Consider the following 57,671-nt stretch of genomic DNA (forward strand, 5'->3'; position numbering starts at 1 on the left):
TCAAAAAGGGCTCATTCCACTTTATGCAGAATGAGTCCTTCTTATGCTTTTATTTCCGGGCAATAACCCTGAGAGCCGCCGCAACAATGTCGGCTGCTGTTAAATGATATTTCTGCAACAAGTCGCCGGCCGTACCGGATTCGCCAAAAGTATCTTGAACACCAACGCGTTGCATCGGTACAGGTGCAGCTTCCACTAGGACTTCCGCCACAGCGCTGCCCAGTCCGCCATAAATACTGTGTTCTTCACAAGTTACAATTGCGCCCGTAGCCTGAGCTGCCGCAATGACCGCCGTCTGATCGAGCGGCTTAATCGTATGGATATTGAGAACTCTAGCCGTATAGCCTTGTTCGTTAAGCAGCTTAGCCGCTTCCTGCGCGGTGGCTACGAGCATCCCTGTGGCGATCAGTGTCACATCTTTGCCGTCAGCAAGCTGCACCGCCTTGCCTGGTTCAAAGACATAGTCTTCGCCAAAGATATCAGGCGTTCCCATCCGGCCGAGACGCAAATAAACAGGACCTTCATAGGCTGCGGCATAAGCTACAGCAGCTCGGGTTTCTGCTGCATCGCAAGGAACAATTACTGTCATATTGGGAATCGTCCGCATCAACGAAATATCTTCAATCGACTGATGGGATGCGCCGTCTTCGCCAACAGTGAGTCCAGCATGAGTGGCCGCAATTTTTACATTGAGCTTCGGGTAACAGATCGAATTGCGAATCTGTTCGTAAGCCCGTCCCGCCGCAAACATAGCGAAAGTAGACACAAAGGGAACTTTTCCCGCCGCCGCCAAACCAGCCGCTGTTCCCATCATATTTTGTTCGGCAATGCCTACATTAAAAAACCGTTCTGGATAGACTTTTTTGAAATCTGCTGTTTTCGTTGATTTTGACAAATCAGCGTCAAGCACAATAATATCTTTATTTTGACCGCCCAGCTCTTTTAAAGCCTGACCGTAAGCCTCTCGTGTGGCAACAAGTTTTCCCATGAGCTTTTCCCTCACTCCTCTTCAAATTGCGCCAAGAATTTTGCACACTCTTCGCTTGTCGGCGCTTTTCCATGCCAGTCTGCTTTATTTTCCATTTCACAGACGCCTTTTCCCTTAACCGTATGAGCTACAATCAGCGTTGGTTTGCCTTTATAGGCTTTAGTCGCTTCCAGTGCATCATGAATGGCATTAAGATCATGGCCATCAATTTCAAGCACATTCCAGTTAAAGGCCCGCCATTTTTCGGCAATCGGCAAAGGCGACATGACTTCTTCAATAGGTCCGTCGATTTGCAAACCGTTAAAGTCAACAAAGGCTGTAAGATTATCAAGCTGATAGTGACCGGCAAACATAGCTGCTTCCCAAATCTGTCCTTCTTCGAGTTCGCCGTCGCCCATGAGCGCATAGACGCGATACTCTTTCTGGTCAATACGGCCAGCCAAAGCCATGCCATTAGCTGCGCTAAGCCCTTGTCCCAAAGAACCTGTCGACATGTCCACGCCAGGAATGTATTTCATTTCTGGATGGCCCTGCAGGCGACTGTTAACTTTTCTTAAACTCATAAGCTCCTCTACCGGAAAATAGCCTTTTTCCGCTAAAGCAGCATAGAGAACTGGCGCCGCGTGACCTTTACTTAAGACAAAGCGGTCACGATTGGGATCTTTTGGCTGCTTGGGATCTACCTGCAAATGTTTAAAATAAAGCATTGTTACAATATCAGCGGCCGACAAAGAACCGCCGGGATGACCCGATTTCGCCTCTGTTACCATGGCGATAATATGCTTGCGGATGGCTACAGCCTTAGCTTGTAATGCTGCCTGTTCCGCCTGAGTCAATGTTTCTGCCATATATAAGCCTCCTAAACCATCATGTATTATCTTTAATTGAGCCAAACCCCTCGCCCATCACATCATGGGCGTCTGTCACAATCACAAACGCGGCTGGATCAATTTTATGCAAAATTTCCTTAACCGGGGAAACTTCGTTAATACTTACTACACACAGCACTACATCGCGCTCCTGACCGGTAAAAGCCCCGCGACCACTTAAATAAGTGACGCCGCGACCAAGCTCAGCCATAATAGCAGCGCCAATCTCACTGGAATGATCCGTCATAATCAAAAAAGCTCGGGCGGAGCTGCGCCCCTCCTGAATCAGGTCGATAAGCTGCGTAGCTACGACGAGCGTAATGAGTGCATAAAGCGCTAATTCAGCTTTAGCAAAAGCAAAACCTGCGAAAGCGATTACAAAAAAATCAATAGAAAGCAAAGCCTGCCCTACACTAATGCCAATGATTCGGCTGAGAATGGCCGCGCCTAAATCAGTGCCTGCTGTTGTCCCATTAAATTTAAAAACAAGGGCCAGACCAATTCCGTCAATGACGCCGCCATACAAGCAAGCCAATAGAGAATCATGGGTGAGTACAGGAATGAAAGGTTCCAAGCCGTCAATAGCTAGTGATAACACAATCGCCCCATAGAGCGTATTGAGTCCATAGCGTTTCCCGAATAGCTTAACACCAAGCAGAAACAGCGGCACATTCATGGCCAGACTGGTAAGTCCGACCGGCCAGTTGAAAAGATAGTGGAAAATCGTCGCCAGGCCCGTAATACCGCCAGCGGCAATTTTATTGGGAATCAAAAACATATTTAGTGCAATAGCGCTCAAAATCGCGCCGATAGCAATCCCAACAGCATCACGCAGCCATCGTTTCACTGTGCCGCCCCCTCATGTCATTTGCGTTGAATCAGGGAAAATGCTTTCTCTACATTGGAAAAAGCCAAGTCGCGCAGTTCGCTGATTTTCTTGGACTGCACAAAGGCGTCTTGTTCAATCTGCGGCCACAAATCATCAATTTTTTTCTGCACTGCTGCGGCCGTAACTGTCATCAGCGATCCGCCGTGATGGGCTGATAAGCTCGCCAAAAACCGATCAATTTTCGGGTCATAGGAAATACCAATTAAGGGCACCTGCATAACCGCCGCAAAAATAAGCGCATGAAGACGGATACCAATGAGTAAATCCATATTTCCTACGAGCGACAGCATCTCTGTCGTAGTAAACTCTTCTTTTAGCAAAACAGCAGGCTCTTTCATCTGTTTCATGACTTTTTCCGCCGTTTGGAAATCGTCAGGCCACTGCATAGGCAGAAAAACTACGCGAGCCTCATAGGCAGACGCTACATAATCAGCGATTTGGGCTAATACGGTTTTATAATGAGGCCATTCCTTCCATTCGCGAATGCTAATTCCCACTACTGGCCGTACGCCAGTCACACCATAGCGACGCAAAATCGTCCGTCCAATCTGCTTGTCGACAGGATGCATGGCAAGAACCGGATCAGCCGTAACATAAACTGGCGGCTTATTAATTCCAAGCTCCACCAGTTCTTCCCGCGAGCCCTCATCACGTACCGTAATCAAGTCAACCTGATTGCCAATGCGACGCATAACGGCCCGAGCTAAAGGTTTCTGCACCGGACCGATCCCTTGAGCATAGAGCATAACAGGCTTACCAAGTTGTTTTGCCAAAAAGACAATACTTAAATAATAGTAAAGACTCCGATCACTCGTCACATCCTGCAAGAGACTGCCGCCGCCGCTAATTACCAGATCGCTACCAGCAATCGCTGCCATGATCTTAGGATAATTCAGGCGATACACGGCAGCTACGCCATGACGACGGCGCGTATCTTCAGGATTCCCGGAAATGACCGTAATCATAACATCGGGTTCTAAATCAGTAAATGCTTCGATCATCGCAGCTAGCATGGCTTCATCGCCAGCATTGGCGAAGCCATAATAACCGGAAATCACTATACTACTCATTCGATGTGGATCTCCTTCCGGCCCACTCACTTAACCACCGCAGCAGTTCCACGCCAAAGACAGCTATGATTCCAAACAAAGCTCCTAACACCACGCCGTCAATCCCGCGAATAAAGGACATCAAAACAGGCGTACGTACATGGGCAAAGGTTTCGACAAGCGATCCCAACGCAATGGTCGCGACAACTACTAGAGCGAAATGAAGCGCCCGCGGCCAACGGCGATAAAAAGCCAGCGCCGCCAGTAAAAAGGCAGGATGACCAATCATAAATTCTTTTTCCCGCGGCCGAGCGTACATTGCATTTTCCAAAAAGGCTCTAAGTTTCAGCTCAATCGCCGGTACAGGCACACCAGCCGTATGACCGGAACGACCAACATAAACCCAGACAGCTATAGCAAAGACGCCTAAAGCCAACATCATTTTCATATCAATTGTCATACTGAGTAAGCGCTTCAATTGAGGGCCAATCTGTTTTACTTTCTCCTGATCAAACAGATTAAACCTGGTTAAATAAATTACAAAAATTAAGAGAAGCGGCATCACAAAAGTTGCTTTTACACCGCGATAAATTTCCATTTCCAAGAAAAAGCGCACATCACCAAGTAAAGCTGCTACATATAAGCCGCCTACCATAGCAATCGAGAAAGCAATGGTCAAATTGAAGAGGCCTCGTCCTAAAATTGCTGGCAGCGTAAGATCTTTCGGTCCTTCAGCCCGCCATTTATCAAGCTGATAGGTCATAGCCAGCACCGGTAACGTAATGGCGCTGAGCGTTGCCGCCGTCTGGCGCACAAGCGTACCGCCGCCTTTTAAGAGTGGCAAAAGCATTAAGACTGTCGGCAACAGCAATAGACCATATAAGTATTTTACCGGAACAGGTCGAATGGCTGAAACAAGCAGGCAAACAGCCGCCCAGACACCGAGAATCATAAGCGCTAACAGCGGTACAGGCGGATAGTAGACAGGAAACAGTCCCGCCTGGCCAATCTGATATCCCTTATCCATTAAAGCCTGCGCCGTCTCGGTAACATAGCTTATATTTGTCTCTAAGAGCGTCATTCCCTGAGCGGGTTTATCATATTTTCGCATTAAGTTAACACGGATATTCCGTTCTTCATCGGTCAGTACCCACCGATGTACCGCTTCATCGAGTTTCAGCTTCGGTTGTTCATCTTTGGGAATCACATAGACGCGAGCCGACTTATAGTCATTCATCGCGGCCAGCGGCAGCAAGCCGTCTTGTTTTAAAAACTGCAGCTGCAAAGGATGCTCAATCATCTGTAACGTAAGATGGCGCGCCTTCATCTTGTCAGCAACCTGCGGCAACAGCCCCGGATAGCCTGTTACTTCATCACCGACAAACATAATGCCTGACAAGTTTTTCGCACTGTCAAGACGGGCAAACACAGCATCGATGTCACTTTCATCCACTTTTGTATAATTCGTCGGTCGCGCTACTACGGCAAAACCAGCGTCATTGACAGCCTTCATTTCGTCTGTGGGTAAACCGAGATTCCACTTATACACTTTTTCATAGTCAGCTAAAACAGCTAGAACCGGATGGTCGCCGCCGCGAATCTCCGTAACTCGTTCCGGACTTAAGCGACGAATTAAATCTTCTTTTACCTCTGTAAAGGTCTGATCCTGATTGCCAACTACATAGGCAGCTTCCGGTTGAAGCCGTCCTGAGGCGACTAAATCCCGCCAAAAGGGATCCGTCAAAGAACCTTCCCGATACTGATGGAGAATAGACGTACCGGAAAAAGATGTAACTTTACCGCTCTTATTGAGTTTTTCCAGCGTCGTTTCATAAACAGCCATGGAAGTAATTCCCGCCTGTTTATATGCAGCCAGCAACTCTGGCAAGGAGATTCCCTCCATATGGGCCAGCTCTACAGCATCTTCATAATCTAGGACAAGTTCGACTGTCCGGTTATTTTGCTCTAATTGAAAACGCTGCCCTAAAACTGCCAAAGCTGCCATTAGGCCCACAAGCACCAGGGCAATAAACACTTTATTATATCGATTGGCCACAATCTCTCCACCTTTAATCTGCAGCTACGCAAAGCAGCTTTGCTTGCAAAATTCTAATCTTATTGTTTGCCGCTGGCAGGACTCTGATTCCCGGCATAGATGACAATTTGTCCGTCTTCATTTACGATGTTTTGAATCGTTGTACCAAACGGAAGCTTTTTCGTATCAGCCAAAGGAATTTCTGTCAAAATAGAACCGCCCAAATTCCCTACTGGCGAATGATTCAGTAAAAAACGCTCCGTCACAAACTTAATTTTCTGACCGTCGGCGGCAATCTTTCCTTCCAACGTAATGGACAAGGCCATCAAACCACCTAACGACAGTTGGGAGCTTACGGTAATCTTATCAGGCTTCACCGTAACAGTAGCATTTTTACTTCCCTTGACATTGGCGTCAAGAAACTGCGCCAGTTCTTTTTCGGTCACAACGGCTTTTAAATTTACAGTATCTACTGATTGAACGGTAAACCGCCGCTGCAGCAGTAAAGAATTCATATCAAGCTGTAATCCTTTCAGTTCCGCCTGCATGGAAGAAACCGTCAGTTTATCAAGCTTGGCATTCTTCGCATCAATCTTCACCGTGTCAAATTGGCCTGAGAGCATCAAAATCGCGGGATGCTTTTCAGTCTGCAACGTGACCTGCTCACTGCCTGTCAGCTCTTTCAAGCTTTCCGCCCCATAAGCAGCCGTCCAGGACGGGAGCAGCAATTCAGCCGCACCGCCGAAGATGACAAGCAAGAAAAACAGCAATAACAACAGCTTCTTGACCATAGGCTCACCTTCTTTTATTCTTTTGCAACTTGTTTTTTTAGGTAGGCCTCAATGAAAGCGTTAATTTCACCGTCCATAACGGACTGCACATTGCCTGTTTCGGCGCCAGTCCGATGGTCTTTGACTAAATTATAAGGATGGAACACATAGGAACGAATTTGGCTACCCCATTCAATAGCCTGATATTCGCCGCCTATTTCATTTTTCAATTCCTGCTGCTTTTGTTGCTCTAATTCAAAGAGACGCGCCCTGAGTAGCCGCATGCACTGTTCTCTATTTTGAATCTGCGACCGTTCGCTCTGGCACTGCACGACAACGCCCGTAGGAATATGAGTCATACGGACAGCCGAATCGGTCTTATTGATATGCTGACCACCTGCGCCACTGGCTCGGTACGTATCAACCCGCAAATCAACGGGATTAATGTCAATTTCCACAGAATCATCAATTTCCGGCATTACATCAAGGGCCGCAAAAGACGTATGGCGCCGTGCCGAAGCATCGAAAGGAGAAATTCGCACAAGACGATGAACGCCTTTCTCCGCTTTTAAGTAGCCATAGGCATTCACGCCTTGAATCATTAGCGTAGCACTCTTTACACCAGCCTCATCGCCAGCCAGAAAGTCCATGGTTTCAATGCGGAAACCATTTTTTTCCGCCCAACGGCCGTACATTCTAAGGAGCATGGAAGCCCAATCTTGTGCTTCCGTGCCGCCAGCGCCAGCATGAAGTGTAACAATGGCATTATTTTTATCGTATTCGCCGCTCAACATAAGAGTGAGTTCAAGATGCTCCATTTGGGCGTTGATTTCTTGCAGGGACCGCTCCACATCGGCGTAGACGCTTTCGTCTTGTTCCTCTGTGCCAAGCTGCCACAAAATTTCCGTGTCAGCAAGCTGCTCCTGTAGTTTTGTATATTCGCCAACGGTATCTTTCAGAATCGTTACTTGCTGTGATACCTTCTGGGCACTGTCAGGATCATCCCAAAAACCAGGGGCCATCATTTCCTGCTCCAGTCGCTGAATCTCTAGCTCTTTCGCAGAGACGTCAAAGAGAAACCCTGATTTCTTCTAATTTTTTCCCTGCCCGTTCAATTTCAATCCTTAAATCTTCTAATAACAACAAACTCATCTCCCGCAACAATTTTTATATTTCTTACCTGAGCCGCAGGGACACACTTCATTGCGTCCTGTCTTATCATGATTCACAATCGGCGTCTTAGGCTGCGCTTGCGCTTCCGTATCTTCACCGTGAGAAGCATGCGCCTGTTGCAATCGATCTGACGCCTGCGGCTGCTCTGTTACGATGTTGACGCGATACATATATTTCACAATATCATCTTGAATATGCTCAATCATCTGCTGGAACATATCATAAGCTTCCAGTTTATATTCTACCAAAGGATTTTTCTGACCGTAAGCCCGCAGTCCAATGCCTTGACGCAGCATCTCCATGGCGTCAAGATGTTCCATCCACTTATCGTCAACAACTTTCAGCATAATGACGCGTTCCAGTTGGCGCATATTGTCTTCGCCAAACAGTTGTTCTCTGGCATCATAGGCTTCCGTAGCTGCTTTGAGCAGTTCTTCCTGCACTTCAATCCGACTCATGTCAGCGAGCGCTTCTACGGTCAAACGGCCTTCCGCCGCAAAGGCTTCTTCGCTGAAATGAATTAGCCCGGCCAAATCCCATTCTTCTTCATACACTTTTTCATTGGCGTAAAGATCCATGCCTTGCTCAATGAGTTTCTCAATCATCAAGAAAATATTTTCCCGCAGATTATCGCCCATGAGAATCTTGCGGCGCTGGCTATAAATCACTTCACGCTGCTGATTCATGACATCATCATATTCTAGGACTTGCTTACGAATATCAAAGTTGCGGCCTTCGACTTTCTTCTGGGCCTGTTCAATGGAACGCGTAATGAGCGGATGCTCAATGGGCTCATCTTCCTCCATGCCGAGCTTCTCCATAATCCCGGCAATATTGTCAGAACCAAAGAGACGCATCAAATCATCTTCTAAGGACAGATAAAAGCGCGAAGAACCAGGGTCGCCTTGACGACCGGCACGACCGCGAAGCTGATTATCAATCCGGCGGCTTTCGTGACGTTCTGTACCGACAATATGAAGACCGCCTACTTCCGGCACACCTTCGCCAAGCACAATATCAGTACCACGACCCGCCATATTCGTCGCAATCGTCACAGCGCCCATCTGCCCGGCCTGAGCTACAATCTGAGCTTCCTGTTCATGGAACTTAGCATTGAGTACATTATGAGGGATTCCCTCTTTTTTCAGCATATCGCTTAATAACTCTGACTGCACAATGGAAGTCGTACCAACAAGCGTCGGCTGACCTTTCCGGTGCACTTCCACAATGTCAGCCACAACGGCTTTATATTTTGCTTTTTTGTTCTTATAAATTACATCAGGCATATCCTGACGCAGAATCGGCTTATTCGTCGGCATAACGATAACGTCCAAATTGTAGATTTTACGGAATTCCGCTTCCTCTGTTTTAGCCGTACCAGTCATACCGCCCAGTTTTTCATACATTCTAAAATAATTTTGGAAGGTAATTGCCGCCAGGGTTTGGCTTTCCCGTTCAATCTTCACGCCTTCTTTGGCTTCAATGGCTTGATGCAATCCATCGGAGTAGCGGCGACCAAACATGAGACGGCCCGTAAATTCGTCGACAATGACGACTTCGCCGTCTTTTACTACATAATCTTTATCGCGTTTCATCAGGCCATGAGCCCGCAGCGCCTGATTAAAATGATGGGACAGTTCAATATTTTCCGCTTCATAAAGATTGGTTACGCCAAGGAGTTTTTCTGCTTTGGCAATACCGCTTTCCGTAGGCGCTACTGTATGAAGCTTTTCATCAATCGTATAATCTTCGGTAGCAACCAGCTTTGGCACAACTTTAGCCAAACGGGAATAAAGCTCTGTCGACTTTTCGCCAGGGCCGGAAATAATCAGCGGTGTTCTCGCTTCATCAATTAAAATACTATCGACTTCGTCGACGATGGCGTAATGCAAAGGCCGCTGCACCATTTGTTCTGGCTGCACAACCATATTATCACGGAGATAGTCAAAGCCAAATTCATTATTCGTACCATAAGTAATGTCAGCGCTATAAGCTAATTTGCGCTCATCAAAATCAAGGCCGTGGACAATAAGCCCCACGGACAGACCTAAAAAACGATAGAGTTTTCCCATCCACTCGCTGTCGCGGCGGGCCAGGTAATCATTAACAGTTACGACGTGAACGCCGCGGCCTGTCAACGCATTAAGATATACAGGTAAAGTGGCAACCAAGGTTTTACCTTCACCTGTACGCATTTCGGCAATATTACCTTCATGCAGGGTAATGCCGCCTAAGATCTGTACGTCAAAATGACGCATGGCCAAAACACGGCGCGATGCTTCTCTAACTACAGCGAATGCCTCAGGCAAGAGGTCATCGACTGATTCACCCTCTTTAATCCGACGCTGAAATTCCACAGTCTTACCTGTCAACGTTGTATCGCTCATAGCCTGCATTTTAGGCTCTAGGGCATTGACAGCGTCAACATACTTTTGCATGCGCTTAATTTCGCGTTCATTGTCATCGCCGAGCAGCTTTTTTAAAAATTTTAACAAGAGTATCAACTCCCCACAATCGTGTCCTAATAAGATCTCTCTATATAAGTAAATAGAGGTATTTTCCTACTTCAGGCTATATCTTTGCCTATTATATGATTTTAACAGAGCCAATTTAAAAAGTCAAAAAGGCGTCACTCTTTATTATATAGCGAACGACTCAGAAAGTGTACTGAAAAAAAAGAAAAACAGAAGCTGACAAGCAGCTTCTGTTTTTATCGTTTCGTCGCTTTAGAATTCTGGTTCGATTAAACCGTAATTGCCGTCTTTGCGGCGATAAATCACGTTGACTTCCTCGGAATCGGCATCGCGGAATACGTAAAAGTCGTGATGAATCAAATTCATCTGCAAAATGGCCTCTTCGGTCGTCATTGGTTTTACGGCAAACCGTTTCGTTCTGACAAGCTTAAATTCCTCGCTCTTTTCTTCCGGTACCGGCGCTGGAACTAGCTCGCTCTTAAAGGAGCCTCCCCGCATTTTACGAGAAATTTTCGTTTTATATTTTTCAATTTGTTTTTCGATTTTATCAACGACAAGATCAATTGAAGTATACATATCATTCGTTGATTCTTCACCGCGGAGCAACATGCCGTTTACCGGAACAGTGACTTCCACAATGTGCTGGCCTTTTTCCACTTTGAGGATGGCGGAAATGTCGCCAATACCGTCGAAATATTTAGTGATCTTTCCGACGCGTTTTTCGACATATTCTCGCAGTGCAGGTGTAATTTCGATGTTTTTACCTCGAACATTCATTTTCATATGATACATCCCCTTTCCTGTCTCCTAATTAATATAATTCACCGTTTCTTTCAAAAATCCTCTTGCTATTGTAACAGAAAATTAACAAAAAAATAAACTTGTCTAACAGAAGACTCTGCTCAGACAAGTTTTACAATAAGACTCTAATAATATGTTAACCAATTTTTTACAGAATTTTCGACAGGAAGGCGCGCGTCCTTTCTTCCTTAGCACCAGTGAAGAAAGCCTCAGGCGTTCCTTCTTCAATAATCCGGCCTTCATCCATAAAGACGACACGGTCTCCCACCTCGCGAGCAAACCCCATCTCATGGGTTACTACAACCATGGTCATTCCTTCACGAGCCAAGGCTTTCATAACATCAAGTACCTCATTGATCATTTCCGGATCAAGCGCCGAAGTAGGCTCGTCAAACAGCATAATCTTCGGCCGCATAGCTAGAGCCCGCGCAATAGCCACACGCTGCTGCTGACCGCCAGAAAGCTGATCTGGATAGGCCTTTTCTTTATCAGCTAAACCAACCTTTGCCAAGAGTTCCCGCCCGATCTTTTCAGCCTCGCTTTTTGCTATCTTGCGTACCTGAATAGGCGCCAGTACAATATTTTCCAGCACGGTCATATGGGGAAATAAATTAAAGCGTTGGAAAACCATCCCGACTTCTTCTCTTACCTTATTAATATTCGCTTCACCGGAAAGAGCAATGTCGTCAACAACGATCGTCCCTTCTGTTGGCTCTTCCAAATAATTTAGACAGCGTAGTAGCGTACTTTTTCCCGATCCGCTCGGTCCAATGATCACGAGAACTTCTTTTTCTGCTACCGTAAGATCTATTCCTTTTAAAACATGCAAGTGTCCGAACTTTTTATGGATATTTTTAACGTCGATCATCGATTTTATACCTCCGCTCCAAATAAGCGATAAACCGGGAAATTGTCAGTGTCATCATTAAATAAATGAAAGCGACAGCTAGCCAGATTTCAAAAGATCCGTAGGTTCTAGCAATAATGAGCTGCCCCCGCCGAGTTAGTTCCTCAAAACCAATCACCGATACGAGCGATGAATCTTTGAGCATGGCAATGAACTCATTACCTAACGGCGGAATAATTCGCTTAAAAGCCTGAGGCATAATAATAAATCGCATGGTCTGCGCCCAGGTCATGCCCAGAGACCGACCGGCTTCCATCTGCCCTTTGTCAATCGATTGAATCCCACCGCGAAAAATTTCCGCCACATAAGCGCCGCTATTAATACTGCAAGCCGTAATCGCCGCAATAAACGGATCGATTCTTTGTCCGACAATAATCGGCAGCGCAAAATAAATGAGAAAAATCTGGACTAACAGCGGCGTGCCGCGAATAAAGTCAACATAAACAGCCGCCGGATAAGAAAAAAGTTTTTGTTTTGATAATCTGGCAATGCCGACAAACATACCGATTAAAAGACCAAAAGCTACGCTGAGTGTCGTAATTTCAATAGTAACCCCAGCGCCCAGTAATAATAACGGGAACGAGTTGACGATAAGTTGAAAATCAAAGTTCATAAAAACTACTCCCCTTGCCTAAAAATAAGCCCATCCAAACGATACAATGAATAATCATACACCTTTTGATTATAGGCACACAAAAAGAGACTGTCAATGAAAAAGTGCTCTTTTAACAGACAAAAGGCAGCAAAGATCGCTCTCTGCCGCCTTTCGTGTTTCGTTACTTTCACAAAAACTTATGGTTTTTTACCGAACCATTTTACATAAATCTTTTCATATTCGCCGTTTTTCTTTAATTCTTCCAAGGCTTTGTTGATATCAGTAATAAGCTGAGCATTCTTTTTAGAAGCAGCAAAGCCATAGTCTTCAGAACTTAAGGCATCGCCAACTTGTTTCGAACCCTTGCCAGTCTCTTGATTCATGTAATAATTGTTGACAGGCATATCATTAATAACCGCATCAACACCGCCGGCCTTAAGTTCTAAAAAGGCTTCTGGCGCCGTATTAAATTCACGGATTGTTGCATCTTTTACTTTTTTCGCTTCATCCGCGCCAGTCGTACCAATCTGTACGGCAATTTTCTTGCCAGTTAAGTCCGAAAACCCTTTAATTGCATTGTTGTCACTCTTTACCACAATGGACAAGCCCGATTTATAGTAAGGCGCTGAGAAAGCCACCTTTTTAGCCCGTTCTTCCGTGATCGACATGGCCGAAACAGCCAAATCAATATTGCCTGCTTCCAGAGCCGGAATGAGTCCGTCAAAGTTCATGCTTTGAACCTGCACATCAGCATTCATTTGCTTACCAATGGCCTTGATTAAATCCATATCAAACCCGACATATTCTTTACTTTTATCATCTTGGAATTCAAAGGGAGCGTAAGCTGTATCAGAGCCTACCTTAATGACTTTTTTCTCGGCCGCTTTCGGTTGAGAACCACAGCCAACTAACCCTAACGACAATACAAACACAAGTAACATACATAGAGAAAGCATCTTCTTTGTCACGATAAGTCCCTCCAGGCAAGCGAGATCATCTCGCTGTTTATTTTTAGTAATTATACACCTCCTATGAATAATTCAGCAAGACTTTTTTTTATTAAAACGTTACCTTTTTACTTTATTTATTAAATAAATTAGTCGTAAACTACTGCAATGTAGTACCTTCACGGGCCAACAATCTGAAAATCATCGCTAACAGCTGGTTTTGGCACTTGTATAATCATAACTTTGCGATCATGGTTTTGCATTGTCGCCGTTCCGTGCGCTGCTAAAATCGGCGGCGGCGATGCTAAAAAAGCGGCAAAAGCCACGATAAACACAATAAGAACAATCCCCTGTTTCACCTTATCGTCCTCCATTTCGTTCCAACCAAGCAATAACTTTTCGGCCAAAGAAGTATCCTTAAATAAAGCAGTTAGACGAAAGTGTTTACTCTCGTCTAACTGCTTATCACAAGCCCCGTAAGAATTTATCCAAAAGTATTTAGGACTGTTCTTTTCCTACGACCTTGCCGATAACACCGCCGCTAGCTGTTACAGAACCCCCATCCTGGCATCCCTTCACTGTTGAATTATAATCCCAGGCAACGACACCACCAGTCCGGCTTCCAGCGCCCTGTCCGCCTCGTATTATACCGTTATTAGACGAGTAGGTCAGTAAGCTCCCAGCACCGTTCGCGCCAGAAATGCCACCAGCATTGCTAAAAAATCCGAGATCCACAATCGCACCGTTATTTTGGCTATCAGTAATAACAGCGTTAGACCAGTTAGTACCAGCAATCCCACCAGCGTAACTACAGTCAGCCCGATTGGTAATAGCACCACTATTGACGCTGTTAAAAATGGAAGCCTGACAATTGGCGCCAACAATACCGCCAGCGTAACTATAAAGGGAATCGGTTGTTACTGCGCCCGCATTACTACTCTCGTGAATCGCAGCGTAATTCGTGTTAAAACCGGCAATGCCACCTAGATGCCAGCCGCTGCCACTAATTTTGCCGGTATTCACAGCATTTGTCACCAATGTAGTGGGGCCATTACTTGCCGTGCTATTGCTTGCCGTACTATTACTTACCGTACCATAGAGCCAACCCACAATGCCGCCCACATTGCTACTACTGTTTATGCCATAATTTTGGCTTCTATCATAGGTAGTGATGCCGGAAACTGCCACCTCGCCAGAATTTGCTACATCTCTTACCGTTGAATTGAGATAGGCAAATCCAGCGATCCCGCCGATATTGCTATTCATGGTCCCAGTCACGGCAGCCGTGTTTCCAAGGAAGCTTAAAGAATCTCCAGCGCTTAGACCAACAACGCCGCCTACATTGCTGTAGGAAAGCGAGCTCGTAACAGCGCCGTAATTAGCGTCATTCTTAATAATGCTGCCCTCGCTATAGCCGACAAGTCCGCCCAAATTTCGCGTTCCACCCATATGCGTATCCATTCGTACATTCGTATCATAAAGAGGCGGCTCAGCCGGCGTACTTACGTCAGCATCATCAGCCACTTTACCAAGATTTGCACTATTTACAATGGTACTATTGACATTATGCCCGACAAGTCCGCCAATATCGGAATTGCTACCGCCTGATACATTGCCTTTATTAAAGCTGGAGTCAATTAGACCTTCGCCATAATTTACGCCCACAAGTCCGCCAATATAACGGCTTTGGCCGGTTACAAGACCTTTATTGGCACTTTGAAACAAAACACCCGCTTTATTGCCGCCAATCAGACCGCCGATATTACTATTCGTACCGCCGCTAACATTACCATAATTTACACTATCTTCTACAATAGAACCTTCCCAGTTAGACCCTACTAAGCCGCCAACATAATCTTGATCATAAACGCCGCCTGTTACGGAACCAAAGTTTGCCCCATTTCTAATCATACTATTGTTATAGTTATAGGCTACAAGACCACCTGCATAGCTTTGGTCCCCTTGCGACGCAATCTGCCCATAGTTTACATCACCGGAAAGCGCACTGCCGCCATAGTTCATTCCGACAATACCAGCCGCATGCCGCTGTATGCCAGCACCCGTCACAGACGCATAGTTGCTGCTATTTTGAACAACTGTATTGCCATCGGCTCGACCTGCAATGCCAGCCGCATAACCAAAACCTGTCGCATTACCCCTTACGGCGACATTCCCACAAACAGTCACATTATCAATCAAGCTGCTTGAAGCGACACCGACCAGACTGCCGAGGTAGTTTGTATCGGCACCGCCTGCAAGCGAAACAGAGTCAAGGGTTATATTACGAAGCGTAGCATTTTGGGCGCTACTGAATAATCCCACATTAGCCGCATCAGATGAAATTTTCAAATTACTGATTTTATAATTCTGACCATCGAATCGACCCGTAAAATTGCCAAGCGGTACAAACGCGCCGCTACCAAGATCGACATTTTGACTTAAAGCATAAATACCAGCCAGATTACTATTAACATTTTGCAAATTATCGGCATTATTCACCAGCATATAGGCTGAGAGAGTTCCTCCCGAACCTACTTTTACCTTACTGGTATAGAGATTGCCGCTTGTATCTGATTTCGTTGTTATATCGGAGTAGGATACAGGATTATAAAAAATCAGTACATTTTGGCCGGAAGCCTTGGCTCCAGAATCGATAGCCACTGTGCCGACACCACTACCATCGACACCAGCTTTTAAAATCAAATCGCCACTAGCCGCGAGAGACGAACCAGCTTTTAAATTTACGGAGTTACCAACTAAACGAATCACGCCGTCGGCAGCCGTCACGCCAGAAGCCTGGATTTTCCCTTCATTATTGACGACAGCCGCCCACAGTTCTACCGGACCATTGGCCGCTTGAATTGTCCCTTGATTCGTTATGGCCGCACTGCCACCATTAAGCGAGTAAGCGTCCTTCATAAAGTCAGCAACTTGAATGTCTTTGGTCGAAGCCGTTAAAGCTCCTACATTGACTTGCGCATCCTTACCAAATAAAACACCGCGCGTATTGATTAAAATCACTTTACCGTCAGCAGTAATCTGCCCCAAAATTGCTGATGGATTTGAACCAACCACACGATTCAAAGCAACAGCTTGACTGGATGGCTGATTAAACTGCACTCGCTCGCCAGTCCCAACCGAAAAGGCGTTCCAATTGACCGCTAGTTTATTGGAACTTTGATTGATCTTAACAAAAGATGTGCCTTGCCCTTTGATCGAACCGCTTCCTGCTACGACAGTTCCACCAGAAGGATTGGCGTAGCCCGTAGCCATGGCCGTTACAATTACACTTGCCACAAGCCACTGTACTACTTTCTTTTCACCCGTCTTAACATTTTTGTCCCACATACGCCGCCATGCTCTTTGCATCTACCTACCGCTCCCTTTTCTTTAGCCTCTTTAGTCAGTAAAGCTTGATCATTTTCCATCTTATACTATTATCAAAAGAGAAAAAAATATGCGTGTTCTGTAAAAAAAATCCTCGTATCTTACAAAGAATCTGACAATATAAGAATAAACCCTTTTACATTATTTGTAAATTATCAATTTACATTATTTGTAATTTAATTAATTCTCGCAAGTAACTTCCCGGACTTTTGCCAGTAAACCGAACACTTTCCGCCGAAATAGGCAAAAAACCAAGACCAGCTGCCCCAACAAGACACAGCCACTTGCCTCATAGGTTCCCTGTAAAAAAACATAGGCGGACAGACCGAATAAGGCGAGGGCCGCCAAAGAACTTCTTTGCCAATCGCCATAGTGGATTGTCCGTTTTAGCCGCCAAAACCGCAGAAAGGAGCTAGTCAGGTAACCACTGGCAAGGGCTAAGGGAGCTGCTATAACGCCAAGCGAATCCAGTAAAGTCTGCAGTAAAACCACATTGACGATACAGGCGCATAAAGTTGATAGAAACAAAAACCTCGTCGCTTTAAACGCCGTAAAAATAGTACCTAAAAACCCATTATAGATACTTGCCAGAATCGCTGTCATATACAAGGGAATCAAAGACCTAGCTGCCGCATAAGCGCTATCGACAAGAAACGGAAAGACTAACGATACAAAAGACAACCACAGCGAGCCGCAACAAAACAGACTCAGTAAAAAGAAGCCACCTGCCTTACTATAAAAGGTTTCGCTAGCGTCACTCTTGGCAAAAGCCGTCTCCTGCCAAGCCAATTGAAAGCATAATGAGATAAGTAAAAGGGCCAACGGGAATTTTCCCGCCAGTGAAAACAGACCATTCGCCTCAGGCGACAGCTTATGAAAAATGACAGTGCGATTATAGTCTGTTAAAAACCAGTAACCAAGAGAGTTGAAACAAAGGGGCAAGGCAAAAACAAGCATCGACCGAATCTCCTGGGGACAACTGCAACGCCAACTCACATGATGACGCAGAGCCAGCTTTCCTTCCAGCAACAGGAGTTGTCCAATCAACCCTAGTAGCATGGCCAGATACAAACTGCCATAGCCAAGCTTTAAAACAGCTAGAAAAAACACACTGGCAGCTGCCATGATAAAACTGTTTACCATGCCGGAAACAGCAAATAACGTATTTTCCCCAAAGCCTCTGGCCACAAACGTATAAAAACTTTGCCAGCAATAGGCAAAGCCATAGAGCAGCAATAAACCCAGGTAAGGTATGTCACAATAACAAAACAGCAATACACCGCAAATCCCATAGAGGCAGAAAGATCCCCATAAAATAACAAGACCGCTACTGACTGCTGAATATTTCCCCTTCTTATCGCTGTGATCAAACATAAATCGTAGCACAGTCGCCCAAATATCAAGAAACAAAACAGACGTAAATAAATTAAGGTAGGCTAGTGTCACATCATAGTACCCATAATCAGCTGACGAAATATAGCGAGTATACAACGGTATGAGAAAAAAAACGGTTAACTTGCTAAAAACAGTGCCAATCAGATAGGCCAAAGAAGAGCGGGCAAAGCGGCCCACCAATAAAGTCATGAGCATCACCTTCCCAGCAAAACTTGTTCATAGACCTGCAACGTTTTTTCTGCCATAAGCGGCAAAGTAAACTCCTGTTCATAGCGCCGCCGCCCAGCCTGACCAAACTGAATTCGCAGTCTGGGATTGAGACACAGCTCCCAAAGACGTGATGCTAAGGCAGTCAAATCACCCCGCGGCGTAAGAAACCCTGTTTCGCGATCAGTCACAGCTTCCTTTACACCGCCCACATCAGAAGCAATTACAGGCAAGCCTTGACGCATGGCCTCCAAAATACTAATGGGAAACCCCTCCCATTTACTTGCCAGCACAAAAACATCCTGTTCAGCCAAAATAGCTACTACATCATCACGCGCACCGAGAAAATGAACTTGATCCGTAATGCCAAGCTTTGCCGCCAAAGTCGTCGCCTCAGGCAGCGTCGGCCCATCGCCCACAAAAGAAACCTCCGCCAAAACTTCCCGTTTCAAGAGCTTTGCCAAGGCTTGAAGCAGCAAAGCCTGATCCTTCTGCTGATTAAAGCGGGCCACCATAACCAATCGAACCGGATCACTGCTTGACCGCAGCGCCCGACCAGACTGGTTTTGACTCAAACACGACAACTGACGCTGCGCCTCAACACCATTATGAATTGTCAACATTTTATGACGACAGCCTGGCATCGCCCGAACCCCTAATTGTCTATCATAATCAGACACACAAATAAAACGACTGGTCCCCGCGGCAGCGATCTGCTCCGCCAGGCGGTAAATTAGGCGCTTCGGCCAAGAGATCCCTTCTGTAAAAGCCCAGCCGTGAACTGTAAATACGACAGGTGTTGCCGAAAATCGTCCAGCCAGCCGACCTAAAAACCCAGCTTTACTAGAATGACAGTGAATCAGATCAGGCTGAAGCGTCTGAATCAACTTTTTCAATTCCCACAAGGTTTGAATATCCTGTTTCATCGCCAGAGGCTGCACAAGTTCAGGCAAAAGATGTAAAATAGCCCCCGCCGCGGCGAGACGATCTCCCAGCCAGCCGCTCTGTCCGAGCGCCACATGAACTTCATAAGAAGCGGGCAGACAGGAAATTAAATCAGCCAAATGACGCTGCGCCCCGCCAAGACTGCCTGTTGTAATCACATATAGGAGCTTTCTAGCGCCCATTTTTTCACCTTCTCATTCATATTAGATGAATCAATCTAGCTTCAACCGCTTGGCCTGATCTACCCCAATGAATCAGCCTGTAGTCCTTACCTTAGCTACGATAGGCCGCTTCCTGTATCGGTTTAGCCGCCACCCCTTCAGTGCTTTGCTTCGAAACAAGGACCCGAAAAGTTTGAAGCATAATTTTTACGTCAGTAACCAGATTCATATTCTGAATATATAACAAATCATATGTGAGCTTATCGCCAGCTGTCGTATTATACTTGCCATAAATCTGCGCCAAGCCGGTAATTCCCGGTTTTACACGGTGGCGATAGGTATAGGAAGATAATTCCTGCTTAAATTTTTCTACAAAAAAGGGGCGCTCTGGCCGCGGCCCTACAATACTCATCTGACCTAAAAGAACATTGACAAATTGAGGAATTTCATCAAGACGCGTTGCCCGCAGGAAACTTCCCACTAAGGTAATCCGCGGATCCTTTTCACTAGCCATGACAGGGCCACTAACCGCTTCGGCATCACGGCGCATCGTGCGAAACTTATAAACCATAAAAGGTCTTTCATCGCGGCCGCAGCGAATTTGACCGTAAAATACCGGCCCCTTGCTATCCCATTTAATCGCTGCAGCAACAATAAGCAATAGAGGCGAAAGGAACAACAGGGCCACAGCGGAAAAAGCCATATCAAAAATCCGTTTAAGACAGCGCTGCTCTAACGTAGGCTGAAGATAACGAGGACGAAAAAAGGGGATATCATCCATTTTGTCGAGAAAGCCTTGATGACAAATTAGGTCATAAAAGACAGGGACAAGAAAAACTTGTTTATTCTCGCGCTGACAAAAATCAATTACCTGCGCCTTTACAGTAAGCGGTAGACTGGCACAGGCAACAATAACATCGACTTGGTCAGCGAGCTTCTCCCATTTTCTAGCAGCCCAATTATGACAGACATACTTGACCTGATCATGTAAATGGCCTTGCAAAGCCAGCCGCGAGACAATCCGTTCGCTTTCGGCGGCGGAACCTAAAAGTAGCAAGGTGCGAGACCGCATGACAGCCTGATCAAAGCGCCAGCAAAGATAGCGCCAAAAAGTCAAAACAACGAACTGTGTCAATAGAGCCGTCACAAACAAAAATCGTAGCGAGTTAAAATCTGGCAAGAACAAGCTTAATAGCAGAACTCCTGCCGCTACATTACCTAACGACATAACCAGTCCCAAGGCCACTTCGCTATAGGTTTTACGCAAGGTTGCAAAAAGGCCGTTAGCCCGAAACAACAGCAGTGTCACACCGAGCAGCAAGGGAATCATATCACGGTATACAGCAGTTGCAGCAGACTTGGTCCCGCTGCCAAATAGTACGGGAGCGCCGTAATAAGCTGTCGCCATTAGCGCTATGTCAATAAACACTACCAAAGTTTTTAGCAAACAAGGAAATTTCTGTCGCATGAACTGTCCTCCTCATGATGGATCTTGAATAAAGGGGAGTACGTTTTCATAATAAGGCATCCCCTGTAATACCCCTCCCAGAACCGGATGATCGATCACAAGCTCTCTAATCTGATAACCCGCTTGGCAATCCCAAATATAAAAAGGAGCTGTTGTTAAACGCAAAGAACCTTGCTCCTCAATCAAAGGATTGCTGAGAGTAATCCGGCCAATACAAGCAGTTCTTCCCGGAACATTCCCTGTTTTATGGACAATAGCGATAGCCGCGCCGTCAACATTTGCCCCCTTCAGACCACTCCGATTCGCATTAATAACATGAGTGTTGGCAAGGTCAATATAATAGGAACGGCTGTCATGATTCTCGATTTTAAGACCGTTCAGCCTGTTATTTTCCCATAAAGCGCCTGCAACTTGCACTCTGCCTACGATAATTTCATCTCTGCCAACAATACTCAAGCCGCGTTTACTGCCAAAATCATGGTGATTTTTAATTTCCACTGATACTGGTACAGTCGATCCGGCTAAATTACCAAGCAAAAGTTGAATACCGGCTCCGGCATTTTGGGCCGTAATCGGATCAGTTATGACAACATGTTCTAAGCTGTCGCTCGGCCGATTCGGCTCCAAATCCAGCCCCCCCTCAGGGTCCTGTCCTTGCGTACTTGTTAAAACAGGCCGTAGGAGCGTCACATTCCTCCCGGCAATAAGGGAAATTCCCTGACGGCGATTGCCGCTAGCCGTAACATCCATTAACGTTATGTCTTCTGGCACAGCATTGAGCTGTTTCCAGGTACCGGGCCCTGTAAAGACCTCTGTTCCGATATAAACCCCATCGCCCCAGCATGCCTTGGCTGTAATCCCCTGCACCAGGACCTTTCGACTGCCCGAAATAAACAAACCAGTTCCCCATTGACCATCTGTTCCCTGATGCCGCTGTCTATCGCCACAGATAGTCCCGCCAAACACCATTACATCCTGCACATTTTCAATGGACATCACCGCATAAAAAGCCGCCCTATTTGGCTTAGCCTGGAGCGTAGTCCGCTCTGTCAGATAAAGTCGACTATGATCGCGCAGCTTAAGTGACGTTAGAGCGTCAACAAGGTAATTTCCCGGCGGAATCCAAAGACTTTTACCGTTATTTGCCGCCTCATCGACAGCGTGCTGCAGCGCCGCCGTATCATCATGAATCCCATCACCCAACGCACCGAAATTCTTCGCATTCAGTGCATCTGACGGTACCGTTGGCAGCGGCGCTCTGATTACATCCTGATCAAGCCCTGCTTGCAGCTGTTCTTCTTCTGGCGATAACTTAGCCGCCAAGGTGGTACAACCGGCGGTAAAGACCGCAGCAAGAGCTAACGTGATTAGCCATTTTGCCACTGACTTGGCTGAGATTGACATAAAAAATCCTCCTTGGCCGCAGCCTGCGAAAAACACCGCCAAAAATTTTGCCGTAAAGGATCAAGTACAGATGGCCGATACGCTGCCGCCAAGGTAAAATTACGCTTAGCCTGATTTGAGCACCAGGCTGAATTATCCAAAGCTGCGCCAATTCCCGCCGCTAAAGCCATACTGTCGCCAGGTTTGTGTAAACAGCTAGGCGGCAGAAGCTCGGGGATGCCCCCGGCGGTGGAACCAAGAGCTGGACAGCCCCGCCCCATAGCTTCCAACAAAGCACGTGGCAGTCCCTCTTGAAAACTAGGTTGAATGTAGAGATCAATCTGGTCCAACCACTCATTGACGGCTGTACCGTGAGGCAGCGTACCGCAGAAAACGGTACGATCGCCGATCCCATATTGTTCGGCTAGCTTTTGCCAAGGCGCCGGATCGCCGCCGCCTAGTACTTGAAATGAAAAATCATCGCGGTCTTTCGCTAAATAACTTAGCGCTTGTAAGGCAACATGAACGCCTTTCATGTGATTTGCGAGTGTCCCGATCAAGCCAATTTTTTTAACAGGCGCCGCTGCAAGGCTCAGCCGTAACAGACGCCGTTCCAGCACATAAGGCGCTTCATCGGCCAACTGGACGTCGGAACAGCTTACAGTCTCACCGTAAGAGGGATAGCGTTTCTGTAAAAACTCCTTCGTAACATACAAGGCATAAGGCGCTTTTTCTACCATTCGACGTGTAGCCCAATAGGCGTAGGGAGCATAAAGTTTCCCCTGCCAAGAGCCATGATTCCAGAGAGCGTCAAAGGGACAATACACAACCTCGGCCAGCCAGGGTTTCTTCTGCTTCCTTGCTAACGGCGCCGCCAAGCGACTAATCTCACCAATCCTAGCAATCAGTCCGTCGCACTGCACTAATGCATCACTCAGTCGTTTCACAGCCTCCTGCCGCGCCCCCAGCCAGGCCAGCGGACTGCTCACCGAAGGAATCTCGACAAAGCGAACCTTAGGGCCGCTTGACAAATCAAGATACTGCCGTTCTTCCGTTTTTCCTAAAGAGCGTACGCGAGCCGCCACAACAATCTCATCGAAAACCTCGAGATAGCGCCGCCATAACCTGTAGGGATACTGTCCATCAGAATAGTAAAGGCCTTTCTCATCCTTATAAAACTTATGATCATGGGTAAACAGTACTTTCATCAACCTCGCCTACTCTCTGTTTCTTCTCTAGCTATCGTAAGCCCCACAGCCAATAAAAAAGCCGCATGAAGCCCATTGCCCAAAATGCCGCCGACGCTTTCCGTCAGCCCAATGAGCAAATAAGCAATCATGACGAACAAGGGCACGGCGCAATAACCATCAAACTGGACTTTTTCTATAGTTTGCCAAAAGGCTAAAAAACATACCAATCCGTGGAAGAAAACCAGCAATGCAAACGCGAAAATCCCCTTCGTTCCCAAAACAGCCAGATAAACATTATGAGCTAAAATACCGACCTGGGCCGTAAAATACTGATTTCCATGCCCCAAGACCTCAGCTTCGGCAAAAACTTGGCGCCACACAAATTCGCGGCCGGAAAGCAGTGTCTGATCTGGATTCGAAGCAAACTTATCGGTCATCGTAGCAAAAATTCCTTCATGTATCCCGCCCAAAACCAACAACAGAACGATACCGCTACAAAGTACGGCAAACCCGCTAACCCCCCATAGCCAGCGCCATTGTTTCGCACGATCCAAAAGCAAAGTCCCATAAAATAAGCCAGCCATTGCCAAAAAAGCTAAAAAACTAGTACGCGATCCCGTAAAAATGATTAGCAGGACCGAAGCGCCAAGCGCCAAAACCAAAGCAGCTGTTACGCAACCTTGCCTTAGAGTTTGCTCAGTCGCAATCCGCCCGCGCAGCAGGCCAAACAGCCCCGCAGACAACGCAACCAGAATGAGTCCCATGGTGTTGGCATTCACAAATACGCCTTTGTAATAGGATGTTGTTACAGGATATAACGCCAATGACGCCACTAGATAAGCGGCAAAAGCTAGCACAAGTCCCCAAGCTAAAATGAGGCGCCCGCGCGGCCCCGTCAAATATGGAAAGCCCAAAAAGAAAATGACCGGTACACCAAACAGCTGCCAAACCTCGCCAAATAAATCATCCTGATTAGAAAGAGCAGAAAGTAGCGACAGCAACGAAAAAAACAACCACAAAAATAGTACGACCATCGCTTTTCGCGTTATACTCCCTAGAGAAAATCCGGTCAAAAACAAAACAATATAACCATAAAGACCCGCCACAGCGAAGCGTAGTAAACTAAAATGGCCCTGCTCTTCAGTAAGAGCATTGAGAGTTAAAACGCCTAGCAGAACAGCCAGAAGTACGCTAAGAAAGATCATAGTACGACCTTTCATGGCAAAGGGTTTCGAATGAGCCTCAAGCATCGACACCAATCAGAGCACCTCCCGCCGTTGTGTCTCCCAAGCGCGCATGAGCGCCAGCAATCGCGGACTTACAAGTCCGGCAAAAGCGATAAGCCAACCGTTTTTCTGCCAGGGATACTCCTGTAGATAAGCTAGGGCTAGCTTGAACCCTGCCAAACGATTGCGCGCTAAAAAGGAATAAAACAGCGCTCCCTGACGAAAAATCCGATACCACTTCGGCGCATAACGCTTCAAAGCAGGTCCATGTCGACTTAAAATATAGGCCGTATCGTGGGCTTGATCTGGCGCATCACGCAAAAAGCCTTCGGATCGCTGCCAAATCGATACGTTGCTAGCACGATTTGCACTCGTTAAATGAACGAGAGCAACCACTTCGGGAATCATCCGTGTCTGATAGTTTTGCGCAAAATCTAGTAAGTACGTTTCTTCATAGGCCCGACCGCGGGAAAAGCGCACCTTTTCTAAGGAACGCCGACGAACGCAATGAAAAAAATCGCTCAGTCCGACGCTGTCGCGCCAGCGCAAAAAAGATTCATAATTGAGCACTGTAGCGCCGAAAACGGGTTCTGGCGATACTCTGCCATCATCGCGACGATAGAGAAAGCCCAGTCGTTCAATTATTTCAGGACAGCGCAGCGTTTCCTGACGGATTTTCAGCAAAGCGTCTGGTAGCAATTCATCATCACTATCAAGAAACAACAGCCATTCCCCCTGACTATAGTCAATCCCCGTATTGCGCGCCGGACAAACTCCCTGATTCTGTCGATGGCGAATCAAACGAATGCGATAATCTGAAATCGCCCCCGCCACATCAGCCGACTGGTCTGTGGAGGCGTCATCGACAACAAGCACTTCAAAATCATCAAAGGACTGCTTCAGACAGCTTTCAATGGCTCTTACCACTTCTTTTTCCCGATTAAAGACAGGAATGATAATTGTAAAATAAGCCAAAACGTTCCCTCCGCTTCTACATTGCTCCCTGAAAAAAAGCATCTGCTAATTTTACGCGTGTCATTAACAAGCCTAGTAGCTTCGCACGAGTTCCCTGCAGCATTTCCGCCGCTTTCTTCGCTTTTGTCGCTTTGACGGAGCAAGCCTCAACAAGCAAAATAACGCCGTCAGTTTTTGCCGCTAAAAGGCAGGCGTCAGATACGATATCGCTTGCCGTAACAAGCAGCGGCGCACTGTGAATCAGCACATAATCAAAGCTTTGTTTTAGCTCGCTTAAAATTTCGGTGAGGCGCGGCCTCGCCAAAAGACTCATGGGCGGCTCGGCGGAACAACCGCTTGGCAACAGCGTAAGTCGCTTCAAATGCGACGGTTGGAGCATTGCCTGAGCGCTTTTACCGCTTTGAAGCAGTTCGATCAAGCCCGTATTAGGCACATGAAATAAGCGGTACAAAGAGGGACTGCGCAGGTTAGCGTCTACCAGCAAAACGCGTTTTCCCGCATAGGCGAGAGCCACCGCTACATTCGCTGCGGTCATGGCATATTCATCGCTTTGATGGGTCCCTGTAAAGAGAATCGTTTTTAGCGCTTCCCGCTGCGCTGTATCCTCTAAAATAAGCCGGAACGACCGAAAGGCTTCAGCCTGCGGCGACTGCTCGCGGTCCATAAGAAGACGATATGCAAAATGCCTCATAATAAGACCTCCCAAAAAATTCAATGCAAAGCTAAGACTGTTTTCCCTGGCGCGACACAGGTTCAGGAATCGCTCCAAGCACCGGCAGACCTAAGTATGCAGCGCCCTCGGCTGTCGTATCAATGGTTTTGCCAAAAGCTTCGGTAAGAAAAGCAGCGGCAACACCGATAAACAGACCGCCCAAAAGTCCCATGACCAGATTGAGCCATTTCTTCGGCTTACTTGCTTTGATCGGCAAATCAGGCGGATCCACAATCTGCACATTGGTCGGTTCTTTCACCTCATCAATCCGGGCCTGATCATAGTTCTTGGCTAAATTCAAATAAGACTGCTCGGCAACAGCGCTGTCACGCAAGAGCTTTGCCAGCCCTTCTTCTTTGACAGGCTGGCTCATCAGTTCGGCCGTAAGTCGCTGCGCTTCACTATGCAAAGCCGACTGCCTTGCTCTGGCGCCAGCTGCTTCCACCTCGGCCTGCAGCTTACCCTGCACAAGTCCCACGTGAATAGGATTACTAGAAGGCGCCTTGTCACTGGCAACCTTATCAATTTCCCCTGCCAGTTTATCTTGCAGTCCCTTAATACCGGCCTGCAGACTCTGCACTTTAGGATGATTTTCCTTATAAGTTTTTCGTAGCGAAATCAGCTCGACATCCATTTCTTCCAACTTACTTTTATACTGCTGAATCAAAGGGCTATCGCCAACAAAATCCGGATCTTCTTGCGCAAGCTGCCGATTTACCCCATCGAGCTTCGCTTCTCCATTGTTTACGGCCATCTGATTCTCTACGATCATCTTTCTTAAAGCCGTTTGCCGATCTAACAAATTTTTGGTTTGATCATTGACCGAATAGGCCTGATGACTTTCTTTATAAGTCACGATGGCCATTTCAAGAGCATCCAAATTGGCTTTCGCCTCATCGAGACGCTGACCGATAAAATTTTTCGTCTCGCGACCTTCAGCCCGTACAATGTCAGTAAGACGAAGGAGCAACGTATCCACCAGGGCATTGGCCAATGCCTGCGCTTCTTCCGGCGTCTTCCCCTGAACAGATACAGTCAGAATTTCCGTATTTTTCAAGGGAACTGCTTCAATTCGCTTACTCACACTGTCATAGTCAGGACGCTCAGCCTCAGGAACATCACTATATACCTTGGCGATGGCCGCCTCGACAACAGTTTTTCCTTTAATAATTTCCGCATAGGTATAAATCTGCTGGCGCATGACTTCTTCTTGCGATAAAGTGCCAATCCCGTCATTTAAACTACGACTGTATTTCACCCGCAAATTCACATTGGACTCATACTGCGTAGGCAAAAAACAGTTGGCTATAGAAGCGGCCAGCAAACAACCACCGACAGTCATGGCAATCACCTTACGCCGTCGCACCAGAATTTGAGCCAGATCACTTACTTCTAGTCTGCCGTCACTATACATGAATGATTTCGCACCTTTCTTTGCGTAAAATCAGGGTTCTTTTTCCCAATGATGAAGTAAATAGAAGGGATAGACAAAGGGAAGAATATCGCGAATCAAATCTACGCGATGATTGCTACTCACATAGATAACATCGCCGTCCTTCAGGGTATAATTCTGCCGAAAATCCTGCTTTTGCAGCATATCCAGCAAATTAATCGGCGGTACGGCTGCAAACTGCTCCTCACTTGAATTTAACTGTGGTAGTGCTGACACATTGACATCATGTTGCGTAACTTTAGCCTGTTGCGATGCTCCTTGTGTAGTCAACGTCATAAACTGAGCTTTGTGAAATAACATGATTTTAGTTTTCGCGGCGTCTTTGGTCCAACCAGAAGCCATACTCAAGGCATCGAGTAATGTTCCCCCTCGTTCCAGACTGTAATAGCCAGGATGATACACCTCGCCAAGCACACTGACCTTGATGGGCTGACGTCGTAGTAGATTGACCGTAACCAACGGCTGTTCCAAATAGCGTTCTAAACGCTCTGTCAGCACAGCAGCAAACTCGCTTGCCGTAAGATTCTCCGTCTGGACTTGTCCCGCCAAAGGGACCGCAATCATGCCATCAGGCTGAATTACTACCTCTTTCAAGGACAGCTCATTATAGCCATAAACACTAACAGCTAACACATCGCCTGGTTCAAGAACATAGGCGGCGGCGCCACTTGCTACATTGCTTACCGTCATAAAAGAACAGACGCAACAAGCAACAAGAAATCGTCTAATTTTCATAAGCTTTTCTCCTTTCGCGGCACAACCGTCTAAAAATAACGATACTGCAATAAGAAATGAAAACGACCGCTTCCAGCATATTTCCCCCCGCCTACGGGCCTCCCCCAAAAGACTTGGGCTTCTACATTTTTGCCAAAGCTGGCAATCACACCAACGCCCAAGCTTGTCATATAGCAGTCGCGGTTATTCGTAATGGACGATACATCATAGGAAAAAACGCCGCCATGATCCAAAAACAGAACTCCCTCCCAGGACGCCAAGGGAAAATGATACTCTGTACTGATAAAGTAGCCCCTGTCACCGCTTAGTTCTCCTTCCTTATAGCCGCGCACGGACGAAAATCCACCTAGAGAAAATACATCTGTTGAGGGCAGATGCACCGACGGCTGAAAATTCCATTGACCAGAAACGCGAAAGAGCCAGCCATGCTGCTCGTCAAGGGGCAACTGGCGAACCCAGGATAAATTAGCCTTCGTATAATAAGCTCGGCTTTCTGAGCTCCCATCACTAGTATCCACGGTATAGCCCCGTGTAACATCAAAGCGATGATACACAAGTCCGTTACTATCGTTTTTCTGACTAGACCACCCCGTTGTGAAGCTTCTTGCTGTATAAGCCAGAATGGCATCGCCTAGCAAATACGTATCGGCTTTTTTTTCGTGAAGCTCGAAATACTGCGTCGTTTTATCCGTAGCTGTCGTTACGAGCGGACGATTCAATGTCAGCGCAAGGTCAGAGGAATGGCCGCGAATCTGCAAACTTTGAAAAACGCCTGATACTACATCATTTTGGTTTTTACTGTAACTCATTCCGAGCCGGGTTCCGTCTGTACCGACAGGCAACTCGTAAGCCACACTGCCACCCGTATTCCCGCGGGAATGACTCACATTCACAGCGAGTTCGTCTTCTCGTGTAAAAAGATGATGCCACGACGTATCAACCCCTAGCCGATATTCGCCGCTCGTCTCAGTTCCGCCGTTGTCACTGTATAAAACCACCGACGCCGAAGGCGTATCACTTGCCTGCAGTAAAATATCAGTCGTACCAAAAGATTCGCCTCGACGCAAAGCCGCCGTAAGCTGCGTTTGATTCGTCTTATTAAAGCGAATTAAATTCGCTTCCAGCTGATCAAGATTGAGAAGACTTCCGGCTTGTACCTTGAGATGCTTTAAAACATAAGACTGCTCCGTTTGCGGCAAAGTTTTATCGAAGCGGACAGAGCCAACACGACTTTCCACCAAAGCAATGTGAACGACCCCCTTATCAATGGTCTGCGGCAATAACAAAGCCCTAGCAATATAGGCAGGCGTACGGCGATACAAGTCATTCAACTTGTCAACAGCTTCAGAAACCTCCTGTAGCGTCACCAACCGCCCTTCGTAGCCGCTGACAACAGACCGGATATCAGTTGGCGATAAAATAGTTGACGGATCAACATCAAGTCTTGCTAGAAAAAATGTCATTTTTCCGCTTGCCGCCGAGTCCTGGGAAGAATCGCCGGTTTGCTGCGAACTTGGCTGCTGCAGACCTTCTCGCTGCAGCGTGTTTCCTAGCTCACTGGACGGTTTTTGCCGAAGCGATGCATTGAGCTGCAAACCATCACCAGGATGCGATTGAGTAAGATCTTGCGCTGCCACTGCCATGGGACAATTCAGAATCGCTAAAAAAGAACTCCCCCAAAGACACAGCCATAATTTTGTTTGGTTCAGCCTTGACAATCGCTGCAACGATTTCATCCTCCCTTAAAAACAGCTTAGATCAAATTCCATATTTTGTAATATAGATAACTTCGCCATGTAACGCAGTTATCCTTCCATCTTTTACCATTTATTTTGAAATTTTTTCCATATAAAAATAAAAAAAGAGCCTATGGGCATTTCTATGCCGCATAAGCTCTTGCTTGTTTAACAGTATTCTATTAATACTGCAAATTATTTATTTTTAGCTCCGAACCATTTTTCATAAATTTTATCATACTCGCCATTTTTCTTGATCGCTGCTAAAGCATCATCAATCTTTTTAGCCAGTTCCGTGTTTTTCTTAGCTACAGCAATCCCGTAATCCTCCGCATGGAGTAAATCGCCGACCATTTTAGCTTCACTGCCGCCAGTCTGTTTAATGTAATACTGGTTAACAGGAAGATCATTAATAACTGCATCAACGCCGCCGTTTTTCAGCTCAATAAAAGCGTCAGGCGGTGTATTGAATTCACGCACTTGGGCATTCGCAATTTTTTTGGCTTCATCAGCACCAGTTGTACCAATCTGTACACCAATTTTCTTGCCTTCTAAGTCTTTAAAAGATTGAATTGTCGTATTGTCTTTTTTAACAATAATTGTTAAACCGGACTGATAATAAGGCGCTGAGAAATTTACTTTTCCTTTTCTTTCTTCCTTAATCGTCATGCCGGAAGCAGCTACGTCAATCGTATTGCTGTCAAGCGCCGGAATCAGTGCATCAAAGCCCATATTCTGAAATTCTACCTGCACACCCATTTGCTTGCCAATTGCTTTCATTAAATCCACATCAAAACCAACAAATTCCTTGCTCTTATCATCTTGGAATTCAAAGGGTGCAAAAGCCGCATCCATACCGACCTTTAACGTCTTCGGCGCTTCACTCTTGCCGCAACCGCCGAGCAGAGCCACCGCCAAAACCCCCACCATTACGAGCATCCATTTTGACCGCATTAAAAAACCCCTCCAACTTTTATTTTTCATGTAATTAATTATACAATATATATGCATAAAAAATCAAGAAAAAGTCCACTATACCGAGAATTTTTATTTACTTGTCTTTACTAAATTACCTTATTACTATATTAACGCTCATTTTTCACTACCACTTTGGAAACGGACATAAAAAAACCCGACAATACGTCGGGTATAATATGTTATAATTGCGAAAAGTAATTAGCCTCTTTTGCCATTAAAGCAATCGCGGCAATAAACTGGACGGTCGTTGCGAGGTTTAAACGGCACTTGCGTCACTTGACCGCATTCAGCGCACACAACTTCATGCATCTCACGTTGAGGAGCTTGATAATCGCCGCCTTCCCGGCTGCGTTTGCGGCTATTACGGCAATCGCGGCAGCGTGCCGGTTCATTTTCAAAACCTTTTTCTGCATAAAACTCTTGCTCTCCAGCCGTGAAAATAAAATCACTTCCACAATCTTTGCACTTCAGCGTTTTGTCTTCAAATGCCATAACCGATATCCCCTTATCCCTTTGAATTAAGATACCCTTGCTTAGCCGACCTGGTCTTTGCCCCCACACTCGCCTGCTGGAAATTTAGCTACTAGGATACGATTCCCCTCACAACTCTTTCTCTCGACTCTTTGTTCGGCAGGTCTTACTTCTAAGCCGCACCATGCTCAAAACCATTTTTGATTCCTTACGTGGATCGTTTCGCCTGCGACTGGCATCGATTTTCAACCACAGACCTAAGCAAAAAGGTTCTTACTTTAAGTATAAGGGAAGATCCTGTAAAATGCAAGAAAAATAAAACAAATAAGACAATAGCAACTATTTATGGTAAGAAATCGCTGTAAGCTCTTTGTCGCCAAAGCGTACAGCCCTTCCCAAGGTCTGCGCTTCGTAGGCATGCAAGATAATCGACATGGCAATTTTTCCTTGTCGCCCATCGACTAGCGGCGCTTCGCCGGTCTGCATAGCGCGCGTCCAATCGGCGTATAGGGGCGTATGACCACGGCCATAGACGCTATCGATTTCATTATTACATTCTTCCCGCACTTGCTCTAATGAATCAAGACCGTCAGCAAACTGCCAAACCTGGACGCGGTTTAAAGCCTCGCCGCCAATGACGACCGTTCCCTTTTCCCCTAGAAGTGTCAACGTTTCTTCCAGATTACGCGGATAGACGCAGACAGTGCCTTCGACATTGCCAATGGAGCCGCTGGCAAAACGCACTTGGATCGAGCCATAATCTTCCGCTTCAATATAAGGATGGACAAAATTCGCCAGCATAGCCTGTACCTGCTGTGGCTCGCCGCCCAGCATCCACTGCAACAAGTCAATATTATGAATGCACTGATTCATGAGACAACCAGCGTCTTGCTCATAGGTTCCACGCCATGGCGCCTGCCGATAGTAGTCTTCATTCCGATTCCAGAGAATGCGTGCATTGCCTGCTAAAATCCGGCCAAAGCGTCCTGTCGCCAAAGCGTCTCTTACTTTTAAGACCGTCGGATTAAAACGGTTCTGGTGTGATACGCATAAAGCCAACCCCTTGGCTTCCGCTAGCTCAATCATCGCATCCGCCTCTTGCGTGGAAAGCGCCATAGGCTTCTCTACCAGAGCATGTTTCCCCGCATCCAGGAACTCCAACGCAATAGCACCATGCTTGCCAGACTCGGTGGCAATAGCCACCGCTTGTACTGCCGCATCAGCGACAAGCTCTTTATAATTTACTGTCATTTTCACGTCAGGCTCAGCTAAACCCGCAGCGGCAAAGCCTTGTTTATAAGCCTTCGCCATCGCCTCGGCCCGCTCTGACACAACATCGCAGACAGCATAGAGCGATAATTCTTCACGATTATTCAGCAGCGCTTCAATATGCTTATGGGCAATGCGACCACAGCCAACTAGCGCTATATTGATTTTCCCCATAATCGACCTCCTAAAGTTTTTCAATATTGCCGCGCTGTTCTACTTCCTTAAAAGCATTTTTCGTGTCAAAAATCATGCGAGCGTGACGAGCAATCCAACCATAATCAAAACCTGTATGCATCGTTGTTAAAATGACTAAATCCGCCTGAGCTACAAGCGGTTTCGTAAGTTCCGTCGATTCATAGGACTTCCCTTTATAACTAAAGCTCGCAACAAAGGGATCATGATACGTAATATCCGCTTCATATTTCTCCAGATTGGCAATGACCTCAAGAGCTGGCGATTGGCGTACATCATCAATATCCTGCTTATAGGCTACACCGAGCACGAGAACTTTTGCGCCTTTCAAGGATTGTCCGAAACGGTTTAAAATCTTCATAGCCCGATCCACAACAAATTCCGGCATAGAGTTATTGATTTCCCCAGCTGTTTCAATCAGCCGCGTATGATAATTGTATTCCCTGGCCTTCCATGTCAAGTAGAAAGGATCAATCGGGATGCAGTGACCGCCCACGCCAGGGCCAGGATAAAAGGGCATAAAACCGTAAGGCTTTGATTTCGCTGCATCGACCACTTCCCACACATCAATACCCATTTTATTGCAAATCAGCGCCATCTCATTAGCAAGACCAATGTTTAAAATACGAAACGTATTTTCTAGAATCTTTTCCATTTCAGCTACAGCAGGACTCGAAACAGTATGAATATCGCCCTCAAGTACTTCTTTATACAAAGCCGCCGCTACTTCCGTACAATCCGATGTAACACCGCCAACCACCTTCGGCGTATTTTTCGTATTATAATGCTGATTGCCTGGATCGACCCGTTCCGGCGAGAAGGCTAGATAAAAATCCGTGCCTGTCTTTAATCCTGTCGCTTCCAATATGGGCTTAATAATTTCTTCGGTAGTTCCAGGATATGTCGTGCTTTCCAGCACAATCAACATACCTGGATGAAGATATTTGGCAATTTCCTGAGCCGAGTTCACCACATAAGACACGTCAGGCTGCTGGTATAAATCAAGGGGCGTCGGCACACAAATGGCCACACAGTCGATTTCCTTCAGCTTGCTGTAATCTTCAGTCGCACTCAAAAGGCCAGAGTTCACAACAGCTGTTAAATCCTCTGGTACAATGTCGCCAATATAATTTTCCCCCGCATTGACCATGGAAACCTTTTCCTGCTGTATATCAAAACCAATAGTACGATAGCCTGCTTTCGCTTTTTCTACCGCCAAGGGCAGACCTACATAGCCAAGACCGACTACACCGAGCACAGCCGTCTTTTGGTAAATCTTTTCTAACAACGCCTTTTTCATGGATTCCCACTCTTTCTCTGCAGCAGTTGCTGATTAAATTTTGAAATTCAAGATTTTATTTAACGCTATATTGCAGCTACTTTCCGTAAAATTCCTTCACCTTGGTAATCACATAGTCCTGCTGTTCTACCGTCATTTCCGGAAACAGCGGTAAAGCCATCGTTTCTTGACAAAGTTTCTCGCTCACAGGCAGGTCACCGGCAGCATAATGCAATTTATAACGCCCCATTTGATAAACTTTCTGTAAATGAAGCGGCACAGGATAATAGACGCCCGTAGCTACACCAGCTTCACCGAGAAACCGACATAAAGCTTCGCGTTCCTGACATTTTACAATATATAAATGCTTTACAGCGAAAATATGGTCCGGCGTTTGCTGCGAAATAAGCTTATCTGCCAAGCCTGCCGCTTGAAACAGTTCATCATAGCGAGTACTAAGCCGCCGCCGCGCTTCATTCCATCCAGCAAGGTGCTCAATCTTCACGGCAAGAATAGCCGCTTGCAGTGCATCTAGGCGACTATTTACACCAATGAGGAAATTATAGTATTTCGTCGGATCGTAAATCGTCGCATCAGCCGAAGCAGTCTCAGCCTCACCTAAGTCAACGGTCTCACCGTACAGCAATTCATAAGCTTCTTTACCGTTTTTCCCACTTCCATGAGCCCTAAGCGCTCGAATCACCTTCGCCAGATTCTCGTCGGTTGTCGTCATCATCCCGCCATCACCAAAGCCGCCGAGATTTTTCGTTGGATAAAAGGAAAAAGCAGCACTGTCGCCGATCGCTCCTGCCGCCACCGTACGGCCATCAGAAAAAGTATAGGAAGAACCGATGGCCTGACAAGCATCTTCTAGCACCTTAAGCTGATGTTTTTTCGCAATACCCAGAATTGGCTCCATATCAGCAGGCTGCCCAAAAATATGAACAGGCAAAATGGCCTTGGTCTTTGCCGTAATGGCTGCTTCTATTTTTTTCGGGTCCAGATTAAAAGTAGTCTCTTCTACATCGACAAACACGGGTACCGCGCCGAGCCGAGAAATGGCTTCTGCCGTAGAAAAAAAGGAAAAAGGCGTTGTAATGACTTCATCGCCTGCTGCGACTCCCATCGCCTCTAACAAGAGGACTAGCGCATCCGTACCGCTATTACAAGCTACAGCCATTGCACCGCCTGCCACTTGCGAAAAATCCGCTTCAAAATCAGTTACCGTTTTTCCCATAATAAAAGCAGTGTTAGCAAAAATCTTCTCGATTTCCTGCATAATTTTTGGCTGCAAAAGCTTCGTCTGCTGCTGTAAATCAACTAAAGGTATCCGCATAAAAAATCCTCCCCTATAAACATGACCAAACACAAAATCACATTACCTATTATATCGTGATTTTCCGACAAAAGATTAAGGTCAGAAACAGAAACGGGAATGACTTTTCATAATAAAAAGTCATTCCCTACTAAATCAATTTATCCTTGTAGCAGTTGCAATACTTGCTGAGGCTGCTTCGAAGCTTGAGCCATCATAGCATTTGACGCCTGAGCTACAATAGAATGCTTCGTCTGTTCCATGAGTTCTGCCGCCATATCCGCATCGCGCAGCTTTGATTCAGAGTCGGTCAAGTGTTCGCCATAGGTTGTCACATTGCCCAAAGTAGCTTGCAACGCTTGCATAGTAGCGCCAATAAATGTCTGCGATTGACTCACTTGTTTCATCGCCTGATCCACAACCGTAATTGCTTTGTCAGCGCTCTCACGATTGGTCAGATCAAGCTTATCAATTCCCAACGTCCGTGTAGCCATAAAAATCGGAATCCCTGAACTCATATTCATATCTTGATTGACTCCGACTTGTAGCTTTAAGGTACTGCGTCCATCCATCTGACTTAAATCCCGTGTAGACTCAACCTTCTTCGTCGGGCCGGGATAAAACAGCGTATAAGAAGCATTGCCGCCCACACCATCAATCACATAAGAACCATTTGTGCCTGGCGAATAGGTCAAACGCAACTGCTGTTTGCTATTATAGCTCGCTGTAACATTAAATGATGCAAGATCATTGTTTAACGTCGCTAAAAGTTTATCTGGTGTATAACCGCCTTCCGGCAGGGTGACAGAATGATCAGTGCCATTAATCGAAAAAGAAAGTGTGTCATTGACCCCACGATCAATCGTTACACCGCTAGCCAAATTCAGCCGTCCCTCCACATAAGCATCGGTACTGCTTGGCGAAGTGTAGGAGGCCCAGCCAACATAATCATTTTTGCGAAATAAAGCTGGTACGGCACTCCCAGTAAGACCGCTGAAATCTTCACCGCTATTAACTGCCGTCAGCCGCAAAGTCGAACCATAATAACTGGCTGTCGCAGGGATACTAGCCGATGTCAATTGCTGATTGATCTCCGTCAGTAAACCGCTGGCAGAATAGGTATTCGCATTCAGCGTAATTGTTTTCGTCATGGCGCCAATCTTAAAACTAAAGGTATTATTACTGCTATTGATTGTGAGTCCTGCCGAAAGATCAGCCACACCATCAATTTCAGCTTTACTGTCATATCCTTGTACGGGCGTAGGAACGATGCTACGCATAAAGGAATCATAGCCGTTACCGGAAAAAGAGTCTAGCGAATAAGGAAACTGAGGAATACCTCCGCCTTCATGGGTATTCGTAAAATTGAGCACAGCCCCATAGAAGTTATAGCCAATAGAGGCCTGCACTGATAAGCCAGAAAGCTTACTATTAATTGCTGACACAAAAGAACTGGCGCTGTATGTTCCCGGATCAAGTGTAATCGTATGAGCTGTACCATCGAGTTTAAACGAAAAGGTATCATTTTTCCCCGCACGAACAATAGCACCGTTACTTAAATCAGTCAAACCTTCAACCCGTGCAAAACCGTTGGGAAGTGGCGCACTACTCCCTTCGATGTATTGATAGCTGCCAGGATACACGCCAGGAGTTCCTTTACTGTAAAACAGATCATCTACGGCCGTACCAGAAAGACCTGTAATCGAATGATTCCCTGCACTATTATAAGCAATACGGAGTTGACCTGAATTACTACTTGCTGTAAGCGAAGTTAACCCCTGCACCGCAAACTGCGCATTTAAATCGCTAGCGATATTGGTTGCTGTCAAATTCGTTCCATGTGTTACCGTAAAGGCATAGTTCGTACCATCAACAGTAAACTTTAAAGAATCATTGTCACCTGCTGTAATGGTCACGCCGCCAGCAAGACTTTTATTGCCGGTGATGGCAGCCGTGGTATACGTAGAAGAATAAACAGACTCAGTCAATGCCGTATAGCTTTGAAATAAATCAGGATAAGCGCTGCCGCCTAAAGTATCCAAAGTATGACCGGCGCCGCTAATATTATGCATCAGCTGTAATTGACCACTTCCAGTATAGGTCGCCGTCACAGGAATATTAGAGTTACTGAATTGATTATTAATTTCCGTCAAAAGACTGGATGCCGTATAAGTATTACTTGACAAAGTAATGCTTGTTGCCGCACCGTCCACATTCATCGTCAGCGTATTATTACTTGCCGTAATGGTAAGCCCGCTGCTTAAATTGCCATACCCAGTTGCTGCGGCTCCAGAAATGGAACCATGTTCTGCCATATCATAAAGAATCGACGTATAGGGGTTATTAATTTGCATCATATCGCCGCCAAAACTATCCATAACATGAGTCGGCGAATCAAACGCTAGTCCGTCTCCCTGATAAAAAGCTGTCACATCGGTTCCCGCCGCAGCAAACTTCTGGTTTAAATCATCTAATAGCTGTTGAGCCGTATGAGGCCCGGCAGTAAGGGAAATAGAGTAAGGCACTCCGTCCAGCTTAAAACTCATGGTTTGATTTTGTCCTGGCGTAACATCAAGCCCATCAGGCAATAAATGCGTATCACCAGCTAAAATGCCTGGACTAGGATAAACTTTTGTTTCAGTAATCTGCTTGGGAATCTGCGTAAAAATCTTTTGCGTATTAAATTCTGCATTAGAAAAAACATTATCAAGATGACTTTTAAGCTGCTGGATCTCTTCCTGAATTCTTTGCCGATCTGAATCCGTCAGAGAATCGTTCGACGCCTGCACCGCCAACTCTCGCATGCGCTGCAAAGTCGGATCATTAATCGCACTTAAATGGCTATCGGCTGTCTGCATCATCGAAATTCCTGTCTGGATATTCGATGCGGCCTGAGACAGTCCACGAATTTGCGCCCGCATACTTTCACTGATGCCAAGTCCTGCACTGTCATCGGCTGCCCGATTGATCTTTAGTCCGCTCTGAAGACGACTCGCTACTTTATTTTCACTCTTCGTCGCTTTTTTATTCTGACTTTCCGCTCGCATAAGTGTAACGTTATGGTTGACAATCATAAACGTCTTACCCCCCATGGTATAAAAATGCCATAGTATAAAAGTTATTTTTATTATACCATAGGGGGTAATAGGCTCCAACATTTTCCTGAAAATTAAATCAAATCAGGTTAAACTAATTTAACCCCATGCTCATTTTTTTCATAATGCAAGCTACATTCACGACAAGTTGCCTGAGCGCCAGAAAAGTTTAGCTTTTCGCCGCACTGACACATCCAGCCAATCTGGCGTGCTGGATTTCCTGCCAAGAGGGCATAATCAGGTACATCCTTCGTCACTACAGCACCGGCGCCAATAAAAGCATACTTGCCAATCGAGTGTCCGCACACAATCGTCGCATTAGCACCAACAGAAGCTCCCTGGCCAATCTTTGTCTTGAGGTATTCATGCTTACGACTTACATGACTACGAGGATTCCAGACATTCGTAAATACACAAGAAGGGCCAAGGAAAACATCATCGTCGCAAATAACCCCCGTATAAACTGACACATTATTTTGGATCTTAACGTTATTACCTAAGATAACTTCTGGTGATATCACGACATTCTGACCAATATTGCAGTTCTTACCAATTTGGCAATTCGCCATAATATGCGTAAAATGCCAGATTTTCGTTCCCTCACCAATCTGGCAGGGTTCATCAACGTAGCTTGATTCATGAACAAAATAATCTTTTAACATAACGAAAACCTCCGATTCATGATCTAGTATAAATCATTTTAAATTTTTATCGCAAAAACCTGCCAAGAAAAAAACTTCTCTTTGGCAGGTTTTAATAAGTCATAATCCGTTTTCCGTTTAGCGCCAAATCATACGAACTGCTTCAAATACTTCGGCATAGCGCTGATTAATCTGGGCCCCCCGAACGATGGCAAGACTCTTCACAAATTCTTCAGTTACATAGGAACGATGCTTCTGCGATTCATAGCAAGACAGAGCTGCAATCTTACGAGTTAGCTGGTCTTCACTAAGTACCTGAAAGCATGTATTTCGAAACTCCAGGTGATTCCAGGGCGCTTCATAAGCTAGCATATTGGTTTTCTTAAAAGCGCGGAACCCCTCCTGTGCAATCGTCAAATGGTCTTGGTGCGTATCATGAACACTTGGCAAAAAAACGAGATTAGGCTTATATTCTCGATTGAGTCGCACCATTTCTTCCAAAATCGCTTGCCTATTCTCAGGAAATTTACGAACCGAAAAATACAGCGTCAAACAGTCTGCCGGTAGAATCCCCAGCTTGCCTGTAGCCGCAATTACTTCTTTACGTAAAATATCTTTGGGGAAACCAGCAGGCACTGATTCTTCCGCCGCCGAAAAAGCCACCGAAACAGCTCGATAGCCCTGATCAATCAGCTTGGCCACCGTACCGCCACAGCCCAGTTCGCCGTCATCGGTATGCGGCGCTAATACAAGAAGCACTTTTTCCATTTTTCCATCACGCTCACATAGAATCTCTGCTATTTATTGATCGATTTAGCTGGCACTCCAGCAACAACATCCTTCTCTGACACGTTCTTGAGAACGACGGCACCGAGACCTACAACAGATTCAGCACCAATATCAAGGCCATTTTTAATGACAGCACTTGGTGCAATCCAAGTATTTTCGCCTAATGTAACACTGCCTCCCAGCATAGCATGAGCAATTACCATCGAATTCTTGCCAACTACTACATTATGAGCAATGTGACATAAATTATCTATCTTCGCATTCTGCTGAATAAAAGTATTTCCGAGAACACCGCGATCAATTGATGTATTACTACCAATCTCCACATCATCTTCAATCACCACAGAACCAATATGAGGAAATCTAAAATACTGTCCGTCGTCATCTTTTTCATAGCCAAACCCATCAGCACCGATAACGGTACCGCTATTTATAACACAGCGGCTGCCTATGGTAACACGATCATAAATCGACACATGACTATAAACGACTGTATCATCACCAATTTCTACGTCATCGCCAATGACCGTATAATGTCCGATGTAAACATCTTTACCAATTACGCAATTCTTCCCCACTCGTGCAGTCGGCTCTATTCCTCTTTTATATTCCTGCGGATAAAAAGCCGCCACAATTTTAGCAAAAGTTTGTCGTGGATTCTTCACAGGAATAAAAACAATACGCGTTGCCGCCGCTTGTGGCACAATAAAATCTTCCGGCACAATAACGGCAGTAGCCTGCACAGAATCCCAGTCCCAAGACCTATATTTAAACCAAGTCATTGAACCTGGAATACATTGATTCAGAGGAGAAAAAGCTGTAATAGAACGATCAGAGCTCAATATAGTCCCTTGTGAATACAATTGATTTTCCTCTAAAAACCGCAATACTGCTTTTAAAGAAATATTCATATTATTTCCTCTTTCATTAGAATTGATTATGACTATATTTATCTATTACAACTAAGGTAAAACTCTTTAATTTTCTCCACAACGTAATCTTGTTGAGCTTCCGTCAATTCAGGGAATAGGGGCAGGGCCATCGTTCTATCACTAAGGTATTCACTTACAGGCAGATCGCCCTCTTTATAACCGAGTTTGAATTTTCCGATTTGATAAACCTTTTGCAAATGTAGTGCAACAGGATAATAAATTCCGGTAGCTATTCCTTGCTCACCTAGAAATTTACACAAAGCCTCCCGTTCTTCACATTTTATAATATAAAGATGGTAAACAGAATTTACCCCCAAAGCAGATTTTTGTGAGGAAACTTTCTGACTTAGCCCGGCTTTATCTAATAAAAAATCATATCGTTTGGCCAAATTCTTCCTTGCGGAATTCCAACCATCAATGTGATTTAATTTGATATGCAACATGCTTGCTTGAATTGCATCCAGCCTACTGTTTGTCCCAATTAAAAAATTATAGTATTTAGTGGGATCATAAATCGTCTTATTTATGGTAGCCTGATCAGCAATCCCCAATTCTAATTTTTCGCCTGTGACCAACTCATAAGCTTCTTTTCCAGCTAAACCACTTCCATGTGATTTCAATGCTTGAATAATTTGAGCTAAACGTTGGTCATTTGTGGTAACTATACCACCATCACCACAGGCTCCTAAATTTTTAGTCGGATAAAAAGAAAACGCCGCAGCATCACCAATACTACCAACCTTTCTTATCCTATTATCTTCATCAATAAATGAAGCCCCTACAGCTTGGCAGGCATCTTCAATTACTTTCAAATTGTATTTTTGTGCTAATTTCATAATTCTATCCATTTTAGCTGGTTGCCCAAAAATATGTACTGGCAAAATAGCTTTTGTCTTTTCCGTAATAGCAGCTTCTATCTTCAATGGATCTATATTAAATGTGTCTGGCTCTACATCAACAAAAACAGGCGTTGCTCCCACTCTTGATATCGTTTCTGCAGTTGCAAAAAATGTAAATGGAGTTGTAATTACTTCATCACCGTGACTAATTCCCATAGCTTCTAAAATTAGAATTAAAGCATCTGTTCCACTATTGCAAGATAGAGCATAGTCTACACCTACTTTATCAGCAAACGCCTGTTCAAAATCAGTTACATTTTTCCCCATGATAAACGAAGTACTATCAAAAACTGTTTCCAAACTTTTCAACATTTCTTTTTTTACACTGTTTACTTGTCCATGTAAATCAATTAACGGTACTCGCATTTTATCAACCTCACAATACTGTTATCTATGATGTTTCCTATAATATTATTTACTTCATACTATTGCTGATTAGATGGTCTTACACAATTTTCACATACTTTATAAAACTTCCTATCTTTTAAAACGGCCACTCTGAAATTCACATATTTCGGACTTTCCCAAATTTCCTGAAATGTCTTTTCCCTGATATTTCCCATATTATAATCGGGGTCTAGACAAGAGTAACAACAGGGATAGACATTTCCTTCAAAGTCAATAACAGGAGGAATTTCTTCTAAAATTCCTTTGCAATTTTTTTCTTTGGAAATAGAGTCCTTATTATAAACCAATTTATTCTCTTTATACAACTTTTTCACATCGTATCTCGTCGCATTCTGATCTTCTGGAATCCAATCGCGCGGTACCTGATTCGCATTTTCTTTAAACATAGCGGTTTGGCCTATATGCGAATCAACTCCTATTTGGGTTACCAAATTAGAGATTAATTGTAGTTCATTCATTAAATGCTTAAACAATACCGTTTTGGCATTAATTACGGGAGTTTTAGAGCCTAGCATCTTCTTTGCCACAACTAATCTCAAAGTATTAGCTATGACTGTATCGAGTTGACCCTTTTTCCTGTATTTAGAATAGGAATCCTGAGTAGCACCATCAAAAGCAACATAAATAGCATCTAACCCGCTCTTTACTAGAGAAATAGCGTCTAACTCCACAGATAGATTAGAATCCATGATTATTTGACATTTATCTTGCTTCACCGCCTTAATTCTTTTAATTCTATCAAATATATTCTTATCCAACAAAGGCTCACCTAAATTATGCATAATGAAAGTATTTATTTTGGGGTTTGTTACTACTGTGTCAATAATTCTTTTAAAAACTTGCTCTGTCATTACCCCTCTATTTTTAGCGTCAATTTGCAATTCACAAAATAGACACTCTAAATTACAACCACGTATTGTTTCTATAAGAATAGATTGGGGATACAATCTTTTACAAATTTTTTCTAACTCTTCATCAATATTAACATTATGGGACTCTAATAAAGCCAAAAAATCTTGAATATTCATCTTTCCTTCAAGAATATCTTCCGAGATGATTAGTAATAATTTTTTTATAATACTACTTACCCCTTCAGCATTCTTATCACCTTTTGACAAAACTTGAGCTTCTTGATAAAACCCTACAGCTAAAGTTAAATTCTTCTCTAATTCTGCTATCATACCTAATTGATATAAAATATCATAATTAGCTTTATTTTGTTCATAAGCGCTTAAAAGCATTCTTTTTGCTATATTATATTCCCCATTAAGAATATGAATAAGAGATTCTAGCCCCACACTCTTTTGATTTTGTCCGTACTTATTTTTATATAAATTTAGTTGATCCATTGCCGCTGCAAATTGATTATTTTCAATTAAATCTTCAATTAACTTTTCATCATCATTTTGTCCCATAAACTTCCCCTACTCTTTATAAATTTTTATACCTTATTCATATAATCTATTATTTTTTTGCAAAAATAGTTATAATCTATATTACTATAACAGGGCAGTGTAATTGTATTGTTTTCTAAATATTTAGCTTTTGGTTGAACAGAATTATATTTTTGTCGATAATACGTTGTATTACTCAAACAATATGTTCCTATAGTAGACTCTACTCCATTTTGTGCCAGATAGGAAATTAAACCATCTCGATCACAATCTTGGGGAACCGTAAACACCAAGGATTGAACGTTATGCGTTACATCCTGAGAGATAGCCTGTTGCGTAAAGCCAAAAGGAGTTAGTTGTTCTTTCACATCTTTTTGAATTCTGAGTCTATCCTGTATGATTTCATCTAATTTTATAAGCTGCTTTATTCCCATTATGCACTGTAAATCAGTCAAACGATAGTTAAAACCAAAATCAACAAAGTCAAGTTTTCCATCGCTAAAAATTGCTCCATGATTCAACTTTCGAGTAAGTATTTGGGCTAATTCGGCATTATTAGTGCAAATAGCGCCCCCCTCTCCCATAGTCAACAACTTCCGGGGATGAAAACTAAAACAACTAAGATCTGCAATGCATCCAGATTTCACCCCAAATTCATTACTACCTACTGCGCAAGCGGCATCATCAATCAAGGGAATTTTATACTTATCGCAAATTTTCTTAATGTTGTGAATTCCTGAAGGATTTCCTAGTGCATCAACAAAAATAACGGCTTTTGTCTTAGAGGTAATCTTATTTTCTAGGTCATGAGAATTCATATTATAAGTATTAATATCAACATCCGCAAAAACAGGCTTAGCCCCTAAATCTTCTACGACATTGACAGTAGCAGGAAAAGAAAAGTCAGATACAATTACTTCATCTCCTGGCTTTATATTTAATACTTTCAAACACATTGATAATGCTGTTGTGGCTGATGTTGTTAAAAAAACATATTTTGCATTAATATACTTTTTAAAATCAAACGTAAACTGCTCAACATATTTTCCTTTAGTAAAAATACCGCTTGCGAAAACCTCTCTAAACTCTTCTTCAATTTCATCATATGCTATGTACGGCTTAATTAATCGAAGCATCGCTCAGCATTCCCTTCTCTCAGCAACTTCTGCATTATATAATTTTTTGTACCATTCCACTGTATTCGTTAATCCAGTGGAAAAAGGAACAAAATTTGTATGTATCAATCGGCGGAGTTTTACATTACTAGCGATGTGACATTTTACATCTGCAGGTCTTCCAGGGCTATAAAGTATATCTCCTTCATATTCCATAATACTAGCAATTTCATTGATTAGTTCAGAAATCGTAATTTGGCCATCATTTGAAATATTCACAGCTTCTCCAGCTAAAATCTTCTCATATAATTTTATTATAGCTTCTACAGTATCAGACACGTAAATAAAATCACGACTTTGTAGTCCGTCCCCTTGAATCTCTGGTGGTTTTCCCTGTAAAATACGGAATACAGTTCTAGGAATAACCCCAGCTAACGGCCCTATATGATTTTGTCGTGGACCATAATTATTAAAAGGTCTAACAATAAATGCATCCAGATTAAACATTTTTACGTAGCTTTCAATCATTATATCTGCAGCGGCTTTACCTGCGGCATAAGTTGTAGTGGGATGAAAAGGGTGATTTTCATCCATAGGCTCATATATGGCTGTTCCATATACTTCAGATGTAGAAAAGTGACATAAAGTTTTAAAATAGTTTTTCCGCTGTAGTTCAAGCAAATTTCTAATAATTTGAACGTTAGTCATATAAGCGTTAGAAGGATTAATAAATGAATAATTAAGAGCCTTTGTTGCACAATTAAATACAATATCAATATTATGCTTTAAAAAGATATACTCTAAAGAATCAATAAATTCTGCGTCCTCTACATAAAAATGAATACCTTTATTGATGGCAGAGTAAAGGTTTTTCTTATTTCCCAAAAAGAGGTTATCAACTACAACTACTTCCTTCGCCCCTTCTTCCAATAAACGGTCAACTAAATGACTTCCAATAAAACCCGCGCCGCCTGTTACTAAGATTGAACTATTCTTAATTAGAGGTCTCATTCTTTTATGCCTCGTATTCTTCTTTGAATTTCATCTGCTATTTGCATTGATAAAATAGCATCTTTCATTGTGGGAATAAATAAGTCTTCTTTTGGTATACCCGATGCATATCTCACAAATGATATAAGTTCACTTAAAAGAGCTTCTTGTTTTGAAATATCAACAGTTTCCTCTATAGAAGATAACTTTAGTGAATCATATGCTTGTAAACTTGTTTGACGATTAATATAAATTTCCTTTCTCAATAGATTACAATCAATAAACATATTATCGCAGGTGGCATTGATACTTCTAATACGTTTTTCAGTAATCCGGCTTGCAACTATATGCGAAAAACACCCTTTTTTATGAATCAGCACGGCACTCGCAAAAGCGATCATTTCATTTTCAAAGGCACCGTAAGCATAAACATCCTTAACTTCGCCATTTAAGTGAAGGGCTAAGTCAATGTCATGAATCATCAAGTCCATAATTACATCGACATCTGTAATGCGACTACTTACTTTATTAGTTCTTGTAAAATCAATATTAATAACATTTTTACTACTATCCAAAATTTTCTTTAAGTCAATAACTGCAGGATTAAATCGTTCAATATAACCAACTTGAATTTTTAAATCTTTTTCCTTTGCTAACTTTTCCAAAGCAAAGGTCTCACTTAAATTAGCAGTAATTGGCTTTTCAACAAATATGTATTTCACATAATCGCTAACCATTAAAACATATTCAAAGTGAGTTATTGTTGGTGTAGAAATAATAACAGCATCAACATGTGGAAGTTCACAACTTAATTCCGTCGCAGCTTTAACAGAGTATTGCTCAGATAACAACTTTGCCTTGTCTTTATCTACATCATAAATGAATTGAATAGTAACGCCTTTAAGTAAAGACAAAACCCTTAGATGATTTTGCCCCATTTTTCCTAAACCAATGAGTCCTACTCGTAACATATTTATATCCTACCTTTCAAGAAGAGTCACTTTATTACCCATTTTGTCAATTTTAGCATACGATTGTGCCGGGTTACCCATAACCAAAGTATATGGAGGCACATCTTTTGTTACCACACTTCCGGCTGCAACCATTGCATACTCACCAATAGTTATACCACACACGATTGTTGAGTTAGCCCCAAGGCTAGCTCCTTTTTTAATTAAGGTTTTCGAAATGACCCAATTTTCATTAAACGCGCGTGGTACCCGATCATTAGTAAAAGATACATTAGGACCAACAAATACATCACTTTCTATTGTCACACCAGAATAAATCGAAACTGAATTCTGTATTTTGCACGAATCCCCAATGGAAACACCGGTATCAATATATACATCTTTTGACACAATACAATTTTTCCCAATCATTGTATTTTCTCTAATTTGCGCATTAATCCAAATCTTTGTATTTTCGCCAATCTGAGCTTCGTTGGAAATATTAGCAGATGGATGTATAAAAATATTATTGGACATATCATCACTCTCTTTAGTTATTTATTTAATCGTATCCTTAAAAAAGCGTTTAAATAATGACAGCAGGTACCCCAGCTATAATTGAATTAGAAGGAAAACTTTTACTTACTACCGCGTTTGCACCGACTCGAGTTCCTTTTGCAACAGTAACACCGCCAAGAATCATACATCCAATTCCCAAATTAACATTATCTTCTATAACAATTGGCCGTAATTCAATTTCTGAAAAAACGATAGATTCCCCCGTATCAGGGACTTTGTGCCGAGCTGCATGCATTTTAACTTGCGGTCCAATTCCGACTTCATTTCCAATAGTAACCCCGCCCCCTGCATGTATAAAACACTGTTGTCCAATCCAAACATTATCACCAATAAAAAGTTTCCCTTTATAATACCCTTTTAAAATTGTATCATGGCCTATATAAACATTATTTCCTAAGTATACATTTTCAGGGTGAAAAATGCGAACACCATCTTCAATAATTACATTTTCCCCAACGGCAGCTAATTTCCCCAAAAACTCTTTACCAGAACCTTCTGTTCTCCAATATTTAAACGCCATTTTTCTATCCCCCTTAACGTATATTGTATCTTGAATTTTGCTTACTTTAAGACGTCAAAACTTTCTCATATATTTTTAATAACTCATTCGTTGCATTTAGCGGATCGTGGTATTTTTCAACATAACCACGTCCTTTCTTTCCTATTGAAATCAATTGTTGTGGATTATCTAAAATACCTTTCAAAACAGACTTAATTGATTCCGGATTTGCCCTAATAATAGGCAAATCTTTAGAATATTTACCTGCCATATAGTCACTAACCCAACAAACAACAGGTTTATTCATTGCCATACTTTCTAATGCAAAAATCCCATAACTTCCACATAAAATTTGATCAATAATCAGATCTGCTTTCTGATATATTTGAGTTGCTTTCTCGTGACTCATTCCCTGTACTAACTGAAAATCAAATTTATAGGTTTTCTTTAACTCTTCGACAGCTTTAAGAATATAATCAGTTCCTTTTATCTCTCTATTTGTTGGAGCATGAACTAACAAAAGCTCCTTTTTTCGCTTTTGGGCGAAATTACATTTATATTTTTTTAAATCGATTACAGTTGGTAGAAAATGTACAAACTTAAAAAATTTCTCCACATATAAATACAATTCCCAATCCGCTACAATACAATGATCGATATACTGCGAAAAAAAACGTACCTGAGATAGCAAATCCTGCTCATTAGTATTTTTCACTTTAACAAAAGGATTGTATTGTTTTGCAACAGATTCACGTCTAATATCTGATCCCCAATAATGCATTACTATTTTTTTACCTAACTTTTTTAATAACGGTAAGTCTTCGTGATTGGGAAGTAATGTTGTCCCAAAATGAAAATGAAATAGATCATATTGGTTTATTGCGCTTTTGACAAAAGAGTAAATCTTACTACTATATTCCTGTTCAGATTGACATTTATCTAAAGCGAGATTTATATCTGTCTGATACTGCAGATAAGACGGATAATAATTTATACAACGAGCTTTATAACCAGCAGTTTGAAGAAATTCCGTTAACGTATACATCTGATTTGCAATTTCCATTGTACCTTGTAAAATCTTCGTATTTTTCAAAGAAGCAGGTAGAGTTTGCTTATTTATTTTATAGATAAAACTATTAATACAATTACTTTGCTCCTCGCTTAAATTACTATTAAGCAAATGCATACAAATGGCTCTAGCCTCTGTAATTTTGCCAGTTAGTTCATATAAATAAGCTAAATTAAAAAGCAAGTCAAAATTATCATTATTAAGTAGTAAGCCCTCATATAGTAAATTTTCAGCTTGCGTATATTGACCACTCTGTATAAGAATAACGACTTGTAGAGATATAATTTCAAAATCATTTTTAACAAGCTTACTATATTCATTGAGTATCTTTTGTGCTTCCGTCAATTGGTTTAATTTAATTAAACGCTCTATATTATCTTTTATCTGCTTACACATATCTTCTGAATTATTTTTCATGTTATCACACTTTCTTATTCTATAATGGATTAATTAAGAAGAATTTGTGATTCTAAGAGCACAACCTCTAAGTCATCTGGCACTATATTTTTATATTCCGTTAGAATGAGTTTTGCCTCATCAAAATTTCTATTATTTATTAATTTTCTTACCTTGTCTTTTACTTCAATTTTATATTGTTCAAAAACATTTTCCTTATTTTGAGCTTTACTTTGAAATTCGTCGAGCAAAATACTTATTCCCTTCCCCATTGCAGGGAAGACAGATAGCGCCTCTTTTAAATATTTTATATAATGTAACTCGCTTTGGCCTAAGCTTTTCTTTGCAGAATTTATGAATAGCAAAAATACTTCTTCATCATTCTTCAACTCATATACTAAAGTATTTTCAATAACAGTATTACTATAAACCATTTGTAAATACGCAGTTCCTACATTAATATATTTTTCAAAAACATTAAAATACCGCGTTTCATCTATTTTATTCATTAACAATATATAACGGCAAATAGCTTTCGTCAGCTTACAAGAATTAAGGTCATTATAATCAATATCTAGTAAGTTTAAATAATTGTATAGAATTTGAGCAAAATCAGCATGTTTTTTAGCAATATTATCGACTAAACAATTTAATGCTATTTCTTTAAAATTTCCTAGAAACGACTTAATCGAATAATTTTTCATAAAAAGATAATATAAAATATCACTACAATATAATGGTAAATCGACTAAATTGATCTTTTCTAATAATTGAATAGTTTCTTTTGATATTTCGTTTCTCTCTCTTTCCAATATTAAACGCTGCAAGAGACCATAAGCGCCTTCCACATTACAAAATAGACTACTTATTTCATTTTGTGTCTCTTTAGATCTTTCGCTTCTAACCTCTTCCAGTCTTTGATAAAAGATCTCGGCCATATCTTCATGGCAATATCGATTATAGTACTTCCACATATTCTCATATTGTTCAAGCTGAACAAACAGGTAAATAGTGTTTTTTAGATTATCGCGTATATTTTCTTTTTTAGTAACAAGTGTGGCATAATATAAGGCCTGTTCATAATTAGGTACCTTCAAGTATAAATTAGATAAATTAAAATAAACTAACTCTATATTCCCTAATGTATAATCTATGATTACAGTATCTTTTTCTATAACATCCTTACGTTTATCAACTAATTGTAAATAATACTCATAATTTCGAATTGAATTATCATACTTATTTAATATGGCCTGCGCTTCTGCTAAATAATAGTGTATGTCTATAATATCTTTTTTTAATTCCAAGGTTTCCAAACAATACTTTTCAACCTCGACATAATTGCGTGTCATTTGATACATGTGTGCCAAATGAGTAAGAATAAAAATACCGCTTTGTGGTCTTCCTTGTTTTACAAAAAGATCATAGGCTTTCTGAATAATATTAAGGGCTTCATCATAGTCTTCATGCATACCATAAGAAACCGATAATTGATATAAGTAATATAGGTTTTCAGGGTCTTTTTCCAGTTCTTTCTTTAGCAACATACTAGTTCGTAGGAACTTTTTTTCCATAAGATCCTTATCGGTTGACAAATAGCCATAATGGACTAGTATCGCATCAATTTCTATTAATAGGCCATTAAAAACTGGTTGATTATGCACAACACCTTCATAATGTACAAAACCATCATTTCTAAAAATACGAGGTGTTACAAGAATAGAGTAATTATCAAGATCATAGTCATTAGTCAAACTTTTTCCGGTAATAGCCACAGCACCAATATTTTTATCAATATTAGAAGCTTTCAAGAAATCAATAAGCGGTTGAATTTCCACCATCACTTCATCACCATCAAAAATAAAGACCCATTCACCTGACGCATAATTAATTGTTGTATTACGCATTCCAGAAAAATCATCATTCCATTTATGAAAATAAATTTTATCCGTATATTTTTGGGCAATTTCTACACTATTATCATCGGAACCTGTATCAACAATAATTAACTCCGACTCAACAGCATCCCTAATTGGTTGTAAACTGGCTAAGCACTCATCTAAGTGCTTCGATTCATTTTTTATCATCATACAAATACTTAATTTCATCAATAAGCCCTCACAATCTTTTCATTAGTCAATACATTATATAAACATGGACAATATACAAGCCTTCTTGTCAAAAGGCCTCTATATAATCCATCTAAAAAAAAAAGACTCTGGAAACTCCAGAGTCTTTTTTGTCTTTTAACCTTGCAACAATTGGAGTACTGATTGAGGTTGTTGATTTGCTTTGGCCAACATGGCATTGGCAGCTTGTTGCAAAATATTGTTTTTCTGATAAGTCATCATTTCCGAAGACATATCTACATCGCGAATGCGAGATTCGGATGCTGTAATGTTTTCATTGGAAGTATTGAGATTATCAATCGTATTGGTTAGACGATTTTCATAAGCGCCAAGAGCGGAACGTTGTTTCGATACAGCGTTGATCGCTTTATCAATTGTGGTAATTGCCTTATTAGCAGAATCCTGAGTCGAAACATCAACCCCGGCAGTAACCTGAGCGTTAGTCGTCACATTGCCATTGACAACAACAGCAGCGGAGGAAGCATTCTGTTTAATATTGTAACTCAAGGTATGTGCTTTAACCTTGCTGTAGTTAAACTGTAAACCTACAGTTTTGCCAACATCGCCATCACCAACAGTTACGTTTGTATCACCATAGTGAATATCAACAGAGGCGCCGATATTATTGCCTGCAGTATCTTTGAGTTGAAGTGTATCATAAGATGCTTTTACGGAGAAATTCGATTGATCACCAACAGTATACATACCACTATTGTTAGCTACGGCAGAATTAGCTAATTTAAAGGTCATACCATCAATTGTTACACCTGTATTAAAGTCACCAGAAAGCGTATTCCAGCTTGTACCACCGTCAGTCGAATAAGAAATCGATTTAACATAACTAGTAGTAGCTGTATTTTTCACACTAGAAACTTTTACTTGATAGTCCGTATCAACGGTACCAGTGAATTTTGCCATACCAGTTACGGTCAAAGCATGGGTTTGGTTAGTATCTGTCTTTAAGATAGAAGTAACCGCACTACCAACCGTGGCAGCAGTCACAGTTGTAACAACTTTATAACCAGTAGCAGCAGCAAAACCTCTGCCGACACTTGAAATACTCAAGCCGCTAGTCAACGCTTTCACACCAGTGGCAGCCGTCAAAACGCCTGCAACGCCAAGACTCTGTGCGTCCATTGCACTTACAGAAACGGCAATATTCTGATTGGCATTAGCACCAATATGGAAAGTATCGCTCAAACCACCAGCCAAAAGATTCTGTGTGTTGAATTCAGTCGTGTTAGAAATACGGCTGATTTCTTTAGCTAACTGGTCAACTTCACCTTGGATTTTCTGACGATCATCAGAAGTATTCGTATCATTGGCTGACTGTACAGACAATTCACGCATTCTTTGCAGAATGCTATGAGTCTGATCCAGACCACCTTCAGCTGTCTGCAACATAGAAATACCATCCTGTGCATTAGCGGAAGCTTGTTTCAAACCACTGATCTGACCGCGCATTTTTTCGGAGATCGCAAGACCTGCTGCATCATCAGATGCGCCGTTAATACGGTAGCCAGTAGACAGTTTCTGTAAGGATTTGCTTGTTGCTGCATTGTTTTTTCCCAGTGCATTCAATGTGTTGATTGCTGAAAGATTGTGATTAATAATCATGTGGAATTCCTCCCTGATATTTTAATTTTGGGCTTCCATGCCCAAATCTTATGACTTGCTTAAAGTAGCTTTCTTCACTCCGGCCGGTAGTGAAAATACTACATTTAAACCTTCAATTATAGTATCGGATGTTTTTAAAATATCTTAAGCATTATATTACATTTTTTTTAGTAAATGTCTAAAAAAAATTAAGTATGACGATTTAAATACTGTCCAGCTAAATTGCCGCCACCTTCATAAGCATTGGTAACATTTTCACGGCGTTTAATAGAATTAAAAGCAATATGAAAGACCTGTAGCAAATCTTTATTTTCAGCTTTCACTTCTCGTATCAATTCTTGATTCGCCGGAAGTTCATAATAAGCAGATTCTTCTTTCGATACTGTTTGGATCGACTGCAAAAGAGATCCCCTCTGCTCAAGCAACGCGAAAAACATATCTAACTCACGCTGTAAGAGAAACTTTTTCATCTCTTCTGTCAGAAAAAGATAATCCTCCCATTGTTGCTGCAGTTTTTTCTGCGCTTCAGTCATCATTCACTGCCTGCCGCCTTGCTTTGGCGAGTGATTTTCATGGCCTGCACCCAAGTATCGCGAAATTCTGTCAGCAACGTCTTTGCTTGCTTCAGTAATTCGATATCTTTTTTAATGTTACCTTGGACCAGACAGTGCAGAATATATTCTTCTAAAGCTAACCAGTTTTTTGAAATCTCATAGCTTGTATCTGTAGTAACCATTAGCTCATGTACGATATTTTGCGCTCGCATATTGCTTTTATGAGCCCGCTCGATCTCCTTGTTTTCCGTCGCCTGAATGCTTTCTGTAACAAAACGGATCGCACCGTTATAGAGCATTAAGGTTAATTCTTCTGGCGACGCTGTCATTATTTGCTGCTGCTTATAGGCATTAGCCATATTTGCTGCATTCATGACAAATCCTCCTCATATTAGCTTCCTAGTAAAGATGACAATTGACTTGTTTGCTGATTCAGCTTCGACAAAGCCGTTTCCATATTACTATATTGCGTATAGTAGTCATTTTCTTTCGTCTGCAGTTTTTTAAACATATCAGCAAGCTGTGTCTGATAATCTTTGGCCTGCTTCCCTAGTACGCTTGTCGTATCACTGCTCACCAACGCTGTAGTCCCCGCTTCAGTAGAAATACTTGTCGTCGCTGTCTTAAGTGCATCACTAAGCCGTACCGCAATTCCATCATGGGAAGTATCCGCTCCATCAGTACTAAACAGCTTGTACACTGCATCAGGATCACTCTGCAGTGCATTTCTCAGTGCGGTTTCATCGAGATAAAGCTTTCCGTTTTCCGTCCAATCTTGACTTGTCGTAATTCCTAAGCTTGATGCAGACTTGTATTTTCCATCAATACCAGAAATAGAGCTGGAAAAAGCATTACGCATTGAATTTGTCAACGTACGTAAAATAGTGTCATTATGCAAAAGCCCCGTTTTCGCCTTCGTCGTCCAAAGAGAAATATCATCATCTTTCATGGCTGATTTTTGGTCATCCGTGAGTGGCAAATAGTTCCGGTCATAGGCTTCCGTCACCTTCGTCGTAACAGAAGCTAATAAAGCATTATAATCACTGATAAAAGTCTTTACGCTATTCACAATTTTATCAACGTCATTTTGTACTGTAATACTAGTACTGCCAGTACTTAATAGATTATAAGTTACACCAGCAATAGTAAAGTTATTTTTAGACTGAGTCATCGTCACGCCATCTAGCTTAAAAGTAGCATCCTGCCCCTGCTGATTCGTCATTTGAAACGTATTCGTTAAATAACTGAGCGCTGCCGAATCACTGCCCGATAAATCGAGCGTCGCCCCTGTCTGAGCCGCTTTAATGGAAAATTTACCGTGATCAAAGCTAGCTACAGCTAACTGTTTTCCACTGGTATCTTTCAAATTATTGATACTGCTGACCAAATCCACCATGCTCATAGTCTGGGTATTTACTGACAAATTCTGCGTGGTTGTCCCATCGGAAATCGCTAAATTAAAAGTTCCCGTATAAGCGCTGGAAAAAGAAGTGGCTAATTTTGCCGTCTGGTCAAAAACAACGGCGCCAGAACTTGTCGCTATATTCGCTGTCTTCCCAATTGCACTCCAATTCGCTACAGAACTCATTTGCAATTGGTTTTGTAGAAAGTTAAGTCCCGCAGCATCGCTCCCACTCAGATCAAGCGTGTTTGTATCAGATGCCGATTTAATGGTAAGCTTTCCGTCTGTACCAATAGTCGCAGAAGCTAACTGGTTGCCAGAAGCATCCTTCACACTATTAATCTGTGTAACAATATCATTCAGTGTTGTTTTTGTCGTATCGACAATTATATTAGCTTCAGCTCCAGCAACTTTTAGATTCAAAGTAAAACTCCCAGCAATTCCTTTAAACTGTCCCGCTACAGGCAACAAATCTGTCGTGCCGAGATAGCCTCCACTACTAATACCGCTTGTATTTACCGCTGATATAGGACTAAGCTTCAAGTTATTTGTTAAAAAACTCAGTCCCTGGGTGCTACTGCCAGTAAAATCAATTTTAGCACTACTTCCCATTCCTGTGGTATAGAGATAAAAACGGTCTTGATTTGTGTCATATAAAGCCGTTACGCCCGCATCAGCTTTGTTAATAGAACTAACAAGATCATTAATACTCTTGGTAGAATCCACCGAAATCTGCTTATTATTGATCATCATCTTAAAGATGCCGCTTACACCAAACTGACTAGCAAGGGACGTCTTACTTTTTCCCGTCGTAATCGCTGCTGAACTACTCTGAGTGACACCGCTGGCAAGCTGACTTACGCTCAGTGTATGATTAACATTGATCGCATCGCCATTCGCTGTAATCGTAGCCACACCAGTATTGCTTGAAGTAATAGACTTCGCGTCTAAAGTACTTTTCATATTAAAATTAAAAACTTTATTGTTGCGAAAATCATTGATGCTTGTATACATCGTATAGTAGTCGCTTTTCTTCCATTCCAATGAAGTTTCCTTTTGCTGCAAGGAATCATAAGGTTTTCTAGCTGTTTTCATCAGTTGCTGTACCATCGAATCAACGTCGATACCTGAACCGCTTAACCCAAATGTTCTATTTACGCCGCTACTGAACATATCGGACATAGAAATTCCTCCTTCAATCAAATATTTTCCTATCTACTAGATTTTTTTATCGAGAAGTGATCCGACAAATTCACGGATGCGAGCAATCGTATCAAGTAATTCTTTGGGAGGCGCTTCTCTAAGGACTTTATGCGTCTTATTATCGACGACCTGTACCATAAGTTCTTGCAATTTATTATGTAAAACAAAGCGAATATCTGTATTCATCGACTCCATAAAATCGTTCAATCCATCGGTAATCTGTTCGACGTCTTTCTTCGTCAACTCTTTTTTATTCTGTGGCAAAGCTGTATCCCGTACGGAGTCAGAATTACCTGTGTCATTCATTTGATTGTTCAAGCTGTTAGAGTTTGCATTAGCTGCCACATTATTACTCATAAGGGCTGTATTGCTTCCGTCGTTTGTAGAAATTGACGCCGCTACCGCATCCTGCTGAACGGACGTAGGCCGCACCGAACTTACGACCGCTGTTGTTGAATAATCCGGAATCGATTTGATATCCACTGTAAAAGCCTCCTTGCTTTACTGTAATATTTTATTTTTTCGGGAACTTGTACTCTTTTAAAATATCCATGGTTTCTTTGCGATCAGGAATGACCGCATCTTTGTTTTCCGCCGCAATAGCATCGTAAATTTCGCCACGATAAATTTTTATATCTTTTGGCGCTTCAATGCCAAGGCGTATATTCTCCCCTTTGATATCCACGACAGTAATCACTATCTGATCACCAATCACTAGGCGTTCTCCCACTTTACGTGTTAGGGCAAGCATCCTTACTTCGCCCCTTCCGCCGCCGATTTATCAAACCCCTGAGGAAACAGCCGATGCCTTGTCATGTAACTAGTCTTTTCCAACACAACCTGCATAGCCTTTCGTTTTTGCATATTGATCACTACAGGGGCTAAAAGATTTGCTGTCATTTCTTCTGGGTTTTGAGGAATATTCACAATGTTTACGACATGAGGCGGAGTCTCTTGACTCACTTGTAGCTCCTCCTGTACTTCATCCGGCAGAACAAATTCATAATCAGGGAAAAATGGAAAAGGCTGCACCACC

General features: G+C 43.0%; 50 protein-coding genes (1 of these 50 only partly in view). All 50 read right to left on the reverse strand.

What is annotated here, in order from left to right:
* Positions 1 to 49: 49 nt before the first annotated feature.
* Positions 50 to 988, reverse strand: a complete 939-nt coding sequence (locus AC0NJP_RS04225) for a transketolase family protein (protein ID WP_474698882.1) — start codon at positions 986 to 988, stop codon at positions 50 to 52.
* An 11-nt stretch (positions 989 to 999) separates the two neighbouring features.
* Positions 1,000 to 1,836 carry a transketolase gene (locus AC0NJP_RS04230; protein ID WP_474698883.1) on the reverse strand — a complete coding sequence of 279 codons (837 nt, stop codon included), beginning with the start codon at positions 1,834 to 1,836 and terminating at the stop codon, positions 1,000 to 1,002.
* 19 nt (positions 1,837 to 1,855) lie between these two features.
* Complete coding sequence (locus AC0NJP_RS04235) at positions 1,856 to 2,704, reverse strand: YitT family protein (RefSeq protein ID WP_474698884.1); 849 nt, start codon at positions 2,702 to 2,704, stop codon at positions 1,856 to 1,858.
* Between the two features lie 17 nt (positions 2,705 to 2,721).
* Positions 2,722 to 3,816, reverse strand: coding sequence for a polysaccharide pyruvyl transferase CsaB (gene csaB, locus AC0NJP_RS04240; RefSeq protein WP_474698885.1), 1,095 nt, complete (start codon positions 3,814 to 3,816; stop codon positions 2,722 to 2,724).
* Positions 3,809 to 5,851: a DUF5693 family protein gene (locus tag AC0NJP_RS04245; protein WP_474038977.1), complete on the reverse strand. Its 2,043-nt coding sequence runs from the start codon at positions 5,849 to 5,851 to the stop codon at positions 3,809 to 3,811. The genes csaB and AC0NJP_RS04245 overlap by 8 nt, the downstream gene beginning before the upstream one ends.
* A gap of 59 nt (positions 5,852 to 5,910) precedes the next feature.
* Positions 5,911 to 6,621, reverse strand: a complete 711-nt coding sequence (locus AC0NJP_RS04250; RefSeq protein ID WP_474038978.1) for an LmeA family phospholipid-binding protein — start codon at positions 6,619 to 6,621, stop codon at positions 5,911 to 5,913.
* A 14-nt stretch (positions 6,622 to 6,635) separates the two neighbouring features.
* Positions 6,636 to 7,743, reverse strand: a protein-coding gene (gene prfB, locus AC0NJP_RS04255; RefSeq protein ID WP_474038980.1) for a peptide chain release factor 2 whose coding sequence is annotated in 2 segments (ribosomal slippage) — positions 6,636 to 7,670 and positions 7,672 to 7,743 — 1,107 coding nt in all. Because the reading frame shifts where the segments join, the coding sequence is not laid out codon by codon here.
* Positions 7,744 to 7,748: 5 nt separating this feature from the next.
* Positions 7,749 to 10,268 (reverse strand): preprotein translocase subunit SecA, encoded by a 2,520-nt coding sequence (gene secA / locus AC0NJP_RS04260; RefSeq protein ID WP_474698886.1) that lies wholly within the window; start codon positions 10,266 to 10,268, stop codon positions 7,749 to 7,751.
* A 231-nt stretch (positions 10,269 to 10,499) separates the two neighbouring features.
* Entirely contained in the window at positions 10,500 to 11,030 is a 531-nt protein-coding gene (hpf, locus tag AC0NJP_RS04265; protein ID WP_474038982.1) for a ribosome hibernation-promoting factor, HPF/YfiA family, read from the reverse strand.
* Between the two features lie 166 nt (positions 11,031 to 11,196).
* The gene (locus AC0NJP_RS04270; protein WP_474698887.1) at positions 11,197 to 11,916 is read right to left on the reverse strand and encodes an amino acid ABC transporter ATP-binding protein; all 720 of its coding nucleotides are present in this window, start codon (positions 11,914 to 11,916) and stop codon (positions 11,197 to 11,199) included.
* Positions 11,903 to 12,568 (reverse strand): amino acid ABC transporter permease, encoded by a 666-nt coding sequence (locus tag AC0NJP_RS04275; protein ID WP_474038984.1) that lies wholly within the window; start codon positions 12,566 to 12,568, stop codon positions 11,903 to 11,905. The genes AC0NJP_RS04270 and AC0NJP_RS04275 overlap by 14 nt, the downstream gene beginning before the upstream one ends.
* Positions 12,569 to 12,747: 179 nt before the next feature.
* Entirely contained in the window at positions 12,748 to 13,518 is a 771-nt protein-coding gene (locus AC0NJP_RS04280) for a basic amino acid ABC transporter substrate-binding protein (RefSeq protein ID WP_474038985.1), read from the reverse strand.
* A 158-nt stretch (positions 13,519 to 13,676) separates the two neighbouring features.
* Positions 13,677 to 13,904 (reverse strand): hypothetical protein, encoded by a 228-nt coding sequence (locus tag AC0NJP_RS04285; RefSeq protein WP_474698888.1) that lies wholly within the window; start codon positions 13,902 to 13,904, stop codon positions 13,677 to 13,679.
* A 91-nt stretch (positions 13,905 to 13,995) separates the two neighbouring features.
* A complete protein-coding gene (locus AC0NJP_RS04290) occupies positions 13,996 to 16,866 on the reverse strand; it encodes a two-partner secretion domain-containing protein (RefSeq protein WP_474698889.1) in 2,871 nt (956 codons plus the stop codon).
* 198 nt (positions 16,867 to 17,064) lie between these two features.
* The gene (locus AC0NJP_RS04295) at positions 17,065 to 18,468 is read right to left on the reverse strand and encodes a lipopolysaccharide biosynthesis protein (RefSeq protein ID WP_474698890.1); all 1,404 of its coding nucleotides are present in this window, start codon (positions 18,466 to 18,468) and stop codon (positions 17,065 to 17,067) included.
* 5 nt (positions 18,469 to 18,473) lie between these two features.
* Entirely contained in the window at positions 18,474 to 19,613 is a 1,140-nt protein-coding gene (locus tag AC0NJP_RS04300; RefSeq protein WP_474698891.1) for a glycosyltransferase family 4 protein, read from the reverse strand.
* A gap of 91 nt (positions 19,614 to 19,704) precedes the next feature.
* On the reverse strand, positions 19,705 to 21,060 hold the full coding sequence (locus AC0NJP_RS04305; protein ID WP_474698892.1) for a sugar transferase: 1,356 nt from the start codon (positions 21,058 to 21,060) through the stop codon (positions 19,705 to 19,707).
* 12 nt (positions 21,061 to 21,072) lie between these two features.
* Entirely contained in the window at positions 21,073 to 22,464 is a 1,392-nt protein-coding gene (locus AC0NJP_RS04310) for a glycosyl hydrolase family 28-related protein (RefSeq protein WP_474698893.1), read from the reverse strand.
* A complete protein-coding gene (locus AC0NJP_RS04315; RefSeq protein ID WP_474698894.1) occupies positions 22,428 to 23,651 on the reverse strand; it encodes a glycosyltransferase in 1,224 nt (407 codons plus the stop codon). The genes AC0NJP_RS04310 and AC0NJP_RS04315 overlap by 37 nt, the downstream gene beginning before the upstream one ends.
* Positions 23,651 to 24,883, reverse strand: a complete 1,233-nt coding sequence (locus AC0NJP_RS04320; RefSeq protein ID WP_474699127.1) for an O-antigen ligase family protein — start codon at positions 24,881 to 24,883, stop codon at positions 23,651 to 23,653. Before AC0NJP_RS04320 ends, AC0NJP_RS04315 begins: the two co-directional genes overlap by 1 nt.
* A 9-nt stretch (positions 24,884 to 24,892) precedes the next feature.
* On the reverse strand, positions 24,893 to 25,834 hold the full coding sequence (locus AC0NJP_RS04325; protein ID WP_474698895.1) for a glycosyltransferase family 2 protein: 942 nt from the start codon (positions 25,832 to 25,834) through the stop codon (positions 24,893 to 24,895).
* A gap of 16 nt (positions 25,835 to 25,850) precedes the next feature.
* Complete coding sequence (locus AC0NJP_RS04330; protein WP_474698896.1) at positions 25,851 to 26,525, reverse strand: CpsD/CapB family tyrosine-protein kinase; 675 nt, start codon at positions 26,523 to 26,525, stop codon at positions 25,851 to 25,853.
* 31 nt (positions 26,526 to 26,556) lie between these two features.
* Positions 26,557 to 27,960, reverse strand: a complete 1,404-nt coding sequence (locus AC0NJP_RS04335; protein WP_474698897.1) for a GumC family protein — start codon at positions 27,958 to 27,960, stop codon at positions 26,557 to 26,559.
* Between the two features lie 30 nt (positions 27,961 to 27,990).
* Positions 27,991 to 28,734, reverse strand: coding sequence for a polysaccharide biosynthesis/export family protein (locus AC0NJP_RS04340; RefSeq protein ID WP_474698898.1), 744 nt, complete (start codon positions 28,732 to 28,734; stop codon positions 27,991 to 27,993).
* Positions 28,735 to 28,763: 29 nt separating this feature from the next.
* Entirely contained in the window at positions 28,764 to 30,470 is a 1,707-nt protein-coding gene (locus tag AC0NJP_RS04345) for a ShlB/FhaC/HecB family hemolysin secretion/activation protein (protein WP_474698899.1), read from the reverse strand.
* 195 nt (positions 30,471 to 30,665) lie between these two features.
* Positions 30,666 to 31,424: a basic amino acid ABC transporter substrate-binding protein gene (locus AC0NJP_RS04350; RefSeq protein WP_474698900.1), complete on the reverse strand. Its 759-nt coding sequence runs from the start codon at positions 31,422 to 31,424 to the stop codon at positions 30,666 to 30,668.
* Between the two features lie 222 nt (positions 31,425 to 31,646).
* A complete protein-coding gene (locus tag AC0NJP_RS04355) occupies positions 31,647 to 31,940 on the reverse strand; it encodes a zinc-ribbon domain containing protein (protein WP_474038999.1) in 294 nt (97 codons plus the stop codon).
* Positions 31,941 to 32,258: 318 nt separating this feature from the next.
* Positions 32,259 to 33,362, reverse strand: a complete 1,104-nt coding sequence (locus AC0NJP_RS04360) for a Gfo/Idh/MocA family protein (protein ID WP_474698901.1) — start codon at positions 33,360 to 33,362, stop codon at positions 32,259 to 32,261.
* Between the two features lie 10 nt (positions 33,363 to 33,372).
* Complete coding sequence (locus AC0NJP_RS04365) at positions 33,373 to 34,680, reverse strand: nucleotide sugar dehydrogenase (RefSeq protein WP_474698902.1); 1,308 nt, start codon at positions 34,678 to 34,680, stop codon at positions 33,373 to 33,375.
* Positions 34,681 to 34,756: 76 nt separating this feature from the next.
* The gene (locus AC0NJP_RS04370; RefSeq protein ID WP_474698903.1) at positions 34,757 to 35,995 is read right to left on the reverse strand and encodes a DegT/DnrJ/EryC1/StrS family aminotransferase; all 1,239 of its coding nucleotides are present in this window, start codon (positions 35,993 to 35,995) and stop codon (positions 34,757 to 34,759) included.
* A gap of 140 nt (positions 35,996 to 36,135) precedes the next feature.
* Entirely contained in the window at positions 36,136 to 39,048 is a 2,913-nt protein-coding gene (locus AC0NJP_RS04375; RefSeq protein ID WP_474698904.1) for a flagellin N-terminal helical domain-containing protein, read from the reverse strand.
* Positions 39,049 to 39,158: 110 nt separating this feature from the next.
* Positions 39,159 to 39,731, reverse strand: coding sequence for an acyltransferase (locus AC0NJP_RS04380; protein ID WP_474698905.1), 573 nt, complete (start codon positions 39,729 to 39,731; stop codon positions 39,159 to 39,161).
* A gap of 117 nt (positions 39,732 to 39,848) precedes the next feature.
* Positions 39,849 to 40,478 carry a PIG-L deacetylase family protein gene (locus tag AC0NJP_RS04385; RefSeq protein ID WP_474698906.1) on the reverse strand — a complete coding sequence of 210 codons (630 nt, stop codon included), beginning with the start codon at positions 40,476 to 40,478 and terminating at the stop codon, positions 39,849 to 39,851.
* Between the two features lie 29 nt (positions 40,479 to 40,507).
* Positions 40,508 to 41,410 carry a UDP-3-O-(3-hydroxymyristoyl)glucosamine N-acyltransferase gene (locus tag AC0NJP_RS04390; RefSeq protein ID WP_474698907.1) on the reverse strand — a complete coding sequence of 301 codons (903 nt, stop codon included), beginning with the start codon at positions 41,408 to 41,410 and terminating at the stop codon, positions 40,508 to 40,510.
* A gap of 38 nt (positions 41,411 to 41,448) precedes the next feature.
* Positions 41,449 to 42,696 carry a DegT/DnrJ/EryC1/StrS family aminotransferase gene (locus AC0NJP_RS04395; RefSeq protein ID WP_474698908.1) on the reverse strand — a complete coding sequence of 416 codons (1,248 nt, stop codon included), beginning with the start codon at positions 42,694 to 42,696 and terminating at the stop codon, positions 41,449 to 41,451.
* Positions 42,697 to 42,755: 59 nt separating this feature from the next.
* Positions 42,756 to 44,153, reverse strand: a complete 1,398-nt coding sequence (locus tag AC0NJP_RS04400) for an SPASM domain-containing protein (RefSeq protein WP_474698909.1) — start codon at positions 44,151 to 44,153, stop codon at positions 42,756 to 42,758.
* A gap of 26 nt (positions 44,154 to 44,179) precedes the next feature.
* Complete coding sequence (locus AC0NJP_RS04405; RefSeq protein WP_474698910.1) at positions 44,180 to 45,268, reverse strand: DegT/DnrJ/EryC1/StrS family aminotransferase; 1,089 nt, start codon at positions 45,266 to 45,268, stop codon at positions 44,180 to 44,182.
* A gap of 3 nt (positions 45,269 to 45,271) precedes the next feature.
* Positions 45,272 to 46,258: a dTDP-glucose 4,6-dehydratase gene (locus AC0NJP_RS04410; RefSeq protein ID WP_474698911.1), complete on the reverse strand. Its 987-nt coding sequence runs from the start codon at positions 46,256 to 46,258 to the stop codon at positions 45,272 to 45,274.
* The gene (locus AC0NJP_RS04415; protein WP_474698912.1) at positions 46,255 to 47,208 is read right to left on the reverse strand and encodes a Gfo/Idh/MocA family protein; all 954 of its coding nucleotides are present in this window, start codon (positions 47,206 to 47,208) and stop codon (positions 46,255 to 46,257) included. The genes AC0NJP_RS04410 and AC0NJP_RS04415 overlap by 4 nt, the downstream gene beginning before the upstream one ends.
* A gap of 9 nt (positions 47,209 to 47,217) precedes the next feature.
* The gene (locus AC0NJP_RS04420; protein ID WP_474698913.1) at positions 47,218 to 47,724 is read right to left on the reverse strand and encodes an acyltransferase; all 507 of its coding nucleotides are present in this window, start codon (positions 47,722 to 47,724) and stop codon (positions 47,218 to 47,220) included.
* Positions 47,725 to 47,773: 49 nt separating this feature from the next.
* On the reverse strand, positions 47,774 to 48,286 hold the full coding sequence (locus AC0NJP_RS04425; RefSeq protein ID WP_474698914.1) for an acyltransferase: 513 nt from the start codon (positions 48,284 to 48,286) through the stop codon (positions 47,774 to 47,776).
* 46 nt (positions 48,287 to 48,332) lie between these two features.
* Positions 48,333 to 49,751, reverse strand: coding sequence for a tetratricopeptide repeat protein (locus AC0NJP_RS04430; protein WP_474698915.1), 1,419 nt, complete (start codon positions 49,749 to 49,751; stop codon positions 48,333 to 48,335).
* A gap of 29 nt (positions 49,752 to 49,780) precedes the next feature.
* The gene (locus AC0NJP_RS04435; protein ID WP_474698916.1) at positions 49,781 to 51,838 is read right to left on the reverse strand and encodes a glycosyltransferase; all 2,058 of its coding nucleotides are present in this window, start codon (positions 51,836 to 51,838) and stop codon (positions 49,781 to 49,783) included.
* A 138-nt stretch (positions 51,839 to 51,976) separates the two neighbouring features.
* Positions 51,977 to 53,476 carry a flagellin N-terminal helical domain-containing protein gene (locus AC0NJP_RS04440; protein ID WP_474698917.1) on the reverse strand — a complete coding sequence of 500 codons (1,500 nt, stop codon included), beginning with the start codon at positions 53,474 to 53,476 and terminating at the stop codon, positions 51,977 to 51,979.
* A 188-nt stretch (positions 53,477 to 53,664) separates the two neighbouring features.
* On the reverse strand, positions 53,665 to 54,012 hold the full coding sequence (locus tag AC0NJP_RS04445; RefSeq protein ID WP_474698918.1) for a hypothetical protein: 348 nt from the start codon (positions 54,010 to 54,012) through the stop codon (positions 53,665 to 53,667).
* Positions 54,009 to 54,404, reverse strand: a complete 396-nt coding sequence (fliS, locus tag AC0NJP_RS04450; protein WP_474698919.1) for a flagellar export chaperone FliS — start codon at positions 54,402 to 54,404, stop codon at positions 54,009 to 54,011. Before fliS ends, AC0NJP_RS04445 begins: the two co-directional genes overlap by 4 nt.
* A gap of 17 nt (positions 54,405 to 54,421) precedes the next feature.
* Entirely contained in the window at positions 54,422 to 56,614 is a 2,193-nt protein-coding gene (gene fliD, locus AC0NJP_RS04455) for a flagellar filament capping protein FliD (protein WP_474698920.1), read from the reverse strand.
* Positions 56,615 to 56,650: 36 nt separating this feature from the next.
* Positions 56,651 to 57,118, reverse strand: coding sequence for a flagellar protein FlaG (locus AC0NJP_RS04460; protein ID WP_474698921.1), 468 nt, complete (start codon positions 57,116 to 57,118; stop codon positions 56,651 to 56,653).
* A gap of 31 nt (positions 57,119 to 57,149) precedes the next feature.
* Positions 57,150 to 57,386, reverse strand: a complete 237-nt coding sequence (csrA, locus tag AC0NJP_RS04465; protein ID WP_474698922.1) for a carbon storage regulator CsrA — start codon at positions 57,384 to 57,386, stop codon at positions 57,150 to 57,152.
* 2 nt (positions 57,387 to 57,388) lie between these two features.
* Positions 57,389 to 57,671, reverse strand: the 3' portion of a protein-coding gene (gene fliW, locus AC0NJP_RS04470; RefSeq protein WP_474698923.1) for a flagellar assembly protein FliW. It continues 179 nt past the right edge of the window; only the last 283 of its 462 coding nucleotides appear in the window; its start codon lies off the right edge, out of view; its stop codon occupies positions 57,389 to 57,391.

Source organism: Pelorhabdus sp. sgz311002, from assembly GCF_056134285.1.

Coding starts and splice junctions, on each gene's coding strand:
- AC0NJP_RS04415 (WP_474698912.1), bottom strand. CDS start 47,208: ATGTTACGAGTAGGACTCATTGGTTTAGGAAAAATGGGGCAAAATCAT.
- fliS (WP_474698919.1), bottom strand. CDS start 54,404: ATGAATGCAGCAAATATGGCTAATGCCTATAAGCAGCAGCAAATAATG.
- AC0NJP_RS04435 (WP_474698916.1), bottom strand. CDS start 51,838: ATGAAATTAAGTATTTGTATGATGATAAAAAATGAATCGAAGCACTTA.
- AC0NJP_RS04330 (WP_474698896.1), bottom strand. CDS start 26,525: ATGAGGCATTTTGCATATCGTCTTCTTATGGACCGCGAGCAGTCGCCG.
- AC0NJP_RS04355 (WP_474038999.1), bottom strand. CDS start 31,940: ATGGCATTTGAAGACAAAACGCTGAAGTGCAAAGATTGTGGAAGTGAT.
- AC0NJP_RS04335 (WP_474698897.1), bottom strand. CDS start 27,960: ATGTATAGTGACGGCAGACTAGAAGTAAGTGATCTGGCTCAAATTCTG.
- AC0NJP_RS04370 (WP_474698903.1), bottom strand. CDS start 35,995: ATGCGGATACCTTTAGTTGATTTACAGCAGCAGACGAAGCTTTTGCAG.
- AC0NJP_RS04315 (WP_474698894.1), bottom strand. CDS start 23,651: ATGAAAGTACTGTTTACCCATGATCATAAGTTTTATAAGGATGAGAAA.
- AC0NJP_RS04445 (WP_474698918.1), bottom strand. CDS start 54,012: ATGATGACTGAAGCGCAGAAAAAACTGCAGCAACAATGGGAGGATTAT.
- fliD (WP_474698920.1), bottom strand. CDS start 56,614: ATGTCCGATATGTTCAGTAGCGGCGTAAATAGAACATTTGGGTTAAGC.
- AC0NJP_RS04230 (WP_474698883.1), bottom strand. CDS start 1,836: ATGGCAGAAACATTGACTCAGGCGGAACAGGCAGCATTACAAGCTAAG.
- AC0NJP_RS04395 (WP_474698908.1), bottom strand. CDS start 42,696: ATGCGAGTACCGTTAATTGATTTACATGGACAAGTAAACAGTGTAAAA.
- AC0NJP_RS04295 (WP_474698890.1), bottom strand. CDS start 18,468: ATGACTTTATTGGTGGGCCGCTTTGCCCGCTCTTCTTTGGCCTATCTG.
- hpf (WP_474038982.1), bottom strand. CDS start 11,030: ATGAAAATGAATGTTCGAGGTAAAAACATCGAAATTACACCTGCACTG.
- AC0NJP_RS04270 (WP_474698887.1), bottom strand. CDS start 11,916: ATGATCGACGTTAAAAATATCCATAAAAAGTTCGGACACTTGCATGTT.
- AC0NJP_RS04320 (WP_474699127.1), bottom strand. CDS start 24,883: ATGCTTGAGGCTCATTCGAAACCCTTTGCCATGAAAGGTCGTACTATG.
- AC0NJP_RS04430 (WP_474698915.1), bottom strand. CDS start 49,751: ATGAAAAATAATTCAGAAGATATGTGTAAGCAGATAAAAGATAATATA.
- AC0NJP_RS04420 (WP_474698913.1), bottom strand. CDS start 47,724: ATGTCCAATAATATTTTTATACATCCATCTGCTAATATTTCCAACGAA.
- AC0NJP_RS04425 (WP_474698914.1), bottom strand. CDS start 48,286: ATGGCGTTTAAATATTGGAGAACAGAAGGTTCTGGTAAAGAGTTTTTG.
- AC0NJP_RS04305 (WP_474698892.1), bottom strand. CDS start 21,060: ATGCGACAGAAATTTCCTTGTTTGCTAAAAACTTTGGTAGTGTTTATT.
- AC0NJP_RS04380 (WP_474698905.1), bottom strand. CDS start 39,731: ATGTTAAAAGATTATTTTGTTCATGAATCAAGCTACGTTGATGAACCC.
- AC0NJP_RS04400 (WP_474698909.1), bottom strand. CDS start 44,153: ATGGGACAAAATGATGATGAAAAGTTAATTGAAGATTTAATTGAAAAT.
- csrA (WP_474698922.1), bottom strand. CDS start 57,386: ATGCTTGCCCTAACACGTAAAGTGGGAGAACGCCTAGTGATTGGTGAT.
- AC0NJP_RS04290 (WP_474698889.1), bottom strand. CDS start 16,866: ATGCAAAGAGCATGGCGGCGTATGTGGGACAAAAATGTTAAGACGGGT.
- csaB (WP_474698885.1), bottom strand. CDS start 3,816: ATGAGTAGTATAGTGATTTCCGGTTATTATGGCTTCGCCAATGCTGGC.
- AC0NJP_RS04350 (WP_474698900.1), bottom strand. CDS start 31,424: ATGCGGTCAAAATGGATGCTCGTAATGGTGGGGGTTTTGGCGGTGGCT.
- AC0NJP_RS04405 (WP_474698910.1), bottom strand. CDS start 45,268: ATGCTTCGATTAATTAAGCCGTACATAGCATATGATGAAATTGAAGAA.
- AC0NJP_RS04390 (WP_474698907.1), bottom strand. CDS start 41,410: ATGAATATTTCTTTAAAAGCAGTATTGCGGTTTTTAGAGGAAAATCAA.
- AC0NJP_RS04275 (WP_474038984.1), bottom strand. CDS start 12,568: ATGAACTTTGATTTTCAACTTATCGTCAACTCGTTCCCGTTATTATTA.
- AC0NJP_RS04385 (WP_474698906.1), bottom strand. CDS start 40,478: ATGGAAAAAGTGCTTCTTGTATTAGCGCCGCATACCGATGACGGCGAA.
- AC0NJP_RS04310 (WP_474698893.1), bottom strand. CDS start 22,464: ATGTCAATCTCAGCCAAGTCAGTGGCAAAATGGCTAATCACGTTAGCT.
- AC0NJP_RS04410 (WP_474698911.1), bottom strand. CDS start 46,258: ATGAGACCTCTAATTAAGAATAGTTCAATCTTAGTAACAGGCGGCGCG.
- AC0NJP_RS04300 (WP_474698891.1), bottom strand. CDS start 19,613: ATGGGCGCTAGAAAGCTCCTATATGTGATTACAACAGGCAGTCTTGGC.
- AC0NJP_RS04440 (WP_474698917.1), bottom strand. CDS start 53,476: ATGATTATTAATCACAATCTTTCAGCAATCAACACATTGAATGCACTG.
- AC0NJP_RS04375 (WP_474698904.1), bottom strand. CDS start 39,048: ATGATTGTCAACCATAACGTTACACTTATGCGAGCGGAAAGTCAGAAT.
- AC0NJP_RS04250 (WP_474038978.1), bottom strand. CDS start 6,621: ATGGTCAAGAAGCTGTTGTTATTGCTGTTTTTCTTGCTTGTCATCTTC.
- AC0NJP_RS04340 (WP_474698898.1), bottom strand. CDS start 28,734: ATGAAAATTAGACGATTTCTTGTTGCTTGTTGCGTCTGTTCTTTTATG.
- AC0NJP_RS04225 (WP_474698882.1), bottom strand. CDS start 988: ATGGGAAAACTTGTTGCCACACGAGAGGCTTACGGTCAGGCTTTAAAA.
- AC0NJP_RS04360 (WP_474698901.1), bottom strand. CDS start 33,362: ATGGGGAAAATCAATATAGCGCTAGTTGGCTGTGGTCGCATTGCCCAT.
- AC0NJP_RS04345 (WP_474698899.1), bottom strand. CDS start 30,470: ATGAAATCGTTGCAGCGATTGTCAAGGCTGAACCAAACAAAATTATGG.
- AC0NJP_RS04365 (WP_474698902.1), bottom strand. CDS start 34,680: ATGAAAAAGGCGTTGTTAGAAAAGATTTACCAAAAGACGGCTGTGCTC.